This is a genomic window from Empedobacter stercoris (assembly GCF_020281205.1).
Lineage (GTDB): Bacteria > Bacteroidota > Bacteroidia > Flavobacteriales > Weeksellaceae > Empedobacter > Empedobacter stercoris.
In genome coordinates this window covers 1-55042 of the sequence record NZ_JACXZC010000021.1, presented here as the reverse complement: position 1 = coordinate 55042, position 55042 = coordinate 1, and the positions used below count along the sequence as shown (strand labels likewise).

At 31.9% G+C, this 55042-nt stretch carries 45 protein-coding genes, 5 tRNA genes and 1 pseudogene; 29 read left to right on the top strand and 22 right to left on the bottom strand.

The features are described 5' to 3' along the window. Positions 1 to 161: 161 nt before the first annotated feature. The 11 genes from IF125_RS10340 to IF125_RS10290 all read right to left on the bottom strand — a co-directional run bounded on the left by IF125_RS10340 (position 162) and on the right by IF125_RS10290 (position 11644). Positions 162 to 1391, bottom strand: a complete 1230-nt coding sequence (locus tag IF125_RS10340; protein ID WP_225542413.1) for a 3-phosphoshikimate 1-carboxyvinyltransferase — start codon at positions 1389 to 1391, stop codon at positions 162 to 164. Positions 1392 to 1393: 2 nt separating this feature from the next. Further along, positions 1394 to 1720 (bottom strand): nucleotide pyrophosphohydrolase, encoded by a 327-nt coding sequence (locus IF125_RS10335; protein WP_135834709.1) that lies wholly within the window; start codon positions 1718 to 1720, stop codon positions 1394 to 1396. 87 nt (positions 1721 to 1807) lie between these two features. Further along, complete coding sequence (locus IF125_RS10330; RefSeq protein ID WP_225542412.1) at positions 1808 to 3826, bottom strand: DUF3857 domain-containing protein; 2019 nt, start codon at positions 3824 to 3826, stop codon at positions 1808 to 1810. Positions 3827 to 3835: 9 nt separating this feature from the next. Next, complete coding sequence (locus IF125_RS10325) at positions 3836 to 5731, bottom strand: DUF3857 domain-containing protein (RefSeq protein WP_171622737.1); 1896 nt, start codon at positions 5729 to 5731, stop codon at positions 3836 to 3838. 21 nt (positions 5732 to 5752) lie between these two features. Next, positions 5753 to 6202: a D-aminoacyl-tRNA deacylase gene (gene dtd, locus IF125_RS10320; protein ID WP_171622736.1), complete on the bottom strand. Its 450-nt coding sequence runs from the start codon at positions 6200 to 6202 to the stop codon at positions 5753 to 5755. A gap of 147 nt (positions 6203 to 6349) precedes the next feature. After that, on the bottom strand, positions 6350 to 6622 hold the full coding sequence (locus IF125_RS10315) for a hypothetical protein (RefSeq protein WP_188319528.1): 273 nt from the start codon (positions 6620 to 6622) through the stop codon (positions 6350 to 6352). A gap of 110 nt (positions 6623 to 6732) precedes the next feature. Then, positions 6733 to 7653 carry a ribosome small subunit-dependent GTPase A gene (gene rsgA / locus IF125_RS10310; protein WP_225542411.1) on the bottom strand — a complete coding sequence of 307 codons (921 nt, stop codon included), beginning with the start codon at positions 7651 to 7653 and terminating at the stop codon, positions 6733 to 6735. Positions 7654 to 7659: 6 nt separating this feature from the next. Beyond that, the gene (locus IF125_RS10305; protein ID WP_225542410.1) at positions 7660 to 8739 is read right to left on the bottom strand and encodes a bifunctional 3-deoxy-7-phosphoheptulonate synthase/chorismate mutase type II; all 1080 of its coding nucleotides are present in this window, start codon (positions 8737 to 8739) and stop codon (positions 7660 to 7662) included. Between the two features lie 99 nt (positions 8740 to 8838). Then, positions 8839 to 9687 carry a prephenate dehydrogenase gene (locus IF125_RS10300; RefSeq protein ID WP_225542409.1) on the bottom strand — a complete coding sequence of 283 codons (849 nt, stop codon included), beginning with the start codon at positions 9685 to 9687 and terminating at the stop codon, positions 8839 to 8841. Further along, positions 9684 to 10826: a pyridoxal phosphate-dependent aminotransferase gene (locus IF125_RS10295; RefSeq protein WP_225542408.1), complete on the bottom strand. Its 1143-nt coding sequence runs from the start codon at positions 10824 to 10826 to the stop codon at positions 9684 to 9686. The genes IF125_RS10300 and IF125_RS10295 overlap by 4 nt, the downstream gene beginning before the upstream one ends. Beyond that, on the bottom strand, positions 10823 to 11644 hold the full coding sequence (locus IF125_RS10290) for a prephenate dehydratase (RefSeq protein WP_225542407.1): 822 nt from the start codon (positions 11642 to 11644) through the stop codon (positions 10823 to 10825). The genes IF125_RS10295 and IF125_RS10290 overlap by 4 nt, the downstream gene beginning before the upstream one ends. Before the next feature lie 247 nt (positions 11645 to 11891). Here IF125_RS10290 and IF125_RS10285 point away from each other — a divergent pair, with 247 nt between their 5' ends. Beyond that, a complete protein-coding gene (locus IF125_RS10285; protein ID WP_225542406.1) occupies positions 11892 to 12587 on the top strand; it encodes an ABC transporter ATP-binding protein in 696 nt (231 codons plus the stop codon). A gap of 128 nt (positions 12588 to 12715) precedes the next feature. Here IF125_RS10285 and IF125_RS10280 read toward each other — a convergent pair whose 3' ends face one another. Both IF125_RS10280 and IF125_RS10275 read right to left on the bottom strand, forming a co-directional pair. Continuing rightward, entirely contained in the window at positions 12716 to 13231 is a 516-nt protein-coding gene (locus IF125_RS10280) for a hypothetical protein (protein ID WP_225542405.1), read from the bottom strand. Next, positions 13232 to 13744 carry a thioredoxin family protein gene (locus IF125_RS10275; RefSeq protein WP_225542404.1) on the bottom strand — a complete coding sequence of 171 codons (513 nt, stop codon included), beginning with the start codon at positions 13742 to 13744 and terminating at the stop codon, positions 13232 to 13234. A 61-nt stretch (positions 13745 to 13805) separates the two neighbouring features. Between IF125_RS10275 and IF125_RS10270 the strand changes: the two genes are divergently transcribed. From IF125_RS10270 to IF125_RS10260, 3 genes are all read left to right on the top strand, one after another. Next, the gene (locus IF125_RS10270; protein WP_225542403.1) at positions 13806 to 14207 is read left to right on the top strand and encodes a hypothetical protein; all 402 of its coding nucleotides are present in this window, start codon (positions 13806 to 13808) and stop codon (positions 14205 to 14207) included. 82 nt (positions 14208 to 14289) lie between these two features. After that, the gene (gene ychF, locus IF125_RS10265) at positions 14290 to 15381 is read left to right on the top strand and encodes a redox-regulated ATPase YchF (protein WP_171622726.1); all 1092 of its coding nucleotides are present in this window, start codon (positions 14290 to 14292) and stop codon (positions 15379 to 15381) included. Positions 15382 to 15597: 216 nt separating this feature from the next. Continuing rightward, on the top strand, positions 15598 to 16395 hold the full coding sequence (locus tag IF125_RS10260; RefSeq protein WP_171622725.1) for a T9SS-dependent choice-of-anchor J family protein: 798 nt from the start codon (positions 15598 to 15600) through the stop codon (positions 16393 to 16395). A gap of 56 nt (positions 16396 to 16451) precedes the next feature. Here IF125_RS10260 and IF125_RS10255 read toward each other — a convergent pair. Next, positions 16452 to 17818 (bottom strand): IS3 family transposase gene (locus IF125_RS10255; protein WP_394369887.1). Its coding sequence is split into 2 segments (ribosomal slippage): positions 16452 to 17356 and positions 17356 to 17818, totalling 1368 coding nucleotides; the frame shifts between segments, so codons are not numbered across the junction. Positions 17819 to 18109: 291 nt separating this feature from the next. Here IF125_RS10255 and IF125_RS10250 point away from each other — a divergent pair. Genes IF125_RS10250 through IF125_RS10235 form a run of 4 tightly spaced genes read left to right on the top strand, consistent with a single transcriptional unit; the run spans position 18110 to position 23804 of the window. Continuing rightward, positions 18110 to 19960, top strand: coding sequence for a DNA topoisomerase IV subunit B (locus IF125_RS10250; protein WP_171622724.1), 1851 nt, complete (start codon positions 18110 to 18112; stop codon positions 19958 to 19960). 52 nt (positions 19961 to 20012) lie between these two features. Beyond that, positions 20013 to 20519: a hypothetical protein gene (locus IF125_RS10245; protein ID WP_225542402.1), complete on the top strand. Its 507-nt coding sequence runs from the start codon at positions 20013 to 20015 to the stop codon at positions 20517 to 20519. 4 nt (positions 20520 to 20523) lie between these two features. Continuing rightward, positions 20524 to 23097, top strand: coding sequence for a DNA gyrase/topoisomerase IV subunit A (locus tag IF125_RS10240; protein WP_225542401.1), 2574 nt, complete (start codon positions 20524 to 20526; stop codon positions 23095 to 23097). Next, positions 23097 to 23804, top strand: coding sequence for a rhomboid family intramembrane serine protease (locus IF125_RS10235; protein WP_171622721.1), 708 nt, complete (start codon positions 23097 to 23099; stop codon positions 23802 to 23804). Before IF125_RS10240 ends, IF125_RS10235 begins: the two co-directional genes overlap by 1 nt. A 78-nt stretch (positions 23805 to 23882) precedes the next feature. Here the strand turns inward: IF125_RS10235 and IF125_RS10230 are convergent, their stop codons facing one another. Then, positions 23883 to 24515 (bottom strand): C40 family peptidase, encoded by a 633-nt coding sequence (locus IF125_RS10230; protein WP_225532482.1) that lies wholly within the window; start codon positions 24513 to 24515, stop codon positions 23883 to 23885. A gap of 218 nt (positions 24516 to 24733) precedes the next feature. On the opposite strand from IF125_RS10230, the gene IF125_RS10225 reads away from it, so the two are divergent. From IF125_RS10225 to IF125_RS10205, 5 genes are all read left to right on the top strand, one after another. After that, a tRNA-Glu gene (locus IF125_RS10225) sits at positions 24734 to 24805 on the top strand. A 95-nt stretch (positions 24806 to 24900) separates the two neighbouring features. Next, positions 24901 to 25155 (top strand): 30S ribosomal protein S20, encoded by a 255-nt coding sequence (rpsT, locus tag IF125_RS10220; RefSeq protein ID WP_171622719.1) that lies wholly within the window; start codon positions 24901 to 24903, stop codon positions 25153 to 25155. Positions 25156 to 25167: 12 nt separating this feature from the next. Continuing rightward, positions 25168 to 25239 (top strand) — tRNA-Glu (locus IF125_RS10215). Between the two features lie 290 nt (positions 25240 to 25529). Then, a tRNA-Glu gene (locus IF125_RS10210) sits at positions 25530 to 25601 on the top strand. Between the two features lie 97 nt (positions 25602 to 25698). Continuing rightward, positions 25699 to 25770 (top strand) — tRNA-Glu (locus IF125_RS10205). A 129-nt stretch (positions 25771 to 25899) separates the two neighbouring features. Here the strand turns inward: IF125_RS10205 and IF125_RS10200 are convergent. Next, positions 25900 to 27603 carry an ABC transporter ATP-binding protein gene (locus IF125_RS10200; RefSeq protein WP_225542400.1) on the bottom strand — a complete coding sequence of 568 codons (1704 nt, stop codon included), beginning with the start codon at positions 27601 to 27603 and terminating at the stop codon, positions 25900 to 25902. A 209-nt stretch (positions 27604 to 27812) separates the two neighbouring features. Here IF125_RS10200 and IF125_RS10195 point away from each other — a divergent pair, with 209 nt between their 5' ends. After that, a complete protein-coding gene (locus tag IF125_RS10195; RefSeq protein WP_225542399.1) occupies positions 27813 to 29234 on the top strand; it encodes a hemolysin family protein in 1422 nt (473 codons plus the stop codon). A gap of 52 nt (positions 29235 to 29286) precedes the next feature. Here IF125_RS10195 and IF125_RS10190 read toward each other — a convergent pair whose 3' ends face one another. Continuing rightward, positions 29287 to 29994 (bottom strand): 3'-5' exonuclease, encoded by a 708-nt coding sequence (locus tag IF125_RS10190; RefSeq protein WP_225542398.1) that lies wholly within the window; start codon positions 29992 to 29994, stop codon positions 29287 to 29289. After that, a complete protein-coding gene (locus tag IF125_RS10185) occupies positions 29969 to 31174 on the bottom strand; it encodes a serine hydrolase domain-containing protein (protein ID WP_171622715.1) in 1206 nt (401 codons plus the stop codon). Before IF125_RS10185 ends, IF125_RS10190 begins: the two co-directional genes overlap by 26 nt. 134 nt (positions 31175 to 31308) lie before the next feature. Here IF125_RS10185 and IF125_RS10180 point away from each other — a divergent pair, with 134 nt between their 5' ends. The 5 genes from IF125_RS10180 (at position 31309) to IF125_RS10160 (ending at position 36565) form a co-directional block, all read left to right on the top strand. Continuing rightward, a complete protein-coding gene (locus tag IF125_RS10180; protein WP_210766892.1) occupies positions 31309 to 31911 on the top strand; it encodes a superoxide dismutase in 603 nt (200 codons plus the stop codon). Between the two features lie 69 nt (positions 31912 to 31980). Beyond that, positions 31981 to 32337 carry a dihydroneopterin aldolase gene (folB, locus tag IF125_RS10175; RefSeq protein ID WP_171622714.1) on the top strand — a complete coding sequence of 119 codons (357 nt, stop codon included), beginning with the start codon at positions 31981 to 31983 and terminating at the stop codon, positions 32335 to 32337. Positions 32338 to 32389: 52 nt separating this feature from the next. Further along, positions 32390 to 32460, top strand: a tRNA-Cys gene (locus IF125_RS10170). Between the two features lie 263 nt (positions 32461 to 32723). Then, positions 32724 to 36080, top strand: a complete 3357-nt coding sequence (locus IF125_RS10165; protein WP_225542397.1) for a LamG domain-containing protein — start codon at positions 32724 to 32726, stop codon at positions 36078 to 36080. A 29-nt stretch (positions 36081 to 36109) separates the two neighbouring features. Further along, on the top strand, positions 36110 to 36565 hold the full coding sequence (locus IF125_RS10160) for a hypothetical protein (RefSeq protein ID WP_225542396.1): 456 nt from the start codon (positions 36110 to 36112) through the stop codon (positions 36563 to 36565). Between the two features lie 102 nt (positions 36566 to 36667). Here IF125_RS10160 and zupT read toward each other — a convergent pair whose 3' ends face one another. After that, the gene (zupT, locus tag IF125_RS10155) at positions 36668 to 37450 is read right to left on the bottom strand and encodes a zinc transporter ZupT (protein ID WP_171622705.1); all 783 of its coding nucleotides are present in this window, start codon (positions 37448 to 37450) and stop codon (positions 36668 to 36670) included. A gap of 156 nt (positions 37451 to 37606) precedes the next feature. Here zupT and IF125_RS10150 point away from each other — a divergent pair, with 156 nt between their 5' ends. After that, positions 37607 to 38902, top strand: coding sequence for a mechanosensitive ion channel family protein (locus IF125_RS10150; RefSeq protein WP_225542395.1), 1296 nt, complete (start codon positions 37607 to 37609; stop codon positions 38900 to 38902). A gap of 15 nt (positions 38903 to 38917) precedes the next feature. Here IF125_RS10150 and IF125_RS10145 read toward each other — a convergent pair whose 3' ends face one another. Continuing rightward, complete coding sequence (locus IF125_RS10145; protein WP_225542394.1) at positions 38918 to 41185, bottom strand: DUF2339 domain-containing protein; 2268 nt, start codon at positions 41183 to 41185, stop codon at positions 38918 to 38920. Positions 41186 to 41305: 120 nt separating this feature from the next. Here IF125_RS10145 and porQ point away from each other — a divergent pair, with 120 nt between their 5' ends. The 5 genes from porQ to IF125_RS10120 all read left to right on the top strand — a co-directional run bounded on the left by porQ (position 41306) and on the right by IF125_RS10120 (position 49335). Beyond that, on the top strand, positions 41306 to 42331 hold the full coding sequence (gene porQ / locus IF125_RS10140) for a type IX secretion system protein PorQ (protein ID WP_171622702.1): 1026 nt from the start codon (positions 41306 to 41308) through the stop codon (positions 42329 to 42331). 52 nt (positions 42332 to 42383) lie between these two features. Further along, positions 42384 to 43070: a (d)CMP kinase gene (gene cmk / locus IF125_RS10135; RefSeq protein WP_188319546.1), complete on the top strand. Its 687-nt coding sequence runs from the start codon at positions 42384 to 42386 to the stop codon at positions 43068 to 43070. An 836-nt stretch (positions 43071 to 43906) separates the two neighbouring features. Further along, positions 43907 to 47050: a type ISP restriction/modification enzyme gene (locus IF125_RS10130; protein WP_225542393.1), complete on the top strand. Its 3144-nt coding sequence runs from the start codon at positions 43907 to 43909 to the stop codon at positions 47048 to 47050. Beyond that, on the top strand, positions 47050 to 48417 hold the full coding sequence (locus IF125_RS10125; protein ID WP_225542392.1) for an oleate hydratase: 1368 nt from the start codon (positions 47050 to 47052) through the stop codon (positions 48415 to 48417). Before IF125_RS10130 ends, IF125_RS10125 begins: the two co-directional genes overlap by 1 nt. Before the next feature lie 21 nt (positions 48418 to 48438). Further along, the gene (locus tag IF125_RS10120) at positions 48439 to 49335 is read left to right on the top strand and encodes a 3-hydroxyacyl-CoA dehydrogenase (RefSeq protein ID WP_171622756.1); all 897 of its coding nucleotides are present in this window, start codon (positions 48439 to 48441) and stop codon (positions 49333 to 49335) included. Between the two features lie 223 nt (positions 49336 to 49558). Here the strand turns inward: IF125_RS10120 and IF125_RS10115 are convergent, their stop codons facing one another. Continuing rightward, on the bottom strand, positions 49559 to 51106 hold the full coding sequence (locus IF125_RS10115) for an IS1182 family transposase (protein ID WP_225542391.1): 1548 nt from the start codon (positions 51104 to 51106) through the stop codon (positions 49559 to 49561). Positions 51107 to 51357: 251 nt separating this feature from the next. Between IF125_RS10115 and IF125_RS10110 the strand changes: the two genes are divergently transcribed. Both IF125_RS10110 and IF125_RS10105 read left to right on the top strand, forming a co-directional pair. Then, positions 51358 to 52272: a glutaminase gene (locus IF125_RS10110; RefSeq protein ID WP_171622696.1), complete on the top strand. Its 915-nt coding sequence runs from the start codon at positions 51358 to 51360 to the stop codon at positions 52270 to 52272. 209 nt (positions 52273 to 52481) lie between these two features. Continuing rightward, positions 52482 to 53129 carry a hypothetical protein gene (locus IF125_RS10105; protein WP_171622695.1) on the top strand — a complete coding sequence of 216 codons (648 nt, stop codon included), beginning with the start codon at positions 52482 to 52484 and terminating at the stop codon, positions 53127 to 53129. A 137-nt stretch (positions 53130 to 53266) separates the two neighbouring features. On the opposite strand, the pseudogene IF125_RS10100 reads toward IF125_RS10105, so the two are convergent. Continuing rightward, positions 53267 to 53587 (bottom strand): annotated as a pseudogene (locus IF125_RS10100) (transposase); the annotation flags it as partial. Between the two features lie 476 nt (positions 53588 to 54063). Between IF125_RS10100 and IF125_RS10095 the strand changes: the two are divergent. Together IF125_RS10095 and IF125_RS10090 are read left to right on the top strand one after the other, a co-directional pair. Continuing rightward, positions 54064 to 54312 carry a type II toxin-antitoxin system ParD family antitoxin gene (locus tag IF125_RS10095; RefSeq protein ID WP_171624019.1) on the top strand — a complete coding sequence of 83 codons (249 nt, stop codon included), beginning with the start codon at positions 54064 to 54066 and terminating at the stop codon, positions 54310 to 54312. Continuing rightward, positions 54312 to 54611, top strand: coding sequence for a type II toxin-antitoxin system RelE/ParE family toxin (locus tag IF125_RS10090; protein ID WP_171624020.1), 300 nt, complete (start codon positions 54312 to 54314; stop codon positions 54609 to 54611). The genes IF125_RS10095 and IF125_RS10090 overlap by 1 nt, the downstream gene beginning before the upstream one ends. Positions 54612 to 55042 lie beyond the last annotated feature (431 nt).

The following is a 55042-nucleotide window of genomic DNA, read 5'->3' as shown; positions in this document are numbered from 1 at the left end:
ATATATTTTTTTCACAAATCAAATTTAGCACTTGGCTAATCATTGGGGGCTAGCCCCCAATGATTTAATTTGAGTTGCACTTATTTGTTGAACTTAGAATAAAAACTTTAGTATATTCTAAAAAAAATCCGCTCACGAGCGGATTTTTTTATGATATTATTTTAAATAGATTTAATCTCAAATCCTAATTTTGTCCAATCTTCCCAAAATGTCGGATATGATTTTTCAACAACCATTTCATTGTTAATGCGAATCGCATATTTCTGAGCCAAAGGCGCCATACACATTGCCATTCTATGGTCATTATATGTTTCAAAAGTTGGCGTTTCAGAAAAATCTTGATAACCTTCTATCGCTAAAGAATCATCAGTAATACGAATAATCGCACCTAATTTTTCTAACTCATTTTTCAATGCAACCAAACGATCTGTTTCTTTGATTTTTAATGTTTCTAACCCTGTTAAAATACAATTTACTTTCAGTCCAACACAAGTTGCGGCAATGGTTTGTGCAATATCTGGTGTATTGATTAAATTTAATTCAATCTTTTGTTTAGGCTGAAAATTCGCATCGTTTTTTAAGCTTAAAATTCCACTATCAAAAGTAGAAATCACACCGAAGTTTTCTGCATATATATTTTGCAAAGCCGAATCTCCTTGTAAAGAGTCTTTGAAATATGTCGAAATTTTAACTTCAGAATTTTGTGATAAAGCAATCAAACTATAATAGTAAGAAGCCGAACTCCAATCGGATTCAACTTGTACTATTTGCGCTTCGATCCTTTTCGTAAAAGGAACTTGAATTGTATTTCCTTCGAAAGTGGCTTTAATTCCAACTTTATTCAACAACTGAATTGTCATTTGAATATATGGAACAGAAATAATTTTTCCGTTAAGATTTATCGTCAATCCATTTTCTAATTTCGTTCCAATTAAACATAACGCTGTGATGTATTGCGAACTAATATTAGATGGAATAGTGATTGTTTCTTTGGTTAATTTTTTTCCTACAATAGACAAAGGTGGATAGCCTTCATTCTCTTGATACGAAATTTCTGCACCCAATTCGTTTAACGCATCTACCAAAATTTTTATAGGTCGTTGTTTCATTCGATCAGAACCTGTTAACGTTACTTTTCGTCCGTCTTGAATAGAAAAATAAGCTGTCAAAAATCGCATAGCGGTTCCAGCGTGATGAATATCGATTAAATCTGTTTTGTTTGCTAAAGCCTTTTGCATTAACTGAGAATCTTCTGAATTTGAAATATTTTCTAAAGTCAAAACATTCTCAAATAATTGGTTTAATAACAATAAACGATTGCTTTCGCTTTTGGATCCTGTTATCGATAGTTGATTATTGATGGGAGATTGTAGCGCAGAAATTTCAATCATATTTATTTTAATTTATCATTATTTTGATGACGATCATGATCACGTTTTGTCTTGTAATCTAATTTTTTGTAAAAAGCAGACTCTAAATCAACACCAGTTTGATTTGCTAAACAAAGCGCTACAAAAATAACATCGGCCAATTCTTCGCCTAAGTCTTTGTTTTTATCTGATTCTTTTTCTGACTGCTCACCATAACGACGAGCAATAATACGAGCAACTTCACCAACTTCTTCTGTTAGTTGTGCCATATTTGTTAACTCGTTAAAATAACGAACACCATGTTCTTTAATCCAATTATCAACGTCTAATTGTGCTTGTTTAAGGCTCATTTTGTTTAAAATTTTTAAAAGATAAAGGTACAAAAATAAAAAGCCAACTCGCGTTTGGAGTTGGCTTTATTCGCAGTTTCTATATTTTTATTGTTTAACTAAAATCACTTGCTGACTTTCAGCTTGAATGATATTTGTTAAAAATTCTTTCAATGGTTTGTAATATTGTGCTGGTAAAGTACTGTAAGGCATTACTTTTTGAGCTTGAGCAATAATATAGCCATCTTTTTCTATTACTTTGCAAACATATCCTCCAACTTGATCTGGCATTGTAAATTGTTTTTCTACAGGTAAAGTTTCTACTTTGTATCCTTCAGGAATTTTAATTTTCACTGTATTTGTATTCGTAATTGGCGCACCAAATTCGATGTTATAATTACGTTGTTCTAAATTCAAGTTATGTTTTGTGTTTGTTACAAAAAGAAAGGGATTGAATAAGATTTTGTTTCCTGCAACATCCACTTTTACATCATCAAATTTGAATTGATGACGAATATTATTTTGATTGTTATCTTGTGTTTTAAAATCAGAAATTTCGAAATTATAATCTTCTACAAATTCTTTTTCGAACGCTTTTGGATCGTTTGCAATTTCATTTTTATCGAACATATAAAAGTAATTATCTCTTACATTAGAAAATTGACCTTTCAAATTTCCATCAGTAGTTAAATCGGCGGTAATTGATATTTTATTATTCGTCATAACAGAATTGCGCAAAGGAATTTCTTTGATTCCTTTTTCATTTACCATAAATCCACGATCGTTGATTGCTCTTAGTGGCAATAAATTGATTTGTGCATTCTTATCCGTCGCATCCATCAGATAAAAATCATTATCCACATCTGCCCCAACAATGACATAATTTAGTTTGCTGCGAGAAGGAAATGAATAATTAATTAATCCATTTTGCAAAGAACTTAGCACAATAGGATTAGCATCTAATCCAGCTTTTCGCAACATTGTAGTCAATAATAAATTAAGGTCAGCAACATTTCCAGATTTCTCATTAAATGTTTTTCTTATTCCTTTTTCAGTTGTTTCGCTGTGGTATTCGTTCCACGTAAAATTCTTTTTAACGTAATCATAAATAGCAGTCATTTTTTCGGTGTTTGTATTTTTTCCTGCTATTGTTGCGTTTACCGTTTCGTCTAAAAAGTTATTTCCGTTTAATTGGCGACCAAAATCTTCGTGATCCATCAAATCTTTTCCAATACGTTCCCAAGTAGTCGCATAGCTTTCAGATGTTCTTCCTGGCGCTACAAAAGAAGCTAATTCAAACCGAATACTTGCTAACATATTTCGTGGATTGAGCACATAAGCTTCGCGAGAATAAGAAGGTAAACTAGTTAAAGTGTAGGTTTGGGTATTTAATTTTAGTTTTTGAGTAGTTGAAGTAGCTCCTTGGTTTCCCATATTTCCTCCGAAACTTGAAACACCTCTGTTTCCAAAGGAAGTACTTGTAAATGTTTCTTCTTTCGAGTTAGTTGATATTTTAGGCGTAAAACCACCTCTCAAATCTTGTTGATAATTAAAATATTCCTGATTTTGAAATGTGAAATTACTTGCAACAACTGGTATTGATTGTTGGAAATACCAAGCGTCAGTTTGTCGAACAAAAGGAGAAACAATTTCGTATGTATATTCTAAGATTGAGCCATTTTTAACATTTGGAAATGTAAAGGTTTGCTTATCTAAAAAACGATGAACTTTTTCTAAGAAAATATCTTTTTTCTCTACTTTTTGCTCAACTATTTTTCCATTTTCTAAGTTATAAGTAACAGCTTTTAAAGAAAATAATTTATCTTGATCAGTTGTTGTACTTTTATAAATAGGAATTTCAATTTTTAAAACATCGTCAGGTGTTTTGTCTTTATCAAAGACAATCATGCGATAAAAAACTTTTTTTGTTTGTTCAACACCGCCCTGATTTGTATTGAAACTTACTTTATAATTTCCATCTGCATACAAAACTTCTGCTGGAGCATCTGCCTGTATTGTACTCTTTGTTTTCTCGAAATCTTGTTTTGATATTTTTCCAAATTTCACATCTTGCGCAAAACTTGAAACTGTAGCAACAGAGGCTACTATCGTAATTAATGTTTTCATATAAGTGTGTTATAGTTTTTCTAAAAGTAATTTTGTGTTGTCATATCCTGCTATTTGTCGGCGAAATTCTACATATTCATTAAACTTTTCTTTGGTAAATTTTCCAGGCAATTGTTTGTAAATACGTTTAACCTCGATTGTGGCATTTTCTTTTGGATTGATTTCTAAATGATATTCACCAAAAACCGATTTCACAGAAATTGAATCAAATTTTTGAGGCAATCTATAACCAGCAGGTAATGCAAGCGAATAGATTACTTCGTCAACATATCCAGATTCAATTTTAAAATCAAACTTTCTGTCTTTTGCCTTTTTCAAAGAGGTTTCTTCACGATTTACAGGAATCATATTAATGATGATATTGTTTCCCTGAATTTTAGCGTAATTAGGAACTGAAAAATCAAAATTGGATGTAAAAACTGCATTTTCCCAATCGTTTTCAAACTCTTTTTGCTTAAAATGAATTCCTTGTAAAGATGAAAATCTGTTTTTTAGACGAATATCAAGATCCTTTTCACTAAGTTGATTGTATCTTGCTAAATTTTCATAAATCAATCCTTTTGACGTTTCTTTAAATTGAAAATTCAGTGTTCCATCAACAGAGATTGTAGCATTACCAGTTACGATTAATTGATTGTCTTCTGGTTTGAAACTTTGAGAAGGAATTATTTTTCCACCTTTTTCATCTAAAATAAATACTTTTCTGTTCGCTGTAAAATCACCTAAATAATTAAATGCTGAAGTTTGACTAGTTGTTTCTAACCATATATCTTCGTCTTTTAATGGTACATACAAGATAACATGATCACCTTGTAAATACATCATATCCTCAGTCATATCTTGTGCAGGTGATCCTGAGTGTACTTCGGTATAATAAGATTTGATGCCAACAGCATCTAACATCGACATCGTGTAATTTGTCAACGCTTTACAATCGCCATAACTTTTACTTTCTACATAAGAAGCGGGAAATGGCGACAGTCCACCGATACCTAATTGTACACCAATATAACGGACTTTGTTTTGGAGATGTTTGTACAAAATCTGGACTTTCTCTTTTTCTGATTTTGCATCTTTTACAAGCTGTTGGAAAAATGATTTTTGAGCTGTTGTAAAATCTTGTTTACCTCCCACTAAATAATCGTAGGTCCATTTTCCGTAATCATTCCAATTATCAAATGTACCTTTAACTCCATCGATATTAATTTGATTCGAAGCTAAAACAGCATTTGGAAAAATATTTCTGATGCTCAACATTTTATCTTCTTCGTTAAAAGCTGGAATATGATTAAATCTATAGTTTAGATTATTCGTATCACCTTCTTTTTGAATGTTAAATCCGACAAAATTATTTTCCTTAATTCGGATAACAGAATTTGTTTTATTCGTGAAAGAATAAGATGATTTTTCGATGGATAAATTTGGAGCTTTTACAGGAAACCATTTTGGGATACCAATCGTATTTTTACTCGTAATAGAAATTTTATAATGTATCGTATAAGGATATTGAGTAGGCGTGAAATTAAGGTATTTGATACGATCATCCGTGTACATTTGACCACTACTCACAAAACTTTGATCACTAAAATCTTTGGATTTAAATTTTTTAATTTCCTTGCCATTCGCATCAAACAACACAGCTTCTAATGCGTCAATTTTGATATTCGGATTGTAATGTGCTTGTGCTCCTACATAGCTATCTCCAGCTTTATTCAAAACTGTAACTACAACTTCTTTTGTGTGTTTAAGTTCATCAATTTTTAAAAGTTCAATTTTTTCATCCTCCTTTCGGACAACAGCATAGGCATCTTTTAACAAATCAGCTGGAATTTGATCGACTGCATAATTTTGCGAAAAGCAAAAAGAACTGATAAATAAAGTTGTAAAAAGTAGAGTTTTATTCATTCAATAATAGTGTTATATTAATTATTCTTTATTTTTCGAATCGATAAAAATGGTTACTGGACCATCGTTGAGTAATTCAACTTTCATATCGGCACCGAAAATTCCTTTTTGTACAGGCTTGTAATTGGTCTCTAAAACCTCCAAAAAAGAGTGATATTGCTCTTGAGCTAAATCTGGTTTTGATGCTTTTATGTAAGAAGGACGGTTTCCTTTTTTTGTTGAAGCATGTAACGTGAACTGGGAAACGATCAAAATATCACCTTTTGTTTGTTGCACGTCTAAATTCATTACCCCGTTTTCATCGTTAAAAATTCTTAATTGAATCATTTTTTTTGAAATCCATTCAAAATCTTCTTTTGTATCCTCAGGCTCAAAACCTACCAAAGCCAAAATTCCGTTGTTTATTTTTCCAGTTATTTCTCCTTCAACCATTACAGAAGCATGTTGTACACGCTGTAAAATCATTCGCATAAATAAGGTATCTATATTTTATAAAATCTTCAGAAATTTAAGAAAAAGTTAACAAATAAAAAAAGCGTTAACAACACATTTATCAATATGCTTTAACGCCTTGTCGTAATTTTAGTTTGGAAAGCAATCGCTTTATGTTTATTATGGTTAATTTAATTGATTAAAATAAATTTCATTTTCAATAATTATTGCATAATCTAATTCATACAGATTAGAGATTTCTTTTGCTAAGATTAATTCTCGCTCAATACTATCTAATCGACTTTGATTGTTTTCACTATTTTCGAACTCAGCAATCCATAATTTATCAGAATTAACTGGCTGCCATTTTAAAACTTCCAAATGTTTCAAAAATATTTCTTTTTGTTCTTTTGTGCATTCAACAAAATCCAATGCTATCTGCACAGATAAATTGCTCATTCAAAATAATTTTAGCAAAAATAAACGGTGTGAATGATCTTTTTTTACGTGAAACCGTAATTTGAAAAAAAAATAATCCATTTCTGTAGAAATGGCTTATTTATGCTATTTTATTTACCAGTGTAAATATCTTCTTCTAAAAAAGTGAGGTAATTTTCGTAACGTGAAATAGCTATTTCATCATTTTCAACGGCATCTCGAACAGCACATTTTGGTTCGTTAACATGAATACAATTATCAAACTTACAATTGTATTTCAACGTTAAAATTTCAGGAAAGTAACCTTGCAATTCAGATTTATCAATGTGTACTAAACCAAATTCTTTGATTCCAGGAGTATCGATAATGAAACCACCAAAAGGCCATTCGTACATTTGGGCAAAAGTTGTGGTATGCTGTCCTTTGCTATTAAAATCAGATACTTCGTGCGTTTTTAAATTTAAATCGGGATTTAATGTATTTAATAATGTAGATTTTCCAACTCCAGAATGTCCTGAAACTAAACTTACTTTATCTTTCATTAACGCTTTTACTTTATCTAAATTTAAACCTGTTTCGGCAGAAATATCAATGCTTTCGTAACCAATTGTATTGTATATTGATTTGTAAATTTCTAGTTCAGCGATTTCATCTGCTGTGTACGAATCCATTTTATTGAATAGAATGACAACAGGAATATGATAAGCTTCGGCAGTAATCAAGAATCGGTCAATAAAACCAAACGAAGTTTTGGGATTAGTAAGCGTTACAACCAAAAAAGCGACATCAATATTAGAAGCAATAATGTGTGTTTTTTTGGAAAGGTTGACCGATTTTCGAATGATGTAATTCTTACGGTCATATATTTTTGTAATAACCGCAATATCATCTTTATCAATTTCAAAATCAACCTCATCACCAACCGCAATTGGGTTAGTGTGTTTGATATTTGCTATTCTAAATTTTCCTCTAATTCTTGCCTGATAAGTTGTACCATCTTCCGTAAGAAGATGATACCAGCTACCAGTAGATTTTATGACAATTCCTTTCAATATTGTTTATATTTTTTCTTCTTTTTTAACCATAATCTGGTTCTGTTGTGCAACAGACTCTTGATGTATTGCTTGTAATAATTTATCAACAAAATCCTCCGATAAACCTAAAGAAACTCCAGCTTTTACCGAATTATCTTTAATTTGTTTCCAACGATCTGGTTGAAAAACAGCCACATTATGTTCTTTTTTCAATTCTCCAATAGAATTTGCAACTCTCATACGTTGTGCAATAGTATCTAAAATAGAGTTATCTAATTCATCAATTTGATGACGTAAGTTTTCAATTCCAGTTTTGTAAATTGCATCTGGATCATCAGATTGGCGAATTTCTAAATCTTTCAAGATTTCTAATAAACGAGCTGGCGTAATTTGTTGTGCAGCATCCGACCAAGCTTCATCAGGATTATTATGTGTTTCAATCATTAATCCGTTGTACTCGAAATTGAAGGCTTGTTGCGCAACATCAAATAAACCTGTTCTATTTCCACAAATATGAGATGGATCACATATAATTGGAACATTAGGTAATTTATTTTTGAAATCTAACGCTATTTGCCATTGTGGATTGTTACGGTATTTTGTCTTTTTATACGTAGAGAAACCACGGTGAATGGCACCTAAATTTTTGATACCTTGGCCTTCTAAACGTTCTAAAGCTCCAATCCATAAATCTAAATCTGGATTAACAGGATTTTTCACCAAAACAGTTTTGTCTGTATCGCGTAAAGCTTCTGCTATTTCCTGAACTGTAAACGGGTTTACAGTAGAACGTGCACCAATCCACAATACATCAACATCATATTCTAATGCTAATTTTGCGTGATTTGCGTTGGCAATTTCAGTTGCGATTTTCATTCCGAATTCGTCTTTTACTTTTTTCAACCAGTTTAATCCGATTGCACCAACTCCTTCGAAACAATTTGGTTTAGTACGAGGCTTCCAAATTCCAGCACGAAAAACTTGTACATAATCTTTGTCCAAATCTTCGGCGATTGTCATCATTTGTTTTTCACTTTCTGCACTACAAGGTCCAGCGATGATCATTGGTTTATCGTATTCTTTTATCCAATTATTATTTTCCATAATGTTTACAAATTTAAGGTTTAATATTTACTTGTTTGAGTGTAAATTATTTATTCTTTTTTGTGATTCTTCGCCAAGCTCAGAAAGACAGCTATTATTTTATTTATTTAAGATTCGACGTATGTCGTTCGTATTTTTTAAATATTGATGAATATCAGTAGCTTCTTTTTCTTCGATCATTTTTCTGATTTTAGAAATTTGGGTTTGATAAGCATCAATCGCATTGAGTAAATTTTCTCGGTTCTGAATCAAAATAGGTGTCCACATATCAGGTGAACTTTTTGCTAAACGAACAGTAGATTCAAACCCAGAACCTGCCATGTCAAAAATTGCTTCTTCGTTTTTTTCTTCTTCTAAAACAGTTTGTCCCAAGGCAAACGATGTAATATGTGAAAGATGAGAAACATAAGCAATATGTGCATCATGCGCATCAGATGTCATCGTTTTGACATTCATCCAAAGCGATTGATAAATCTTTTTCACTTTTTTAACAGCTTCTTTTTCACTTTTTTCAACATCACATAAAATTGCGACTTTGTTTAAGAAAAGTTCTGGAAAAGCTGCTTTTGGTCCTGAATTTTCAGTTCCAGCAATTGGATGTGTAGCAACAAACTGTTTTCTTTTGGGATGATTCAAAACCTTTTTACAAATTCCAGCTTTTGTTGATCCCATATCCATCACAATTGTTTTATCATTAATTTGATCTAAAATCTCTGGTAATACTTTCTGAATCGAATTAATTGGAACTGCAATAACAACTAAATCTGATTGAGAAAGTGCTTCATTTAATTGTGCAATTTCATCGACAATACCTAATTCTAACGCTTCAATTTGATGCGTTACATTTTGATCTACTCCAATAATTTTTTCGGCAAAACCAACTTTTTTTAACGCTAAAGCAAACGAACCTCCGATTAATCCTAAACCGATTACTGAAATTGTTTTCATGCTTCGACTCTTTTCTTAACTTCAATCAACTTCTCTAATGATGCACATAGTGAGAATCGAATAAAACCTTCACCATTGCTTCCGAAAATACTTCCTGGTGTTATAAACACTTTCTTGTCGTGAAGAATTTCGTCAATAAATTCTTTATCATCTTTTCCATCTGGAAGCTTTGCCCAAATAAACATTCCTGCAGCATCTGGGTTATAGTTTACATTTAGAATATCTGCAATTTCCCAAATCACTTTTCTTCGTTCTGCGTATACTTTTGTCAACTCATCGTACCAAGAATCATCGACTAAAAGTGCTTTTGTAGCGGCTTTTTGTATAGCAAAATTCATTCCCGAATCCATGTTAGATTTCACTTTTAATATAGCGTTAATAAAAGCTTCTTTTCCGATTACCATTCCTACACGCCACCCCGCAATATTAAAGGTTTTACTTAAGGAATTCAGTTCAATACAAACCTCTTTTGCGCCATCAATTGCTAATATACTTGTTGGCTCATCGTTCAGAATAAAACTATACGGATTATCATTGACAATTAAAATATTGTGACGAGTAGCAAATTCCACTATTTTTCTTAGAACATCTTTCGAAGCTTTAGCTCCTGTAGGCATATGTGGGTAATTTAACCACATGATTTTGGGTTTTTGTTCAGCTAATTTTTCTAATTGTTCAAAATCTGGCAGCCAATTATTTTCATCTTTCAAATCGTAGAACAAGGGTTCTGCTTGTACTAATTCAGTTACCGAAGAATACGTTGGGTAACCAGGATTTGGTATCAAAACTTTATCGCCTTCATTCAGAAAAGCCATCGAAATATGCATAATTCCTTCTTTAGAGCCCATCAGCGGTAAAATTTCAGTTGTAGGATTAGCTGTTACATGAAACTTATTTTTGTAAAAATTAGCAATCGCCTCTCTCATTTCTGGAATACCTCGATAACTTTGATAACCATTAATTCCGCTTTGAGAATTTTTGATTAATGCTGCAATCACATCTGGATGAGGTTGTAAATCTGGACTTCCAATTCCTAATGAAATGATTGGTATGTCGGTTTTCATGTTCGCTATTTCTTGTAATTTTTTCGAGAAATAGTATTCTTGAACACTTTCTAATCGTTGGGCTTCTGCTATCATTTTTTTCCCAGTTTATATTCGCCTAATATTTCTAAATCCGTTAATTTTCGTGCAATCTTACCAAGTAACTCATAATATTTTTCTTTTTGATCAAACGTAATGTCGATGTGAAAAGAATATTCCCAAGGTTTTTCGATAATTGGAACAGATTGTATTTTATCCATATTAATTCCACATTCCGCAATTTGATTCAGTACATCTACCAAAGCACCAGCTTTGTGTGGAACTGAAAATCGCATCGAAACTTTATTGAAATCTTCGTAATCATTGTGCTCGCGTTGCAATACAAAAAAACGAGTGAAATTATCTTGAAACGTTTGAATGCTCGAAGCCAAAATGTCTAATCCATAAACTTCTGCTGCCTTTCTAGAGGCTATCGCCGCAACATCATTTAAATCTTGTTCTACAATATCTTTGGCTGTTAATGCGGTATCAATATCATTTACAACGCGCCAAGTTGGATGTTTTTCAAGAAACTTATCACATTGTAATAAGGCCATTTGATGCGAACGAACTTCTTTTACGTCTTCTAAAATTTGTCCTTTTTTGACCATTAGTTGATGTTGAATGGATAAATAAATCTCGCCAACAACTTTTAAATTGTATTTTGTAAGCAATGCATAGTTTGGTAAAATTGCTCCGGCGATTGTGTTTTCAATTGCCATTACTGCTTTGTCAACCTTTCCTTTTGCAAGCGATTTTGCCAAGGTTTTGAATGTATCACATTCTACAATTTCGATGTCATTTCCTAAATAATTATTGGCAGCTTCATGATGATACGAACCAATATAACCTTGTATTGCAACTCTTGTTTTCATTTTTTTTTCCACAAAAAAAGTCCCACAAAATGCGGGACTTTAAATTATCTTATGTTGATGTTACAATCAATTACGACAACGCAGTCCCTGCTCTCCTGGATAATATCCAAAAAAGTAAAAGAAAAATGCGTTAAAATAATTGAATGATGTCATTCTTGTCTTTTTTATTTTACAGTTACAAATCTAAAAGATAAAATTTTATATATCCAAATCTTTTTCACTAATTTTATCGAAATTTTTTCATCAAATGGGAATAATCATTAAAGATTTAGTAAAAAAATACGGCGAACAATTAGCTTTAGACAATGTTTCATTTTCTATAAACAATGGAGAAGTTGTTGGTTTATTAGGACCAAATGGAGCAGGAAAATCTACCTTGATGAAAAGTATTACCAATGCAATTAATACAGATGCTGGAGAAATTTCTGTGAATGACTTGAATGTTTCGACTCAACCAATAGAATCAAAGAAATTGATTGGATTTTTACAAGAAAATAATCCGCTGTATATGGATATGTACGTGAAAGAATATTTAGAATTTGTCACAAACATAAGAAAAGTACCAAAATCAAAAATAGATGAAGTAATTGAAAAAGTAGGGTTATCTCCCGAAAAACACAAGAAAATTCATCAGTTATCAAAAGGTTATAAACAACGTGTCGGATTGGCTCAAGCGATTATTTCGAGTCCAGAAATATTAATTTTAGATGAGCCTACAAATGGTTTAGATCCAAATCAAATTATAGAAATAAGAGAAGTTATTCGTGAAATTGGAAAAGAAAAAACAGTGATTTTATCGACGCATATTATGCAAGAAGTAGAAGCGCTTTGTTCACGTGTAATTCTATTGAATAAAGGTAAAATTATCGCAAATCAGCCGATTGAAGAATTTAAAGGACAATATAAAAACTTGGAAGAAGCTTTTCATGTTTTGACACAATAAAAAGAGGCTGTATCACAACTCGTGAAAACAGCCTTTTTTTATATTTTCATTTTGGACTCTTATCTGTGAATAGTTTCATATAAAAGATTCTTACCCTATATGATTAAGTATTGAGACGACTTACTTTTTTATTCAGACCAAGATTCAAATTCATGAAAATTTATTTCTTTTAGTTTTAAACTATTTTCAAAATCTAAAATATCTTTAAAAATATTATTTACAAGTTCATTATTATCATACCAGTAATTTTCTGAAGGATAATATAAAACGGAATTTGTTATTTGAGTGAAGATTGAACTTGTTAACAAAGCAAATCTTAGCTCAAAAGTATTTGAATAACTCCAAGAAAAAGTTAAAGCTTTATTGAATTTTTTAAGATTATTATCCTTAATAAGTTCCGAATAATCTTCTACATTAAAATCATTAATATAAAATTCAAATCCAGAAATCAATTCTTTATTATCAATTCTTTTATTTGTAGAGTTAGTGAATTTAAATTTAAACGGAAGGAATCCAGAATGTTCGTTTAACTTAATATTTGGATGAACTTCACAAGTCATATCAAATTCATTCATTTTTTTAATGATATCATATAGAATCTTATCATCAAAATCGCTTGTAAAAACAATAACTTCTAAGTTCATTTATTTCTTTTTCAAGATAAAAACTTCTTTGATTTTTTCTGAATTAACCTTTTCGTTTTTAGATGTTGTTTCAAGTTTAGTGATTAATTGATTTACTTCTTCCTCTGAAGCTGGACCACCGATATTTTCGCCATTTACACGAGAATCTTCTAATACTTTCCCTTCCGAATCTAAAATTACCCAAAAAGGTAAACCTTGATCTTTTCCTCCTAATTTCTCATTAACAGCATCTCCACCGGGTGTTTCTAAATTTTTCTTTTCTGCTCGTTCTTGTACTGTCATAAAAGTCTTGACATAATTCGCATCAAAATAAGATTTCACAAGAGGATCGTCCATGTTTTTTTCCATCTTTTTACACCAACCACACCAAGAAGCATGAAAAATTAAAAAGACATTTTTATTTTCAACTTTTGCTTGATTTTGAGCTTTAGTTAATATTTCTGTTGCTGTTTGTGCATTTACAATACTACTTAAGGCGATTACAAAACCAATAATTAAAACGTTTAATTTCATTGTAATAAGTATTTAAGTAAATGTAAAAAAATAATTGTATTTTCAATTAAAATTAACACTTATGAAACATTTTTTAGGTTTTATTTTCGTGATTTTACTGACAAGTTGTGCTACGAATAACATAAAAACAATAGAAGGAAAATGGCAACAAAACTTTTTGGATTATAAATCGAAAGTGGTAGAAGTTCCATTGTCAAAAAGTAATGCAATCATGGATGTTTCTAAAATTAAATCAAAACTGAAAATTGAATTTGATTTTCAGGACGGTTATGAAAAAGATGTGACAGATTCAATTGTTTTTAATTTTCCTCAACTCAAATTCAGAAAGATCAATCTTGATAAAACATCTAATTATTATGATTTGAATTATGATACTACGTGCGATTGCTTGTTAGGCGAAATGAAATCATATTCTGGTAATGTCTTAAATATAAAATTGAACAGAGTTTCTTCGGTTCAATAAATTTAATGGAAATCATTATCTTTGCACAAAATTATTAGAACATCGATCTAATAATCAATCATTAAAAAAAGAGACAACATATATGAAATGTGGAATTGTTGGATTGCCTAATGTTGGTAAATCTACTTTATTTAACTGTTTGTCGAATGCAAAAGCACAATCGGCGAATTATCCTTTCTGTACAATTGAACCTAATGTAGGAACGGTTTCTGTACCTGATACACGTCTAAATCAATTAGAAGAAATTGTAAACCCAGAACGCGTTGTACCTGCAGTTGTAGAAATAGTGGATATTGCTGGTTTGGTAAAAGGAGCAAGTAAAGGAGAAGGTTTAGGAAATCAATTTTTAGGAAATATTCGTGAGTGTAATGCTATTATTCACGTTTTACGTTGTTTCGAAAACGAAAACATTACGCACGTAGACGGATCTATTGATCCTATTCGTGATAAAGAAACAATTGATTTAGAATTGCAATTAAAGGATTTAGATACGGTTGTAAAACGAATCGATAAGTCTAAAAAAGCGGCTAAAGCTGGTAACAAAGAAGAACAAAAAATAGTAGAAGTTTTGACTGCTGTTATTGCTCATTTAGAAGAGTTAAAAAATGTTCGTGAAATGGAATTAGATGAAAAAGAACAAGAAATTATTGATTCTTTGCAATTAATTACAGCGAAACCAGTTTTGTACTTGTGTAATGTTGACGAATCTGCAGCAAAAGATGGAAACGAATTTGTTGCGAAAGTAAAAGAAGCGGTAAAAGACGAACATGCAGAAGTATTGGTTTTAGCAGCTCAAATTGAAGCGGATATCAACGAGTTAGAAACATACGACGAGCGTCAAATTTTCTTAGAAGAATTAGGATTAGAGGAGCCTGGTGTTAATCGTTTGATTCGCTCTGCTTATTCTTTACTAAACTTAGAAACTTATTTTACAGCTGGTGTAAAAGAAGTTCGTGCATGGACAATTAAGAAAGGATCTACAGGACCACAAGCTGCTGGAGTTATTCACACCGATTTCGAAAAAGGATTTATTCGTGCAGAAGTAATCAAATTTGAAGATTTCTTGACTTACGGTTCTGAAGCAAAATGTCGTGAAGCAGGAAAATTAAACGTAGAAGGTAAAGCATATATCGTACAAGACGGTGATATTATGCATTTCTTATTTAATGTTTAAGCATATATTTAAACGAAATATAGAGAGCTCAATCGAAAGATTGAGCTTTTTTTGTACGATTAATTTAGTTAAATCTTAAAAAGAAGTAAATAATATTCAATAAAGTACTTGTTTTATGGTGAAAATGTAGATTTATGTGAAATTTTTCAGGATGTTTAATCAAATGAAGAGTGAATTTAATTATATTACCATCTAATTTATTAACACGAATAAGATATGATTAAAAATTTACTTTTATTAGGAGGTGTATTGTTTGCTTCTCAAATTAATGCTCAGACTACAATTTTCGAAGAAAATTTTGATACACCAGAAAAACAAGCTTTATGGACAATAGGTGATTTGGATGGAGATAAAGATACTTGGCAATTTGTAGAAGCAGCAGAAGCAGAAGCGCCTTCGTTTACGGGGTCTTTCGCTTGGTCTTTTTCTTGGTTTTTTCAAGTTTTTACGCCAGACAATACTTTAACAAGTCCTATATTCACAATTCCTGAAGGTAATAAAACCGAATTGACATTTAAAGTTTCAGCTGCAGATAATGAAGAAGGTTATTTTGAAGAACATTATGCTGTTTATGTAATTCCTGCAAATACAACTTTTGTAGGTACTGAGACGCCTGTTTATGAAGAAACCTTAGACGGTGGTTATTTCGATGTTGCCAAAACAGTAAATGTGGATATTTCTGATTATGCTGGTCAAGATGTGCAATTGGTTTTTAGACATTACGATTGTTCTGATATTTTATATATAGGATTGGATGATGTTAAAGTTGTACAAGAAAAATTAGCTGTTTCAGATGTTAATCAATCTACAATTACAGTATTCCAAGATAATGGATTCGTAAAAATAGCAGGAATAAAAGAGGTGAAAAGAGTTAAAATATTTGATGTTACAGGAAAACAAATGTTAGAAGTTCAGAAGTCAGAAGCTAATATTTCAACCTTGCCAAAAGGAGTTTACATTGTTAATTTCTATACGGAAGATAGCGTTATTTCGAGAAAAATTATAAAAAAATAAAAGTAAACGAGTTGTGTAATTGTAGACTGCACCCAAAAGTTTGGACAGATTAAAAATTAATAATTATAAAAATGAGTTCGATATTGTATCGGGCTCATTTTATTTAAGTTCGATTTTATTCTATCGTTATTGTAATAGTAAATGTATTGTTTTATTTCTTTTTTCAACTCATCAATTGAGTTGAATTTTTGTAAATAAAATAATTCAGATTTAAGTATTCCAAAGAAATTTTCGATAATAGCATTATCCAAACAATTTCCTTTTCTACTCATACTTTGTACGATTCCTTTTTTATTTAATAAAGCTTGATATTGTTTCATCTGATATTGCCATCCTTGATCGGAATGTAATATCAAATCTTTAGTGTCTTTCGTTATTTTAAATGCCTTTTTAAGCATTTGAGTTACTTGATTAAAAACAGGTCGTTCGCTTAACTCATAGCTGATAATTTCTTGATTGTACAGATCCATTATTGGTGATAAATATAGTTTTTTATCTTTTACTTTAAACTCAGTAATATCCGTTACCCATTTTTGGTTGGGTCTATCAGCCTTAAATATTCTTTGTAATATATTTGGAGCAATCTTTCCTTGTTCTCCTTTGTAAGATTTGTATTTTTTTCTTCGAATCAAACTCTTTAATCCTAAGCTATTCATCAATTTAAGAACGGTTTTATGATTGATGACAGTTCCTGAATTTCTTAATTCATCGGTAATTCGTCGATAGCCATATCGTCCTTTATGCTGATGATAAATGGATTTTATCTTAAGTTTTAATTCATCGTATTTATCTGTTTTACTACGTGAAATATGGTAGTAAAAGCTGCTTCTAGCCATATGTGTACAATCTAAAAGTAGATTTAGATGGAATTCGGGCCTTAATTCATTTATGGCTTGCGTCCAAGTTTCTTTTGTTTTTCCTCTTGGGCTTGAATTAAGGCATTGAACTTTTTTAAGAGTGCATTCTCACAACGTAAACGTTCAATCTCCAACAATAGTTCTTCTTCTCTTGATAACGGTTGTTTTGATTTTACAGGTTTACCTTTAGATGTGCTCATAGTCTTGGGACGGCCTTTTGGTTTGGGTTGTAAACCATCTATTCCAAAGGTAGCAAAATCTTTTTGCCATTTTACAATAACCGATTCATTTGGAATATTAAATTTCAATCGAGCTTCACGCAAACTAAGAAACTGTTTGGTTATAGACTTAATAACTTTTAGCTTAAATTCAACGCTATACGTTTGGTTTTTCTTAGGTTCTAAACCTAAAGCTCCTTGATTATGATAATCAGTAATCCACTTACGCAATAAACTTTCTGAAATACCTTCTTGATGTGATATAGAATGAACTGAATGATGTTTTTCTAAAACTTCTTTGACACATCGCAACTTGTATGTTACATCATATTTTACTTTTCTTGCCATAAAAATGCCCCCAAAAGTGTCTAACTTTTTGGGGGCAGTGTATTGCAACTCGTTTTTTTTCTGTTTAAGAAAACAAAATCATTATCATGAAATCTTTGTCTTAAATTTATCGCTTGATGTTCATTTGTCAATTGATTCAACAAAAAATAAGAGAAGAAGCATGAGGCAACTTTGATTTAATCATTTTCCAAAATAGGTTGATTTCACTCAAAATCAAATCAATGAACCTTCAAAATATTAAGATTTTTTTTCTTATTTTTGTAAAACTCGTTTTAACACTCAACAACTCAAATGTCAGAAATAGATCAACAAGTAAATTATACGGAAGACAATATCAAAACTCTTGATTGGCGCGAACATATTCGTATGCGACCTGGTATGTATATTGGGAAGCTGGGAGATGGTTCGTCTCAAGATGATGGGATTTATATATTGTTGAAAGAGATTGTAGATAACTGTATCGACGAATTTGTGATGGGAGCAGGGAAAACTATCGAGATTAATCTGCGCGAAGATGAAGTAACAATTCGTGATTATGGTCGTGGAATTCCTCTTGGAAAAATGGTTGATGCTGTTTCTAAGATGAATACAGGAGGTAAATACGATTCACAGGCCTTCAAGAAATCAGTTGGTTTAAATGGTGTTGGTACAAAAGCGGTAAATGCTTTGTCGACATCATTTCGTGTTCAATCTATTCGTGATGGAAAAACGCGTGTAGCAGATTTTGAAAAAGGAATTCTGAAATCTCAAGAAGATGAGAAAGAAACCTCTTTAAGAAAAGGTACCAAAATTACGTTTGTTCCAGATAAATCAATTTTCCTGAATTTTAAATTCAGAAAGGAATATGTAGATAAAATGTTGAGAAACTATGTCTATTTAAATCCTGGATTGAAAATTATTTTTAATGGAGAAGAATTCTTTTCGAAAGATGGATTGAAAGATTTATTGAAAGATAATATTGAAGAAGAAACAATCTACGAGATTATTCACCTGAAAGGAGATGATATAGAATTAGCGATGACGCATAGCTCAAAATCTTATTCAGAAACCTATTATTCTTTCGTAAATGGACAAAACACAACGCAAGGAGGAACACATTTAACAGCTTTTAAAGAAGCAATTGTAAAAACAGTACGCGAATTTTACAATAAAAATTATGATCCTGCGGATATCAGAAAGTCAATAATTGGAGCAATTTCGATTAAAGTCATTGAACCTGTTTTTGAATCTCAAACTAAAACAAAACTTGGTTCGAATGAAATTGGACCAGGAATGACAACAGTTCGTACGTTTGTAAATGATTTTATCAAAACAAATCTTGATAACTTTTTACACAAAAATACAGAAGTTGCACAAGCACTTGAACGTAAGATAAAACAATCGGAAACCGAACGAAAAGAACTTTCCGGAATTCGAAAATTAGCACGTGATCGAGCTAAAAAAGTAAGTTTGCATAACAAAAAATTGCGCGATTGTCGTCAACATTATAACGATCCAAAAGCTGAATTGCGTTTAGATACAACGATTTTTATTACCGAAGGAGATTCTGCCAGCGGATCAATCACGAAAAGTAGAAGTGTAGAAACGCAAGCTGTATTTAGTTTGAGAGGAAAACCGCTAAATTCGTATGGTTTAACAAAGAAAATTGTGTACGAAAATGAAGAATTTAATTTGTTACAAGCTGCATTAAACATAGAAGAAGGATTAGAAGATCTACGCTACAATAATGTTGTAATTGCAACTGATGCCGATGTCGATGGAATGCATATTCGTTTGTTGATTATTACGTTTTTCTTACAGTTTTTTCCAGAATTGATCAAAGAAGGGCATTTATATATTTTACAAACACCTCTTTTTCGAGTAAGAAATAAAAAAGAAACACGTTATTGTTATTCTGAAGCCGAACGAATAAAAGCGTTGGAAGAAGTGAAAAATCCTGAAATCACACGATTCAAAGGATTAGGTGAAATATCGCCAGATGAGTTTAAACATTTTATTGGAAAAGATATTCGTTTAGAACCTGTAATGATTGGAAAAGATCAAACGATTGATAGTCTTTTAGAATTTTACATGGGAAAGAACACACCAACAAGACAAGAGTTTATTATTAACAATTTAGCAATAGAAGCTATAAAAAATTAAAATTATATAAATCAAATTCTTTCTATCTACCTAATAACCTATTATAATATTTATGAAAAAAAATAATATAAATGTGATACAGCTTTTCAGAATGCTTAACATCACAATCGTTATTTTAATCATTCTAAACATCATTATGTATACGGGCATTTTACCGCACAAGTATCACATAATACCACCTTATATTGTATCTATTTTTATCGCATTAGTGATTTATGTAAGTTGTAAAAGTGGAAATCAATTTTTTGCAATTGACACAAAAGGGGAAACGATAACATTTGAAACAAAGAATGTAGGATTTTTATCCTTCTTAAATTCAAAACCAAACAAAATCGATTTACCAAAATATAAATTAATCAAGTACGATTTTCAGAAAGGACTATTTTCTAAAACACTTGTTTTTTATATCAATAGTAAAAAGAATCCTACCAATTTAACAAAAGTGAAATTTCGTTTAGCATTCATATCTAATCGAAATCTTAATATTATTTTGACAGAATTAGATAAAATTGTTTCGTTTAATTCTATAGTTAAAAAAAAAGTAGAAGTAGCTATTTAACATGATGCAAGACAATCAAGAGAGCATCAAGAAAGTTTCTGGTATGTACCAAGAATGGTTTCTTGACTATGCTTCTTATGTAATTTTAGAACGAGCAATTCCCTCTATTTATGATGGATTGAAACCAGTTCAACGTAGAATTTTACATTCAATGCGTGAGTTGGAAGACGGACGATACAACAAAGTTGCGAACATTGTAGGAAATACAATGAAATATCATCCACACGGTGATATGGCGATTAGTGATGCAATGGTGCAAATTGGTCAAAAAGAATTGTTGATTGACATGCAAGGAAACTGGGGAAATACCTACACTGGCGACCGTGCAGCTGCATCTCGTTATATAGAAGCACGATTAACTAAATTTGCATTAGAAGTTGTCTATAATCCAAAAACAACAAAATGGCAACCATCGTATGATGGTCGAAATAAAGAACCAATCGATTTACCAATCAAGTTTCCTTTACTTTTAGCACAGGGAGTAGAAGGAATTGCAGTAGGTCTATCAACAAAGATTTTACCTCATAATTTTAATGAATTAATTGATGCGTCAATTTTACATCTAAAAGGAAAGAAATTTCAAATTTTTCCAGATTTCTTAACTTCAGGATTGATTGATGTTTCTGATTATAATGACGGATTAAGAGGAGGTAAAGTTCGGATTCGTGCAAAAATTTTACAAGAAGATAAAACAACGCTCAAAATCACAGAAATTCCTTTTGGAACAACAACAGGATCTTTGATCGACTCGGTGTTGAAAGCCAATGACAAAGGGAAAATCAAGATAAAAAAAATCGAAGATAATACCGCAGCAGAAGTTGAAATTTTAATTCATCTCGTTCCAGGAAGTAGCCTCGATAAAACAATTGATGCACTTTATGCATTCACTGATTGCGAAATTTCTATTTCGCCAAATGCCTGTGTCATCAATGAACAAACTCCCGAATTTTTGACCGTTTCTGAAATTCTGATTCATAACACCAACAATACTGTTGACTTATTGAAAAAAGAATTGGAAATTGAGTTAGATGAGTTACAAGAACAATGGCATTTCTCTTCTTTGGAACGAATTTTTATCGAGAATAGAATCTACCACGATATTGAAGAAGAAGAAACATGGGAAGGAGTAATTGCTGCGATTGATAAAGGGTTAAAACCACATATTGCGCACTTAGTTCGCCCTGTTACAGAAGAAGATATTGTCCAATTAACTGAAATCCGAATCAAACGTATTTCGAAATTTGATTTAGATAAAGCCCAACAATTTATTGAATCGTTAGAAGATAAAATCGAAAATGTAAAGCATCATTTAGCTAATTTGATTGATTATGCGATTGATTATTTCAAAAATCTAAAAACAAAATACGGAAAAGGTAAAGAACGTAAAACAGAAATTAGAACATTTGATACGATTGATGCAACAAAAGTTGCAGTAGCAAATACAAGATTTTACGTGGATAGAACAGAAGGTTTTATCGGAACTTCATTGAAAAAAGATGAATTTTTATTCGAATGTTCTGATATTGATGACATTGTTGTTTTCAAAAATGATGGCTCCATGATTGTAACTAAGGTTGATACAAAGACATTTGTTGGAAAAGGAATTATTCATATCGGAATTTGGCATAAAAATGATAAACGTACCATTTATAATTTGATTTATCGCGATGGTAAAAATGGCCCTGCTTATCAAAAACGTTTTGCTGTAACCGGAATTACACGCGACAAAGAATATGATTTAACAGCAGGAAATAAAGGTTCGGAAGTGTTATATTTTTCAGCAAATCCAAATGGAGAAGCAGAAGTCGTTTCAATTATTCTGAAAACGCATCAACGCATCAAAAAATTGAAATTTGATATAGATTTTGCTGATTTAGCCATTAAAGGTCGTGCTTCAAAAGGTAATTTGGTTACTAAATACCCTATCAAAAAAATAGAATTAAAAGAGGAGGGAGTTTCAACTTTAGCCCCTCGTGAAATTTGGTTTGACACGGGTACAAAACGTTTAAACGCCGATGGAATTGGCATTTTATTGGGTTCTTTTAAAGGAGATGATAAAATTTTAACGATTAATAAAAAAGGTGAAGCGAAATTGGTTTCATTTGATTTGAGTAATCGTTTTGACGAGGATTTAGAAATTATCGAAAAATGGAAACCTGCAAAACCAATTTCTTGTGTGTATTTCGATGCAGAGAAAGAACGTTATTTCGTGAAACGCTTTGTATTAGAGGATACGTTTTCTCCTCAAATTTTCTATACATTAGAAGATGGAAAATCGTCAATTAAAGTTATTTCGACAGATTATTTACCTGTAATTGAACTGATTTTTCCTAAAGTGAAAGGTGTAGAAAAAGAACCAGAAGTGATTAATTTAGAAGAATTTATAACGGTTAAAGGTATAAAAGCACAAGGAAATCAGTTAACAACGTTTAAGTTGAAACAAATAAATATTTTGGAGCCACTTCCATTCGACGAACCAGAAGAAGAGGAAGAATCAGAGTCAGAAGAAGAGCAGCAGCCGACATTGTTTGATGCAATAGAGGAGAATACAAATGAAGAAGAAAATATAAAAGAATAATGGGGGATATCTCACTCGTTGCATTAGCCGTAATTGGCGTAAATGTATTGGTAAGTTGGAAAGGATTTAATGATCATGCTTTCTTTGATAAATATAAATTTCAGGTAGGATCTATCCTGCATCACAAAGAATATTATAGAATTTTAAGTTCTGGGTTTTTACATGTTGATTTTACACATTTGTTGTTTAATATGTTAACCTTGTATTTTTTTGCAAACCCTGTGATTGCATTTTTTGCAAGTCCAGAAGGATTTTTGTTTGGAGATTTCTCGAATGCAAAATTAAATATAGGCTACGGCATGTTTCTTTTGGTCTTTTTAGCAGCTGTTATAGGGGGAAACCTTTTGTCGGTATTGATTCATAAAAAAGAAAACTTTTATTCAGCTGTAGGAGCTTCGGGAGGAGTAACAGGAATTTTATTTGCTGCGATTGCAGCTTTTCCTGAAATGGAATTACGATTATTTTTTGCACTTCCTATTCCTGCTTGGATTTTTGCCATTCTATATTTAGGATATTCTGTTTACGGGATGAAAACTAATTTAGGTAACATTGGACATTCCGCACATTTAGGAGGCGCAATTGTAGGGATGCTTACTGCTATTCTATTTTATCCAACTATATTACAAATTAATACCTATTATATTTTAGGAATGATGCTTCCGCTAATCGTTTTATTTATAATGATATTGAAAGAACATCGGAAATAAAAAAATGATTATAAAAATAAAAAGCTTCAAAATTTAATTTGAAGCTTTTTTTATGATAATGAAATAGATTATATCTAATTATAATACTCTTTTTACATATAAGAATTTTGGACCCCAGTATCTGTCATTTAAAGAAGAAACAATAACTCCTTTTGATGTTGAAGAATGAATAAATTCTAAAACTCCATCTTTATTACGTCCATGTACAATACCAACGTGCGATACTCTACCACGACCTCTTGTAGCAAAGAAAACCAAGTCTCCTTCTTTAGCTTCTGATGTACTAACTGTAAAGCCTTCTCTTGCTTGATCAGCTGACACACGAGGTAAATTTTTATTAAAAGTTTCGAATACATTTCTAACAAAAGCAGAACAATCAATACCATTTCTTGTTGTGCCTCCGTATCGGTATGGAGTACCAATATAGGTTTCAGCTTCTTTTAATAAAAATCCAGAAAACAATTCGTTAGTTTCTTCTAAAACACTGTTTAACACAACCATAGATTTTGCGTCATCGTTAATTTCTATTGGTGTTACATTCAGATTGGCATGTTTGTTGATTATTTTAGCTTGAGTTTCAATCGCTCTTGGTTTCGGAATGAAACTTCTCGAAGAATATTCTGTAGCTTCGTTAACTGGGGTTAAAGATGAACAAGATGTTATAAACATCGAGCAAACCACCGCAGCTACACCTAATATCGATGCTTTCATATGTTGAGTATTCGTTTGTATAAATTTTAATAGCATCGCTAAAGTAATTGTTAAAATTATAACTCATTATATACAAGCAACATTTTGACAAAATATTAACTTCCTTAACGTTTTTTAACATAAATTTTAATAAAAAAACTTTTAATTAAATTTGGAACTTTAAAAATTAGTTCTAAATTTGCACTCGCTTTTCACAAGAAGTTGTAAAGCCGTCATGCGGCCCATTCGTCTAGTGGTTAGGACATCAGGTTTTCATCCTGGAAACAGGAGTTCGATTCTCCTATGGGCTACATTAAAAGTGTTTTAGAAAATTATTAAATTAATTTGGCGAGATAGAATATTTGTTTATATCTTTGCCGAACTAAAATAGAAAGAGATTTAAGTTATGGCAAATCATAAGTCAGCATTAAAAAGAATTAGACAATCAGCGGTAAGACGCGATCGTAATAAATATTATCATAAATCAGCTCGTACAGCTATTAAAGCGTTAAGAACTGAATCTGATAAAAATGAAGCAGAAACTGTTTTTCCAAAAGTTTCTTCAATGATTGATAAGTTAGCAAAAAGAAACATTATTCATAAGAATAAAGCTTCAAACTTAAAATCAAAGTTAGCGAAACATATTGCGGGATTAGCTTAATAAAATAAAAGTGGTCCCTTCGTCTATCGGTTAGGACACTAGATTTTCATTCTAGAAAGAGGGGTTCGATTCCCCTAGGGACTACAAATTAATAGATGGATTGCATTATTGCAATCTTTTTTTTCCTTGTTCATAGTTGTTGATTTTTATTAAACAACCAGTAGAATACTGTGTAAAGGAAATTGTTTTTTGTGTTTTGTTTGTAAAGGTTAATCATATTGTTTAGATGATTAATCGGGAATGAAAATGTCGCTGTATAATTCAACTTGGTTCAAATTATTAGAATTATACATCGACTTTTCTACAACTCCCAACACAAAATGACGTTCATTCAAAAAAAAAAGAATATTCGAATTATTTAATTCATATTAAGTGGTCCCTTCGTCTATCGGTTAGGACACTAGATTTTCATTCTAGAAAGAGGGGTTCGATTCCCCTAGGGACTACAAATTTGACTTAAATAAAAAAAATAAAAAATATTTCGAAAATTGTTTGGTATTAAAAAATAAACGTTTATTTTTGCACCACAATAATACGAAAGGAGGTCCCTTCGTCTATCGGTTAGGACACTAGATTTTCATTCTAGAAAGAGGGGTTCGATTCCCCTAGGGACTACAAAAAAGCATTCAAAACTGAATGCTTTTTTATTTTGAAATAGTTTAGTTTATATTGGTTCGTTGTGATCAATAAAAAAGCGTTTGAAGAAATAGACTTCAAACGCTTTTTGCTTTTATATCTATATCATTACAACTTTGGAATAGCAGCTATTAACTCTTTTGTGTAGTTCGTTGTAGGATGTGCGTATACTTTATCCGCATCATCTAATTCTTTCATTTCACCATGTTGCATTACCAACAATTGATCACTCATATATTTTACAACAGCCAAATCGTGTGAAATAAAGATATAAGTAAATCCAAATTCGGTTTTTAAATCATTTAGAAGATTTAAAACTTGTGCTTGCACAGAGACATCTAAAGCAGAAACAGATTCATCACAAATGATAAATTTTGGGTTTAAAGCCAATGCACGAGCAATTCCGATACGTTGACGCTGACCTCCCGAGAATTCATGTGGGTATTTATTCAAATCTTGTGCTGTTAAGCCCACTTTTTGCAAAAGTGTTGAAGCTGTTTGCAATCGTACCGTTTTATTTTGTCCAATATTATGGACTTGCATCGGTTCAGTAATAATTTGTGCAACCGTTTGTCGTGGATTCAAACTTGAATATGGATCTTGAAAAATAATCTGGATTTCTCTTCTTAATTTTCGAATCTCTTCTTTTTTAAGTTTAGTAATATCAACTGCATTATAATATATTTCACCTGCAGTTGGTTTTTCCAATAATAAAACAGTTCTACTCAACGTTGTTTTTCCAGAACCAGACTCACCAACTAATCCCATTGTTTCACCTGGATAAACCTTAAATGAAATATCATCTACAGCTTTTACACTCGGTATTGTTGAATCTCCAAATAAGGAAGATGGATAAAAATATTTTTTTAAATTCTTGACTTCTAAGATAGGTGGATTTGCATATATCTTTTCGTGAAAACTTGTTCGTTCTTCTTTTGTATAGGTTGCTGTTTTAAAATCTGGGTTATCAAGAAAATCTTTTACAGTTGGTAAACGTTTTGCACGTTCTTCTAATCGAGGTCGACAAGCAATTAGTCCTTTTGTATAATTTTCTTTTGGATGATGAAAAATAGTTTCTACATTTCCTTGTTCTACAACATGACCTCGAAACATGACCAAAACCTCTTCACAAACATTTGCAATTACGCCCAAATCATGTGATATAAACAACATGCTCATATTGTTCTTTAATTGTAATTCCTTCAATAAATCGAGTGTTGCTCTTTGTACTGTTACATCCAAAGCAGTTGTAGGTTCATCGGCAATCAATAATTTAGGCTCGCAAGAAATTGCCATAGCAATCATCACACGTTGCTTTTGTCCACCAGATAATTCGTGTGGATACGCTTTATAAATACGTTCTGGATTTGGTAATTTTACTTGTTCGAAAAGGTGTAAAACTTTCTTTTTTGCTTCGTCTTTGTTTAATTTTTGATGCAAACGAATGGCTTCTTCTACTTGTTCACCACAACGTAAACTTGGATTAAGTGAAGTCATTGGTTCTTGGAAAATCATTCCGATTTCATTACCTCTAATTTCTTCTAATTCTTTGGGAGAAAGTTTTAGTAAATCAATCATTTTACCATCTTGACGAAAAAGAATTTCACTTTCTGGATGAATCGTCGCATTTGGAGATAATAATCCCATGATTGCTAAAGATGTCAAAGACTTTCCCGAACCAGATTCTCCCACAATACCTAAAGTATCGCCTTGTTCAACTTTGAAATTAATGTTGTTCAGCACTTGTTTATCTCCAAAAGAAATTGATAAATTTTTAACCTCAATGATATAATGTAAACTTTGATTTTGCATTGCAAATAGTTGCTTGGTAAATGAAGTGGAAATGTAGTGATTTTTAATGATTTTCTTCACTCTATAAATTCTAAGATTTTGTATTTATATATTTTGTAATTTTGCTACGAATCAAACCGTTGTGATTTATAATATTTTTTATAAATTTAGACCTATTGATTTACTGGCTCACAAAAACTTATAACAAGTCAGTTTTTTAAATTCGAAGAATGGATACATACTCCCAGATTTCGACATTGTTTTTAGTCGCTAATCACAATGTCGCCGATGAAATTTCTGTAGCAAAACTTTTGCTTACAATTTTCCTTGTTTTATTAAATGGTTTTTTCGTTGCAGCAGAATTTGCAATTGTAAAAGTACGTTCGTCACAAATTGAAGTTAATCAAGATATAAATGAAAGAACTTCGAATGCTGCAAAACGAATTGTAACACATTTAGATTCTTACCTTGCAGCAACACAATTAGGAATTACTTTAGCTTCGCTAGGATTGGGTTGGGTTGGAGAAAGTTCTATCACACCAATTATTTTAAAACTGTTTGAAGTTTTAGGTTTAACCTCTCCATCTTGGACTACAATTGCACAAAACGCTGCTATTCCAGCTTCGTTCTTTATTGTGACAATTTTGCACATTGTTTTTGGAGAATTAGCTCCAAAGTCATTAGCAATTCAATATCCAACAAAAACAACATTTGCAGTTGCTTGGCCTCTTAGAGCATTTTATTTTGTATTCAAACCACTTATTGTAATGATGAATGGTTTGGCGAATATTATTCTTCGAGCATTTGGAATTCACCCTATTCATGGAGGAGAGATACATACAGAAGAGGAATTAAAAATGATTATTACCGAAAGTACCGAAGGAGGTGCAATCGAAGAATCAGAGCGAAATCTGATTCAAAATGTTTTTGATTTTGATGATCGTCGTGTCATGAATATTCAAACATTACGTAAAAATGTATCCGCAATTAATATCAATACTTCTGTAAAAGAAGCGTTAGATTATGCGATTAATGAAGGATATTCTCGTTACCCTGTTTATGAAGAAGAATTTGATAATATAAAAGGGATCATTTACGCGAAAGATTTGATTAAACAATTATTAGAAAATCCTAACCAAACGGAGATCGAAGGTTTGTTACGTGAACCCATTTTTATTTCAGAAAATGCATTGATTAAAAATGTGATGAAACAATTTCAGAAAAAACACATGCAAATTGCTGTAGTCACAAATGAAGTTGGAGAAGTTGCAGGGATTGTATCGATGGAAGATATTTTAGAAGAATTAGTTGGTGAAATTCAGGATGAATATGACAACGAAGATCCAATTGTTTCACGTGTTTCGGAAGGTATTTATAATGTGAATGCCCACAATGCGATCAGTGATATTAATCGCTTAGTCCCTTTTAAATTCGAGGAAAGTGAACATTATGATACGTTGGCTGGATTGATTTCTGAATGTTATCCTGACAAAGAATTGTCCGAAGGTGATTTGGTTGATTTGGAAGAATACGCAGGAACAATTATTAAAATGTACCGAAATTCGGTAGAACAAATTCAATTAAAAGTGAAAGAAGAATTCATCGAGAATTACCGAGATGAACCTGACACAGCTGAAGATGATGAAAATTAGTCTTTAAAATATGAATGAAAAATCCGCTCAACGACGAGCGGATTTTTTTATTTTATATATCTTCTTTTCTCGAGAGCGGAATATCATATCTCATTTTTCGAAAAACATTAATCAAGGTCACCACATCTTTTTCACAGTAATCTTTAATGCGTTCGACATTATTTTCGTTATAATAAACCTTTGCGACCTGCGAACCATCGATATCATCTTTTGGCGTAGGAATTTCGAATACATTGGCTAATAAATCCAACGATGTATAATTTTTATAATCGCCAAATTTCCATAATTCCATGGTGTCTAAATGCTGAACTTCCCAAGGTTTTTTACCAAATAATTGTAGAATTGCAGGAATTTCAATTTGATTAATCATCATTCGGCGAGCGATGTAAGGAAAATCAAATTCTTTTCCATTATGTGCACATAATAGATGATCTGGTTTGAAAAAATTTTCAATTAACATCGAATTAAAATCTTCTAACAATTTCTTTTCGTCGTGTCCATAGAAGCTTTTGATGTGAATAAATGAATCTTTGACAACAATCCCTACAGAAATACAAACAATTTTACCAAATTCAGCCAAAATGCCTGCACGTTCATGGTAAAATTCTTCTGGAGAAATTTCATTATTATTACGTTGATAAGCTGTTTTCTTTTCCCAAAGCGCTTTTGTTCTGTCTGATAAAAGGTTCCAATCATCTGTTTGTGGAACCGTTTCGATGTCTAAAAATAATATTTTACTGTAAGGAATTCGTTGGATCATTTTCTTTTATTTTTTGATTAATACGCATCGCTTCGTCAACTAATCGATAAACATCACCATCGGCTATTGGATGGTTATTTGGAAGATCATTATGTGTTTTCCCTGTTCGGGCAATTACTATTTTTTCTGAAGGAATTACAATGACACGTTGTCCCAAATGTCCTAACATTGCATAAAAAGGTGTCTTGTAATCGTAATCCATCCAAACAGAATAACCATAAATTTTTGGTTCATTTGGTTCGAATGCTTTTTTGTTTGGTAAAACCATTTTCTGTACAAATGTAGAATCTAAAATTTGTTTTCCATACCAATTTCCATCATTCAGCAACAATTGTCCAAGCTTTGCAAAATCGCGAGTTGTCGCATTGAAACAACAGTAGGTTTTTTCCATTCCTTTTGGATTGTCTTTGGACCATTGTGCATCCATTTCCATTCCCATAGGTTGCCAAAACTCTTCTTGGAAATATTGCGATAACGATTTATTTTCAATAGCACGTTCAATAACGATTCCTAATAATTGTGTATCACTCGACTGGTATTTAAAATGTTTTCCTGGTTGAGAAACAAATTTTCGATCTAACATTTGTTTCACAATATCATCTCCATAATACGCTTTTGCAGTAGGGTTAAGAGGAAAATAATAATCTTCATCCCAATCATATCCTGATGTCATAGCAGATAAATCGCCAATTGTACATTGCGAACCAAATCGATCATCTTTAAATTCTGGAATAAAATCAGTGATTTTTTGATCTAAGCTTTTGATGTAACCTTGCTCTATTGCTTTTCCTAACATCATTGTCGTAAATGTTTTTGCCATCGAAAACGAATTGGTAATATCATTTTGTGCATAACCGTTAAAATAATATTCGCTCAGAATCTGATGATCTTTGATGATAACAAATCCAGCTGTACCAAAATCTTTCATCTCTTTTTCAAAGTTAACTGACAAAGGAAATTGATTATAATCCAAATGTTGATGCCAAACTCGCGGAGAACCTGCCAAAATTACATTATTGTCAAAATCTTTGTAGTCATTTATATTAGCTGTTTTTTCACCTTTCATATAAGTTAATTTTACACCACGAAAAATGTAATCATTCCCTGTTGCATAAAGAGTTAGAATTAATACGCAAATGATTATAATGAACCATTTTATTATTTTCCAAAGTATTTTCATCTCAAAAAATTATAATCTTTTACTAAAATAAGCTTTTACTATTAAATAATGTTAAAATTCTATCACTTCGGAATCGTTTTTGTAGAGTTAATATGTATCTTTATACGAGAAAATAAATCTAAAAAATAAATATTATGGCTTTTGAATTAGCAAAATTACCTTATGCATTTGATGCATTAGAACCTCATATTGACGCAAAAACAATGGAAATTCACCATGATAAACACCATGCTGCGTACACAAATAACTTAAATGCCGCTATTGAAGGAACTGATTTAGCAAATGCTACAATCGAAGAAATCTTAGCTAAAGGTACAGATAAACCAGCTGTTCGTAACAATGGTGGTGGGTTTTACAACCACAATTTATTTTGGGAAATTTTAACTCCAGGTGGAGCGAAACAACCAACTGCTGAAGTTGCTGAAGCAATTAATGCTGCTTTTGGATCTTTCGAAGCTTTCAAAGATGAATTTGCTAAAGCTGCTGCAACACGCTTTGGTTCTGGATGGGCTTGGTTAATCGTAAAAGATGGTAAATTAGTTGTAACATCAACTCCAAATCAAGATTCTACTTTGATGCCAGTTGCTGATGTACAAGGATTCCCTGTTTTAGGATTAGATGTTTGGGAACATGCTTATTACTTAAACTACCAAAATCGTCGTCCTGATTATATCGAGGCTTTTTTCAATGTAATTAACTGGGATAAAGTTGCAGAAAGATTTGCATCTGCTAAATAATAAGGTTTAAAATTTTAAACAATATAAGACTTGTGTAGAAATACGCAAGTCTTTTTTTATCTTTGGAAAATGGGAATAATTATTTTAGAGAATATAAAAATTTATTCGAATCACGGATGTTTAGAAGAAGAAGCAAGAATTGGTTCGGATTATTTGGTTGATTTGGAAGCACATGCCGATTTTACAAAAGCATGTGATTCGGACGAGTTAGTTGATGCCTTGGATTATGTATCCTTAAATAAAATTGTAAAGGAAGAAGTGGGTGTTCGATCTAAATTGTTAGAACATGTTTGTAAAAGAGTATTAGATCGTATAGGTCAAGAACTTACGAATGTGACTTATGCTAAAGTAAAATTGTCTAAGCTGAATCCTCCTATTGGTGGGCATGTAGAAAAAGTAAGTATTATTTTAGAAAAAACATATTAAAGTTTTTTTTTCTGAAAATATTACTATATTTGCAGTCCAAAAGAACGGGAATGGTTCCTTGACCGAGAGGCTAGGTAGCGGTCTGCAAAACCGTCCACAGCGGTTCGAATCCGCTAGGAACCTCAATTAAAAAGTCAATTATCTTATTTATAGATAGTTGGTTTTTTTTGTTTCTAAAAAGTATGATATTCTTCCGATTTTACACTATTTCTTGCTTTTATGTATAGCTTTTTTAGGGGAATACTACAATTTAAAAGTGCAAGAAATAAGTATTTTAAATGATTTTAAACATTTATAAACACTTACGTATTTTAGTTATTGCGTTATGGAATAATTAATTTTGTATAAAATTTAACTTACATTATATGCTGAAATATTTAAAAAATTTGATTGTAATAATATTATTATTACTTTTTCCTTTTTTAAGAGGGCAAAAAATCAATCACGAATTTCAATTTAAAGGAAATTTAGAGTCAAAGGATAAAACTAAATCTTTAACCAAAATTTTATCGAATTCAACAAGTAATTATATACAAGATATAGTAAAAATCAATGATAAATCAAAATTGGTTTATAATATCAATCAAGTTTCAGATGGACTTGTATATCTTGTAGATGATTTATCAACATTTTCTAATTATTCGTACAATATAATTTACTACATGCCCCCATCTGGTTCCTATAATCGTATACAAATGTTTGGTAATTTAGAATATGGTATATACAGACAAGGTGCTAATTTGAATATTTATGGTGCAGGTATTGGAGATTATCCATCATTAAATCCCAAGTCTGGATACAATTATACACATTTAGGAATTACGAAAGAGGGAAGTAAAGTAAAAGTTTATATTAATGGGGATTTATATAAAGAATATACGTCTACTTATCCTGGTTTTACTATTCAGCAAGATAAAAAAATTACGTTTTTTAAAGATAATGGTGGTGAAGATAATGTAGCTAAAGTAGCCTATCTAAACGTTGCTAATTATGTACAAAGTGCAGAGGAGATAGCTTATCTTTATAAAAGTAATACTGAAGCAAAAGTAGATCATCATTATCACTTTCTCAATAGTAATTTAGATAAAGAAAATGAACATGAAATTCAGATTTTAAATCATAATTTCAAAAAAGTAATCGATGAAGTGTATGATGTAAAACGTCAATCTTTAGTGATTGATCAGACGGAGGATTTAAAATATACAAATGATTTAATGAATGGCACGGACTTCACTATGACATTTTATTTAAAAACTTCAGAAAAAACTGAATTTAGCCTAATAGAGTTAGAAAAAAATAACCTTAATAAATCGATTTATGTGCGAAATAATAAAATATATTTTGGCGACGAATCTGAAAGCTATGCGTTAAATTTTGATGAAAATCAGTTTAAATTTTTAACTATAACTAAAAATCAGATAACGAATGAAGTGAAGTTGTATAACAATGGAATACATGTGTACACTTATGTAGATTCTTCGAACAAGTTTACAATAGCGAATAGTAATTTTTCTTTACTGCAAGTAAACAATTTAAACACAATAAATCTATCTTATTTAAATGTAAATAATACCGTTTTAGATGAAACTGAAATAAAAAAAATATTAAATAATATTGTACCCAAAGAAATAACAGACTATTTTAATTTTAATAACAAACTAACGGAAGATTCTGGTTCAGTAACACTTAAAGTTTCTTCTTTAGATAACAGTCATGTAAATAATACATATACGAACGAGAATTTATCTTTGTGTGATAAAAACGCTCTGGTATATCAATTTAACCCTAAAACTAAATTAAATTATAACAATGGTTTAGGTTTTAATTATTTGAATTATTCTTTTAATTTATACGTAAATATTAATACTAATAATCGAATAAAATTGCTCGAATTCGACTCGAATATTAATTCTTTACACTTAACTCAAAAAGATTTAGAATTAACAATTAGTAACCAAACTTATTCCTATCCTTTATCTGAAAATACAAATTATCACTTTATAAGTATTACAAAAAGTAATGTAAATAAAGAGCTAAGGTTTTACGACAATGGAATTTTAATTGGTTATTACATTGATGAAAATAATGATTTTGAAGTAGCTGATGATGGTAATATTTCTTTTTTCAATAATGAATCATCAGTAAATTATGATAAGGTTAATTTAAAACATCTTAGTGTATTGAATCAAACACTTTCTAAAATTGAGATTTTACAAATATTAAATTCATTTTGTAAAGAAAAAATTACAGAAGAGTTCTCTTTTCAAGGAAACTTAAATAGTGATTCTAATAAATCTACCTTATTTCAATTAACAAATAATAGTGGAGTATATAAAACTGATAAAAATTTGAATTGTGGAAATTTGAGAACTTTTTATACCCTTGCAGATTTAGATGGTTTAAAATATTCTTTTAAAGATTACTTCTTTTACGATGATTTTTCAATTGATGTTTATTATCAAAAGACAACCGATAAGAATGAAAGACACCAAATTTTAGAACTAAATTCTACGAAAATAGAAATTGATTTAGCACATATTTATTTTAATAATGTCAGTTATCCTATAAATACAAATCATTTACCTTATAATAACTTTACGATCACTAAAAGTAAATCATCAGGTCTTATATCATTGTATTTTAATGGTGCACTAGTAGCTAATTTCACAGATGCAGAGGATAAATTTAAATTTACTCCTGATAATGAATTACTATTTTTCAATGATAAAGAAGTAACAGTTGGAAAAATTATTGTTACAAACTTTACAAAATCTTTAGCAGATGTTACAAATGATTTTAAAACACTTTGTGATAGAACTATAGATCGAACATTTCCAATGTTTATAAATTTATCTGATACAACTGGAGAAAATTCATTTAAACTTACTTCTTATAGTGGGCAACATGTAGACAATAAGTTTATTTCTGACAAAGTTATTAATTGTGGTGTTACAAGAAATGTATATTATGTTGCTAATAAAGCAGGATTAATTTTTAATGATGGAAAAGGTGATTTATATAAAGATTATACAATTAGTTTATACTTTCGACTAAATCCCTATTTGGGTAGTTGGGCGAGATTAATCGATTTTAGTGATGGAAAGTCTGATGCTGGTATTTATAGGCTATCAAATGGATTAAATTTTTATCCTAATGGTAATGTTGGGAATGGCTTATTAGGTAATTCACACGCAGAATATACTTTACTTACATTATCTCGGAATAATACAAACGGTATTATTACAGTTTATATTAATGGTGTAAAAGCATCAACCTACAATGATATTAAAGGTTTATATAAAGTTCCAGAAAATGGGAATATTATATTTATAAAAGATGATACGGTAGTTAGATTTGAACAATCACCAACTAATATAGCCTATATACGAGTTACAAATAAAATTTTATCAGATTATGAAATAAAATCTGCTTATGATAATTTATGTACTTCTCTGGCATGTGTACAAGAACCAAATAAAACAGGAAATACAATTCAATCTAATATAGGAATTACTTCACAACAAAGAACTATAGCTAATTGGCCTCAAAATGTTAATGGTGGAAATTTAGTTTTAGAATCAAAAGAAAAAGGATTTGTTATTCCGCGTATATCTTCTGTCAATACAACATTTAAGAAAACTGACCTTGTAGAGGGGATGCTAATTTATGATAAAGATGAGAAATGTTTAAAATTATATAACGGAAAAATATGGAATTGTATAGAACCAAAATGTGTAAAATAATATTTGTAGTTATTATTCATATTTTTTGTTTGACAACTAAAGCACAAGTAGGAATTGGAATTGAAAGTGTAAGAGGAGCAAACCTCTTAGATTTTGGTAAAAATAAAGTCAATGGGATAGTATTACCTTATAACTTTACAACAGAAAATGCAGTAGAAGGAACTTTGAGAGTAGATGCAACTACTTCTAAAATACAATATTTTAATAACCAAACTTGGGTTGATTTAACAGATGTAGGACTTATTAACACAACACTGAATCATGGATCCGAAAGTGATTCCGTACAAGGAGTAATTATTGCAGATAAAGAAACCAATACTCCTGGTGTTTTGGTTTTAGAATCAGATAATAAAGGAATGGTTTTACCTCAAATAGATAATCCACATTTAACAATCGTAGACCCACCAACGGGTATGATTTGTTATGATCCTATAAATAAAACGATAGCTATGTTTAATGGAATCCATTGGTTTTTTTATAACTAAAAAAATATACATCAAAATCATGATGTTCGTCGATTCATTGAAATGCTAACAAAAAAGCTTTAATCAATTTGATTAAAGCTTTTTTTATTTTCCAAAAACTTATTACATAAACAACACCAAACTCACAGCCATCACAAACATACCGATAACGATACCGTAAGTAGATAATTTTTTTCCGGCATATTCTTTAGCAGTTGGAATTAGTTCATTAATCGAAATATACACCATCATTCCAGCAACACTTGCGAAGATTGCTCCGAAAATTGATTCATCAAAGAATTGCAAAAGGACAAAATATCCGATTAAAGCGCCAATTGGTTCTGTTAATCCTGAAAGAAAAGAATACCAAAAAGCTTTCTTTCTATTTTTTGTTGCATAATATATAGGTATCGCTACTGCGATTCCTTCTGGAATGTTATGTATGGCAATTGCGGCAGCGATTGAAATGCCGTAGGTAGGATTTTCTAATGCAGAAAGAAAAGTGGCTAAACCTTCAGGGAAGTTGTGAATAGATAATGCCAAAGCAGAAAACATTCCTAATCGTAAAAGTTTTTGATCGGTTGTTTCTGTTTTATTTTCTTCGTGGTGATGATGTGGTAAAATTTTATCAATTAGAATAATAATTAATATTCCTATAAAAAATCCCAATAAAGTATAACTGTAACCTAACTTTTCTCCAAAAACAGCGGATAAAGATAATCGTGCTTTTGTTAAAATTTCTACAAAAGATACATATAGCATTACTCCAGCAGAAATCCCTAACATCACACCTAAAAATTTTGGATTGAATTTTTTGTACAATAAACACAAAATACTTCCAATTCCAGTACTGATTCCAGCAAGAAAGGTTAAACTAAAAGCAAATATTAAAGGGGTTGAAAACATTAATTCAATAAATAAGTTAGATTAATCTAACAAATATAATGTTTTCTTTACTTTGAATCAAAATAAATTACCTTTAAGAAAAAATCAATGTAATTTATCAGTTGTTGTCAAATATGAATAAGATACACTTATTTTTGTTGCATTAGTTTTTAATAGATGGAGCTTTTAAATGAAAATATCCAAAGCGATTTGTATCGCTCAACACTCGAATTAATTGCACAATTAGGTCTTTCGAGTTATTCAACCACAATAATCACGACGATATTATTATCGATAGCACTTGTTATTATTTTATATGCGATTGATTTTCTATTGCGTAAAGTGTTGTTATTGCTATTGACAAATATGATTCAGAAGAGCAAAACAAAGATCGATGATTTATTAATTAAAAACAGAGTTTTACAATTCCTTACCCATATCGTTCCTGTTATTGTCGCTAAAGAAGCAATTCCGCTAATCTTTAAAGGTTTTCCGAATTGGATAAAAATTGCAGTGCAAATAACCGATGTTGTGTTAGTAGTAACAATAGGATTATTTTTCAATGTAATTTTCAGAACATTCAGAGATTTTCTTCGAAGCAAAAAATCATTTGCGGACAAACCAATTGATAGTTATTTGCAAGTAATGAATATTACGTTGTTTTTTATTTGTGGAATTCTTATTTTCTCGATTGTGACAGGTAAATCACCTATTACATTTTTGGTTTCGTTGGGTGCCGCATCTGCAGTTTTGATGTTGGTTTTCAAAGATTCGATTTTAGGATTTGTAGCGAGTATACAAGTTTCCATGAATGATATGGTGCGTGTAGGTGATTGGATTGAGATGACGAAATATGGCGCAGATGGAACGGTCATAGAAATTAATTTAGGTACAGTGAAAGTGCAGAATTTTGATAAAACCATTACTACCATTCCAACGTATGCATTGGTTTCGGATTCGTTTCGCAATTATCGAGGAATGCAAAATGCAGGAGGAAGACGAATAAAACGCTCGATAAACATAAAAATGAATTCGATTCGATTTTTAACTGAAGATGAAATTGAAGAATTAAAAAAAATTAGAATGTTGTATGATTTTATTGTTGATCGCTCTAATGAAATTGCACAATATAATGTATCGAACAAAGTTGATCCAACAATCTTAGCAAATGGAAGACGGATGACAAATATTGGATTATTTCGTCAATACATCAAAACATACACGTATAATAGTCCTAAGATTAGAAAAGATTTAATGTTCGAGGTTCGCCAATTACAACCAACAGAACATGGTTTGCCAATCGAATTGTTTATGTTCACCAATACAACAGTTTGGAATGAATATGAAGTGATAATGGCAGATATTTTTGATCATATTATCGCGGTTGTACCGTATTTTCATTTAGAAATTTACGAATCACCTTCTTCGGACGATATGCGTGTCATAGCAGAAGCACTGAATAGAAATAATTAACACAGAAGCTGAACATTATTGTTCAGCTTCTGTGTTATCATTTGGTTTTTCCATCAAATTCTTCATCAAATTTTTTAATTTTTGATACATAAAAGATGTGAATAGAATGAGTATTCCTAAAACAATGAACGATATAATTCTATAAACATTACTCATTTCCCAAACATCAATAAGATAGAGTTTCAGGATAATTAACCCAAAAAGAATAATTCCAACAATTGGAAAACCTTTGAGTTGTTTCTTTAATCCGAAATACATTAACCCAAATCCTAAAACAGCCCAAATAATAGGTAACAATATCATTCGAAAAATATCTGCTTGATGTGAAAAGTTAGTTGTTCCCTCATTTAGTGTTAATAACATAAACGAATTGTATTTCTCAAAACTAATCACGTAAACAACCAAAAGCATACTGATGATTTGTTTGGCAGTTGAGGTTTTGAAATCGTGATTTTTTACAATTAAATAGACGAGATAAGCGGTAGGAAGTAGATAAGTTAAGTAAATAAAATAACTATTGATGCCGTAATTCGTTTTACTTGATAACAACGGAATATTAGCAAACAGTGGTAAAAGTAGAACGCACAATCCAGCTGAAATCTGCAATACTAGCTGCAATGTACTTCCTAAATTTAGTCTTTTCCGTAGTGCTAAAATTAAAGCAATAAAGAATAAAGTATAAATCAAAATGTAACTTATAATCATCATAAAGTTGAAATAAGGTTCGATTTGGTAAATTAATTCGAACAATATTCCTGTATACATCAATAAAAGTGATGTTGAGATGAAGATGAATTTTGAATGATTGAGCTTGAACCCTAAGAATTGTTCTTCTGTTTCGAAATCTTTCATCAAATATATATTCGCGATAGAACAAATTAGTGCAATGATACTTGTGATAAAAACATGATTGAATAAAAGTGGTAAACGCGAATTGCTATCGATATAATCAAACCAATTAACACATAAAGCAATCAAAAGAAATGGAAACATTGCGATGAAAAAGATTTTGAAAATATTTTCGCGACTTTTTTTCCACAGAAATAATAATAACGTAGATTCTATTGCAAAACAAACCGAAACAACATTTGCTTTGAATTGTAATGCAATCGCAGCAGTAATTAGGGCAATACTCAAACCTATTAAGGTATTTTGTAATAAATTATTTTTAGACGTTTTGTAGATATAAATCGCGCCAAAAGCATTAATTAATCCTACTATAAACACAATCAAGCCATTGTTATTTCCAACAATATAATAATAGACGGAAGATATTAAAATGGTTGATAGAATTGTATTGAAGCTTAGTAAAAGTGAGTTCCAAACTGAAAATTCTTCTTTTTTGATGTAGTTGATTAAACTTGTAACAGTAAAAATAACGTAAAGTAGTGCGTAGAAAAGATATTGAGACGAGGTTTTAGATTGATCAATCCATGAGATACTATATATAGACGTAAAACATAAAGCGATAAACGAAATAACTTGCCAGTTTTTTCGCCATGCCATAAAGAGCATGCTAAAATTGAGAATAACCAAGTAAGCAAACAGGAAAATATAATTACTTTCGCCTGTGCTAATCATCAATGGAGCTGTAAAACCTCCAAGTATAGAAAAAATAGCCAAGACTTGTCTATTGTACAACATCGCCATAACAATTGAGAAAATTGTAACGAGTGTTAATAACGTAAAAGTTACGTGTTGAGAAAGTAACTGATATTCTCGAAAAGCAATGGTTAGCGTGAAGTACAAGACGGTTAATCCTCCTCCAATTAAGATAGAAGAAAAGATAGCGTAGTTTTTCCTAATGTTGTGTGCTATACCAATAATACTCAAGCCCACTACAAGTCCAATTAACACACGAAATGTTTCGTTGATCCAATTTTGGTCAATCGCATATTTCACGAAATAAGCAATTCCTAAAACTAAGGTTACAATTCCAAAAATAGTTAAGAAATTATCTCTGATAAATGTAATCCCATTGTTGAGGTGCTTGTCAATATTATTTTCTGTTTTTTGTCTTGGAGGAACTTCGTCAAAAATACGTTTTGGTGGTTCTGGCTTATTAAATGAAACAATTTCGGATTGAGGTGCAACAGCTTCTTCAACTTTTTTGGGTTGCTCCACAATTGTTGTTGATTTAATGATTGTTTCTTTTTCGTCTAATTGCTGTTGCAAATGTCTAAGTTTCGTTTCTTGTTCATCAAGCTGTTTTTTGAGTTGAGAAACTTTGTTAAACAAAATCACAATTAAGACAATTATAATAATGGCAATAAAAAATTCCATAACATGTTTTTTTAGGTAAATTGAAGTTAGGCTTTTTTTTCAAAACCTTTAAAATTTTGTTTCTTAATATACCAAAATCATTCTGTTTTCGTTATTCTACAAAATCCTTATTTTTGCTAAATGTTTAAAAAGCTAAGTACATTATTGTTTATCGCGCTATCGTCTTCGATTTTTGCGCAAGATGGAACGCGTGTTTACGAGTTTTTAAACATTACAACATCTCCACGCCAAGCAGCTTTGGGAGGAAATGCAGCTACTTCTTGGGATGCTGATCCTAATTCGTCTTTATGGAACCCTGCATTGATGAATCGTGATATGCACGGACAATTCGGAATCAATTATGTGAATTATATTGCAGATGTCGATTTTGGTACATTTTCAACAGTCTATGAAATCGATCAAGAGAATTATCTTTCTGTACATGGTCAATATGTAGATTACGGAAAACTAATCGGAACGGATGAAAGTGGAAATATCACAGGGAATTTCAAAGCGAATGATGCAGCAATAACAGTGGGGTATGCACGTGTTTTAGGTGATTATTGGACAATTGGAGCAAATGTTAAATACATCAATTCTACTATTGAATCGTATAAATCTTCGGCAATAGCTGGAGATGTAGGATTATCCTATCATGATTTCGATAAAAATATCAATGTATCGCTGGTTGTGCGTAATATCGGAGGACAAATCCAAACGTACAATGGGAAAAAAGAAGACATGCCAACGCAAGTTAACTTAGGAATCTCACATCGATTGGAACATGTTCCGTTAGAATTTACATTTTCTTTGCACGATTTACAGAAATTTGATATTTCTCAATCCTATAATAAGAGTGGACAAGAAGTATCTAATGGACGAAAAATGATGGATCACGTTTCAGTAGGAGCAGAGTTGTTTCCAAATTCAGATTTTAACATGCGAATAGGGTATAATTTCAAACGAGGAAATGAGTTAGCAGCCGAGGGAGTTCGCTCATTATCTGGATTAACGTATGGTTTTGGAATTCGAGTGAATGCTTTCCGATTCGAGTTTGGACACGCGAATTACCACAAATCTGGTGGCTCTAATCATTTTGGACTAATCATTAATTTAGACCGCATTATTCAAGGTCGTGATTATTGGAGAAGTAATCCTTGGTTATAAAAACTTTTCAAACCACTATAAAATCTTATCTTTGTCTTCAATTTCTATTTAGATGAAAGAAAATTTAATTATTGCAATCGACGGATATTCTTCTACCGGAAAAAGTTCGATGTCAAAAATTATTGCAAAAAACCTTGGTTATACTCACATTGATAGTGGTGCAATGTATCGCGCCGTAACCTTATATGCGTTTCAGCATCAGTATATTGCTGAGAATAAAATTGATGAAACATCATTAATAGCCAATTTATCTAACATTAAGATAGAATTTATACAAGATTCTTTAACACAAAAGAATTTAACATACCTGAATGGAATAAATGTTGAAGATGAGATTCGCACCATGCAAGTTTCTAAAATGGTTAGTCCAATTTCCGAAATTCCTGCAGTTCGCGATTATTGCGTGGCTTTACAGCAACAGATGGGCGAAAAAGGTGGTATTGTGATGGATGGTCGCGATATCGGAACAACAGTTTTTCCAAAAGCTGATGTCAAGATTTTTGTAACAGCTTCGCCAGAAGTACGAGCAAAGCGTCGCTTTTTAGAATATCAGCAGCAAGGAAAAGACATTCCGTTAGATGAGGTACTAAAAAATGTGAACGAAAGAGATTATATCGATTCTCACCGTGATTATTCACCCCTTCGCAAAGCAGATGATGCCATAGAAGTTGACAATTCGCAGATGAATCTCGAAGAAACAGTCGATAAAGTGATGCAAATTATCGAGTCAAAATTTTAATAGAACCAATAGTAGAATAATAGAGAAGGAAAATAGTGATGTTTTCCTTTTTTTTTGACTAATTTATTTCGCTTCGCGAAACCTTTCCCGAGTCCATAACCCAAAAGTAGCCGCTGCCCATTTGCTTGATTCAGCAAATCGTCACCGCCTAATCATTCCATGCAGTGAAAATACAAACCTCGCGCTCAATGAGCCACCATTTTTTTGTTCAACTCCAACCGTCCCAAAAAAGTATTGTATACACTCTACTGCCTCTCTACTGCCACTATGTTGCCTTCATCTTGCCTTTATCCTGCCTTTAAGTAGGGAGTAAGCTGCAAGTACGAATTGAGGATATAGCTGATTTTCACGAAACTTAAATCAAAATTATGACTAAAAATATTAGTTCTATTTTTAAGTATCGTAGGATATTTTACTTTCATTTCAATATTGACTGGAAATCAAGGTTGGAAAAATATGTTTGATAGTCTAAAAAATATAAAAGAAAATTCACTCGATTTTTATATGTTTTTATGGCCAATTATAATTTCAGAATACTCTTATTTGTTAACGTAAAACTTTATTTGAATTTAAAATCACACAAAAAAAAATCCACAAACAATTCTAAATACGCAATTAATTACCATATTTAATTAGCTTATTTACAACAAGTAATGTTTATTTTAACTTTTTATTTGGTTTTTGTAGAAAGTTGCGTATATTTAATAGTTGGGCAACATACAAAGAAAGCCCACCGCACAAACAGCACATTTGGTTTTTGCCGACACGAAAGCCAACGCTGAAAAAACCAAAAGAGCTGTTTTTTGCCAACGCTCTGACAGAAATTGAATTAATAAATGACATTAGAACAATATATTGACAACATAGACAAAAGGTACAGACTCGGAAACGCAACTGAACATACTTTTCGTGGAGACTTACAAAATCTTTTAGAAGCATTAGTGCCGACAATCAGAGCGACCAACGAACCGAAAAGACAAAGTTGTGGAGCACCTGACTACATTTTAACTAAAAAGGATATTCCAGTTGGATTTATTGAAGCTAAAGACATTGGAGACAAAGACCTTGACGGAACTAAAAAAACAGGAAACAAAGAGCAGTTTGACCGATACAAAGCTTCTCTAAACAATTTAATTTTCACGGACTACATAAACTTTCATCTCTACCGAGAAGGTGAATTTGTTACCAAAATTGCCATTGCTGAAATAACGGACAAGGGAATAAAACCTTTACCTGAGAACTTTGGCAACTTTGAAAATCTGATAAAAGACTTTTGCGTTCACGTTGGACAAACGATAAAAAGCTCAAAAAAATTAGCAGAAATGATGGCGGGCAAAGCCCGCCTTCTTTCTAATATTATTGAGAAGTCGCTGACCAGTGATGAAGAGAACCAAGAAAACAGTACGCTGAAAGAGCAAATGTTGGCTTTCAAGCAAATTCTGATTCACGACATTACGCCACAAGGTTTTGCAGACGTTTACGCTCAAACCATTGCTTACGGAATGTTTGCGGCTCGTTTGCACGACCCTACTTTGGATAATTTTAGTAGACAAGAAGCAGCTGAACTGATTCCAAAATCCAATCCGTTTTTACGAAAACTCTTTGGTTACATTGCAGGACCAGACATTGACGACCGAATCAAATGGGTAGTTGAGAACCTTTCAGAAATCTTTTTGGCGTGTAACGTAGAAGAAATTTTGAAGAATTACGGGAAATCCACCAAAATGGAAGACCCGATTATCCATTTTTATGAAACGTTCCTAAGCGAATACGACCCAAAATTGCGTAAATCTCGTGGCGTTTGGTATACACCGCAACCCGTTGTAAATTTTATTGTTCGAGCAGTTGACGACATTCTAAAAACGGAATTTGATTTACCGCAAGGTCTTGCCGACACCAGCAAAACAACCATAAAAGTAAACACCCAAACCGCCGACAAACGTTCGGCAACAGGTTATAAACAAATGGAACAAGAAGTACACAAAGTACAAATTCTTGACCCAGCCACAGGAACAGGAACTTTTTTAGCGGAAGTGGTAAAACACATTCACAAAAAATTTCAAGGGCAACAAGGCATTTGGAGCAATTATGTAGAAACGCATTTATTGCCACGCTTGAACGGTTTTGAGTTGCTAATGGCGAGTTATGCAATGGCTCACTTGAAATTGGATTTGCTTTTAACCGAAACAGGATTTAAACCAACATCCAACCAACGCTTTAAAGTTTATTTGACCAATAGTTTAGAAGAACACCACCAAGACACAGGAACTCTATTTGCAAATTGGTTGAGCACAGAAGCTAATGAAGCCAACCACATCAAAAGAGATACACCGGTAATGTGTGTCATTGGAAATCCGCCTTATGCTGTAAGTAGCACCAATAAAAATGATTGGATTCAAGATTTAATTTCTGACTACAAGAAAAATCTCAATGAACGTAAAATCAATTTGGATGATGATTACATAAAGTTTATACGCTACGGACAACATTATATTGAGAAAAATGGAAGTGGTGTTTTGGCTTATATTTCAAATAATAGCTTTATTGACGGAATTACACACCGTCAAATGCGTAAACATCTTTTAGAGACTTTTGATAAAATTTACATCTTGGATTTACACGGAAATGCCAAGAAAAAAGAAGTTTGCCCTGATGGAAGCCCTGACCAAAATGTTTTTGATATTATGCAAGGTGTTTCGATTAACATCTTTGTAAAAACAGATAAAAAGAAGAAAACCCAATTAGGGGAAGTTTATCATTTTGATTTGCAAGGTAAAAGGAATCACAAATATGAGACGCTTAACAATTCAACTATTTCTAATATGAAATGGGCAAAACTTGAATTCAAAAAGCCTTATTACTTTTTCGTACCAAAAGATTTTGAGTCTGAAGAAATATACAAACAAGGATTTAAGATTGACAATCTCTTTCAAGTAAATAACTCAGGTGTTTCAACGGATAGAGATTCTTTATTTCTTGATAACAACCCAAATAAACTAACAGAAAGAATTAAAATTCTTCTAAATGGAGAATATGAATCAAAATTCAAAGACGAGTATAATGTAAATGATAGTAGTGGATATCCATTACTAAAGCGTATTTTAAAAAAAGAGTTTTCATCCGAATTTATCATAGACTATCACTATCGTCCTTTCGATATCAAAAAAATATATTTTGATAAAACCATAATTAGCAGACCTGCCAAGGACATTTCTCATCATTTTAATAGAGAAAACATTTATCTAATTGTCCCACGTCAAGTAAATAAAGAGTTTCATCATATTTTTTCGAGTAGATTAATATGTGATAGTAATATTACTTCAAGTGCTCGGTTATTTGGTGCAGGAAAACTATTTCCTCTTTATCTCTATCCCGAATCGAATGGACAACAAACAATTGAACAAACGGAAGAAAGAACACCAAATCTAAAAGCTGAAATTGTAAACCAAATTGCAGAAAATTTAGGTTTAACTTTTACTAACGAAAAAGAAACAACAGTAAATACTTTTGCCCCAATTGACATTTTAGATTACATCTATGCAGTTTTGCATTCGCCAAAATACCGAGAGAAATACAAAGAGTTTCTGAAAATAGATTTCCCACGAGTGCCTTACCCAAAAGACCTAGACACTTTTTGGCAATTGGTAAAAGTGGGCGGAGAAATACGCCAAATTCATTTATTGGAAAGCCCAAAAGTGGAGCAATATATTACGCAATATCCAATAGACGGAGACAATGTTGTTGGTAAAACGAAATTTCAAGACGGTAAAGTTTACATCAACGAAACCCAATATTTTGATAATGTTCCGCAAATAGCTTGGGAGTTTTACATTGGTGGCTATCAACCAGCCCAAAAATGGCTAAAAGACCGAAAAGACCGCAAATTGGAGTTTGACGACATTCTGCACTATCAAAAAATCATTGTAGCACTTTCAGAAACGGACAGACTGATGAAAGAGATTGATAAAATTGAGATTTAATGAGCGAGTTCCATTGTTTAGATATTGAATTTCCTGATGTTGATTTCAGTCCTTGCTTTGAGTCAGGTAATACAGAAGTAGCTAAAAGTTTTCACGCTCATTTGTATGTGAGCAAAGACGGCAACCGCCTGCCTGTAACCGATATGGGCTTTAATACGCAGGATAGGATGAAATTCCTGAAACTTTTCTTTGCAGACGAAAATGATTTGGACAATGTTACGATCCGCGACTGGTTCGATGACCATTTCTTCACCACCAATTTTTGGTATATGTGGCAAACTACGTTTGCTTGGCAGGAATGGAGCAGTATTTTCGAGTTTCAACGTTACATGAAACGGATGCTGTTGGAATTTTCCCGCATCGAAACATTGGAAGGTGTTACCCGTACGCCCTACAACCAATACGAATCCGTGATTTTGCCTTTGAAAAAATTCCTCGACAAATACAACGTGGATTTTTCTTTAAGAAAAACCGTTACCGACCTCAATTTCAAAGAGGGCGACGGCATTACCGTTTCTGAAATTGTATGTGAAAACGCTGAAGGAAATACTGAAAAAATTACGGTAAACGAAGGCGATTTGGTATTTTTTACCAACGGCTGCATTACGGACAATTCCGACAATGGCGATTACAAAACACCCGCAAAATACCTTCCGGGCAATCCGCCAAGTTTTGCATTGTGGCGTAAAATAGCCGACAAAAAACCGGGCAAACTCGGTAATCCCGATCCGTTTTTTACCAAACCGGATGAAACCAAATGGTATTCGTTTACCCCTACTTTCAAGGGCAACAAAATGCTTCAATTGATTGAGCAATATAGCGGTAACAAACCCGGAAGCGGCGCATTGATGACCTTTAAAGATTCTTCGTGGAGAATGTCGATTGTGGTAGCGGCCCAACCGCATTTTAAAGCGCAGGGCGATGATACGACCATACTTTGGGGGTACGGTTTGTATCCGGATGCGATTGGAGATTTTATAAAAAAACCGATGATTGACTGTACCGGCGAAGAAATTCTGACCGAGCTTATCCACCACCTGCATTTTGAAAAATACGAGCAGGAGATAAAAGACAGCGTTATCAACGTCATTCCTTGTATGATGCCATATATCGACGCATTATTCCAGCCAAGAGCCAAAGCAGACCGTCCGGCTGTGGTGCCGGAAGGAAGTAACAATCTGGCACTTATCAGTCAGTTTGTGGAAATTCCGGAAGATATGGTTTTTACCGAAGAATATTCGGTACGGGCTGCAAGGACAGCCGTTTACACGCTTTTAAATTTAGATAAGAAAGTTACTCCCGTAACAGAATATTGGAAACGCCCCGATGTGTTGGCAAAAGCCATTCATACATCTTATAGAAGTTAACAAATAAATAAAAATACAATGATAACATTTAAAAATGTAACCGTGGCAGGAAGTGGTGTTTTGGGTTACCAAATTGCTTTCCAGACTGCTTTTTACGGTTTTAATGTAACCGTTTACGACATCAATGATGAGGTTTTGGAAAAAGCCAAAGCGAAATTTGATATTTTGGCGGAATCGTATAAAAAAGATTTGAAGGTAACGGAAGAACAGCTTGCAGCCACTAAAGCAAATTTGCAATACAATTCCAATTTGGCAGAAGCGGTGCAAGATGCCGATTTGCTTATCGAAGCCGTTCCGGAAAATCCGCAGATTAAAATCGGGTTCTACGAACAGTTGGCGAAAGTAGCACCCGCTAAAACTGTTTTTGCGACCAACTCTTCCACTATGCTACCAAGCCAGTTTGCCGAATATACAGGTCGTCCTGCACAATTCGTAGCCTTACACTTTGCCAATGAAATCTGGAAACACAATACCGGAGAAGTGATGAAACATCCCGGCACTTCAGACGAAACATTTAATTCCGTTTTAGAATTTGCCAAACAAATCGGAATGGTGGCATTGCCAATATACAAAGAGCAGCCGGGATATATCGTAAATTCCTTATTGGTACCGCTTTTGAGTGCTGCGTTGGATTTGTATGTGAACGAAGTGGCAGATGTGGAAACCATCGACAAAACATGGATGGTCGCAACCGGTGCACCAGTTGGACCATTTGGTATTTTGGATGTGGTAGGCGTTACTACTGCATACAACATCAATAAAATGGCCGCTGATAAAACACAGAATCCTACAAAAATAAAAGTGGCGGCGATGTTGAAAGAAAACTACATCGATAAAAACAAACTTGGTGTAGCCACTGGAGAAGGTTTCTATAAATACCCGAATCCAGCTTATTGGGAAAAAAACTTTCTGAAGTAATTTTTCTGAAAGATCAATATATTGAAACGCTCTTTTTTTCTGTTAAGAAAGAGCGTTTTTTGTATGCTGATAAGCACTACAGCTAACATCGGTAACTGTTGCACAACTCCAATTATTATAAAAATTTAAAATATTTGACCTCGTTTAAGCCATTTTAAGCGAGGTTTGTTTTTAAAGAAATATGCTAAATTGTAATATTAGGGTAGCTTAAAAACGCACTTTTTTAAGTCGTGAAGGAGTAATTTTGTAAAAAGCTGTATTTCCCTTGTTTTAGGGAAACAACTTGGGCTAAAACACTCGGGGTTTTGAAAATAAAACGTAGATATTTCTTCAAGTTATAAGATAAACTTGACATCAAAACGTGTTTATTGGCTTGTGCCATTCCTCTGCTGTTGATTCGTTTTAGGTTAAAAAAGTTAATCAACGTTCCTAAAACGGGTTCTACCGTAGCACTTCGTCGTTTTACTAACCTGCGGTGATATGCTTTGTTTTGGGTGAGTTTTTCGTGCATTTTATCGTACAAAGGTTTGTGAATACTTTCTTCCAATTTTTTAAACTTGGTTACTTTACCACAACATTGCGCTCTCAAAGGACAGTTACCACAATCTTTTTCCGAATTTCTATAACTTTTCTTTTCATAACCTTTGCTGTCTGTTAAAGTTCTTTTAAACGGTAAAAAAGCTTTATTTCCGCCTTCTTGAATACATTGGTAACGGTTTTCCTTTTTATTGAAAATAAAGCCTTCCCGTTCGGGTTTATATTGTCCAAAGTTGGGGATCCAAGCATCTAAGTTATGATCTTCACAATATTGCAAACTTGTACCGCTACTGTATCCCGCATCAGCCAAAACTTCACCTATTTGAATCTCATTTTGTTTAAAATTTTCAATCGTTTGATCCATAATTTCTGCAAAAATAGCACTGTCTTTACTACCTGCTGTGCTGGCACAAGCGCCTGTAATCACATGGTGTTTATCATCAACAGCTAACTGTCCCGCATAATTTAATTGACGTGGTTTTCCTGGTTTGGTCGAGATTTTCGCATCAGGATCTGTTGGACTATAATGGGTATGATTACTCAAAAATTTTGGACGAATATCTTCACCATCTTCATTTATTTGAATCGTTTTGCGAGCAGCAGGCATTCCTTTAAACTCTTCTTTTTTCCAATTATGATGTTGTTCTACCAACTTCTTTCGAGTTGATGTTACAGTTCGATTAGGCTCAATGCATGCTTTGAATTCTGAATTTTCTTCCAACTCATTCACAAAAGCAGAAGCATCGTTTAGAACCTCTTTTTCAACAAGAGAATCCATGCTAGCGTTCGCTTTGATAAACGCTGAATCTACCGCCTGACGTTTCCCAGAAACCATGCCTTTATTCACACATAAACTCAATATCAACTGAAACAATTGCAAGAAAACTTCTTCGCCAAATAATGCGCGAGTTCGGCTAATTGTCGAATGCCAAGGCAATTCTTCGTTCAGATCATAGCCTAAAAATAAACGAATACTCAAACTATCCGAACAAAAACGAATCAATGCTCTGTCGCTGTTGATATTATTCAAATAACCCACTAACAATATTTTAAAAAACACCACCGGGTCAATACTTTCTTGACCTTGAGTGCCATAGTATTTTTGAGTGGATTTATACAAAAAATGTAAATCTAATGCTTGATTTACACGGCGATAAAAGTTATCGGGTGGAACTAACCTTTCTAAACTTAGTTCGTAAAATAATTGTGGGGTAAATTCTTTTCGTCCTTGCATACTACAAGATCCGATTTTTTTTTTATTTTTGAGTTGTGCAACAATCACAAGAGTTTGGCAAAAAAAAACGGGCTGAAAGTAAACTTTCATCCCATCTTTTTCCACCCGCAAAATTGCTTTTCTAAAAACTTTCAATTAATTTAGTTTCAGCCAAGCAATTTGCTTGAACGCACGAACTTGAACTGCGTTCAATTTCTCACCCGTTCTTCGCAAATACTCGGCTCGTTGTGTACAATTAAATTAAAAAAGAGGTGAATTTAGAAGAAATAGTTAGGGCAACCTATGAAGAGGTTAAAAATACAGATGACAAAGGACGATTGGCATCTTATATTCCTGAGTTGGTTAACGTTGATTCGGAAAGTTTTGGAGTATTTATATCAACAATTGACCACACTAATTTTGGTATTGGCAATTTTAACGATAAATTTTCGATTCAGAGTATTGCAAAAGTACTTTCACTAAGCTTAGCATATAGTATTCTTGGCGAGAAAATTTGGACAAGACTTGGAGTAGAACCTTCAGGAACAGCATTTAATTCTCTAGTTCAACTTGAAGCAGATAAAGGCATACCTCGAAATCCCTTTATAAATGCTGGAGCAATTGTTATTTCAGATATTCTACTTAGCAATCTGAAAAACCCAAAAGAAGAATTTTTATCTTTTATTAGAAGCATTTCCAATAATTCAGAATTAAACTATTCACGCAAAATAGCTGCTTCAGAAAAAAGCGTAGGATTTCGAAATGTGGCATTATGTAATTTCATTAAATCCTTTGGAAATATTGAAAATGAACCCTCAGATGTTCTTGACTTCTATTTTGATCTTTGCTCTCTTGAAATGAATTGCAAAGAGCTTTCAGAATTATTTTTGTTTTTAGCAAACAATGGCTGTAACATATTTGCTAACAATTCGATACTTACCAAAAGCCAATGCAAAAGAATAAATGCACTAATGCAAACTTGTGGCTTATATGACGAATCTGGAGAATTTGCCTTTAAAGTTGGACTTCCTGGAAAGAGTGGTGTTGGAGGAGGGATTGTTGCAATCCATCCAAATCATTATGCGATTGCAGTTTGGAGTCCGAAATTGAATGAAAAAGGAAATTCATATAAAGGGATGAAATTTCTTGAAGAGTTTACAACAAAATCTCAGTTATCGATATTTTGAGATGAAATAGCCATGATTGGAACAAATCACCAACCGAAGATGATATTATAACCAATCTGGCGTATTCCATGTGACCCATAAAAATAAATAATAACACATGAAAACTGTACACAACTACGGTTTTGCAAAATTGCGACAAAATATAATGTTGTAAATGTCGCAACTTCGCAAAGCCGCTAACCGTCACCTGCAATTTTAAACAAAACTTAATGAAAATTGGAATAAATAATATTTTTACATCATTTTGGCTCATACTGATGATTTGTTGCGGAATAACATTTTATTATTGGGCTTTTTGTATGAATTTTTTCGCAAGTGATGTTCCCATATTAGGTAAGTTTTTTGTGGGATTATTAATGCTAATAACTTTTGCAGTTTTTGTTTTTTTCATTATCTATTTTCGAATTTTAATTATAAAAAATAATGAAATAATTAGCATTTATCCATTTCGTTTAAAATTTAAAAAGATTTCAATCGATAATATTAAAAATATACTTTGGGATTCTATAATTATTAAGGCAAGTCTTTATAAAAAAATCACTATATCCACCAGTGATGGTAATTCAACATATTTAAGTGACTTAGAATTTGAAAATTTTGATTCATTAATTTCAAAAATACCTAACATAAATACTAATAAACTTAAAAACTTTGAAAAATATCAAGCTGAAAATCACGATCCAAAATTCACTCTGATTTGTATAATAATTTTGAACCTTCTAATTCTTTATTTGAATTTATTCGCAGATATATTTCATTGGGTTCATATTGTTTTCTACATTGTTTCTCTATTTTTAATAATAGGAACTGTAAGAAGAATTAAAAAGTATAATAATATAAATAAAAACTGCAGGTAACAAGGGTGACTGTTGCACAACTCCAATTTTTATAAAAATTTAAAATATTTGACCTCGTTTAAGCCATTTTAAGCGAGGTTTATTTTTAGAGAAATATATTAAATTGTAAAATTATAGGGGTTTAAAAACGCACTTTTTTAAGTTGTGAAGGAGTACTTTTGTAAAAAGCTGTATTTCCCTTGTTTTAGGGAAACAACTTGGGCTAAAACACTCGGGGTTTTGAAAATAAAACGTAGATATTTCTTCAAGTTGTAAGATAAACTTGACATCAAAACGTGTTTATTGGCTTGTGCCATTCCTCTGCTGTTGATTCGTTTTAGGTTAAAAAAGTTAATCAACGTTCCTAAAACGGGTTCTACCGTAGCACTTCGTCGTTTAACTAATCTGCGGTGATATGCTTTGTTTTGGGTGAGTTTTTCGTGCATTTTATCGTACAAAGGTTTGTGAATGCTTTCTTGACCTTGAGTGCCATAATGTTTTTGAATGGATTTGTACAAAAAATGTAAATCTAATGCTTGATTTACACGGCGATAAAAGTTATCGGGTGGAACTAACCGCTCTAAACTTAGTTCGTAAAATAATTGTGGGGTAAATTCTTCTCGTCCTTGCATACTACAAGATCCGAATTTTTTTTATTTTTGAGTTGTGCAACAAGCACATGGTGTTGGCGCAATGGCGGGGTTTAGTCTTGATTGAAATTTCGTCAAAATATTTCGCAACTGCTTTTCATATTGTTTTTTTTACTTAAATTAGACAATCTGAAAAAGCATTTACTTCGTTTCTGAATTCTTGAACTTTTGGTTCTTCGAATTCCCGTACTTCGCAAAGCCTTTTTCCGTTATCTGCAACCAGATTTGACAAGTTTTCCGCAAATAAATTTTGAATAAATACCAAAACTTGGTATATTTGATTTTGAAATTTAAATCAAATGGTTATGGCAAAAAATACTTCGATTTTATTGGGCGATTATTTCGACAATTTTATCAATTCACAAATAAAAACTGGAAAATATTCTTCGGCAAGTGAAGTTGTAAGAGCTGCTTTAAGAATGTTTGAGCATGAAGAAACAAAGAAAACTGAATTAATTAAAGAATTAAAAAAAGGAGAAAAATCTGGTTTTTCTTCAGATTTTAATCGAGAATCATTCAAACAAAATTTACATCAAAAATATTCTGCTAAATAATGAATTACAAAATCAGTAAGCAAGCTGAAATTGATTTAGAAAATATTTGGCTCTATACTTTTGAAGAATGGTCTTTGGAACAAGCTGATTATTATCTTGATTTAATAATAGATGAAATTGAATATATTTCTGAAAACCCAAAAACAGGGAAAAATTACAATGATGTTAGAAAAGGATATTTTAGATCTAGAGTAAAATCACATTTCATTTTTTACAGAATTAATATAAAGGAAGAAATTGTGGAAATTATTAGAATTTTACATCAACAAATGGATATTGAATCTCATATTAATGAATAATTAACCGTAATTCTGGCTGCAGCTAACAAGGGTAACTATTGCACAACTCCAATTTTTATTTCAGTTAGACAAAAAAAACAAAGAATTGAGCTACATTGGAAGCGATGAATAAAAAACTACCACTAACAACTAATCTTCCTTCTTGCCAGAAGGGCAGAAAGTAAAAACTTGTTGAGGAACCTGTAATTAGAACTACCATATACTATATAGCTAAAGTTTAGCTCGACTTTATTAATTAATATCGGAACTTTTCCCGAGTCGTTAACCACAAAGTAGACATTTTACTTTTATTTATAAGCAATAAAAGCAAAACATCTAATCATTTCTTGCTGTAAAAACGATGTTTTCGGGTCGGAAATCTACTATCTAGTTTCTCAAATCTAAAAATCTCAAAAAATATTTCCCGTCATAACAGTCAGTTAGGGATAGAA

Excerpts from the sequence above, each read along its gene's own strand:
- IF125_RS10340 (WP_225542413.1), bottom strand. The coding sequence starts at position 1,391 with ATGATTGAAATTTCTGCGCTACAATCTCCCATCAATAATCAACTATCG.
- IF125_RS10335 (WP_135834709.1), bottom strand. The coding sequence starts at position 1,720 with ATGAGCCTTAAACAAGCACAATTAGACGTTGATAATTGGATTAAAGAA.
- IF125_RS10330 (WP_225542412.1), bottom strand. The coding sequence starts at position 3,826 with ATGAAAACATTAATTACGATAGTAGCCTCTGTTGCTACAGTTTCAAGT.
- IF125_RS10325 (WP_171622737.1), bottom strand. The coding sequence starts at position 5,731 with ATGAATAAAACTCTACTTTTTACAACTTTATTTATCAGTTCTTTTTGC.
- dtd (WP_171622736.1), bottom strand. The coding sequence starts at position 6,202 with ATGCGAATGATTTTACAGCGTGTACAACATGCTTCTGTAATGGTTGAA.
- IF125_RS10315 (WP_188319528.1), bottom strand. The coding sequence starts at position 6,622 with ATGAGCAATTTATCTGTGCAGATAGCATTGGATTTTGTTGAATGCACA.
- IF125_RS10305 (WP_225542410.1), bottom strand. The coding sequence starts at position 8,739 with ATGGAAAATAATAATTGGATAAAAGAATACGATAAACCAATGATCATC.
- IF125_RS10300 (WP_225542409.1), bottom strand. The coding sequence starts at position 9,687 with ATGAAAACAATTTCAGTAATCGGTTTAGGATTAATCGGAGGTTCGTTT.
- IF125_RS10295 (WP_225542408.1), bottom strand. The coding sequence starts at position 10,826 with ATGATAGCAGAAGCCCAACGATTAGAAAGTGTTCAAGAATACTATTTC.
- IF125_RS10290 (WP_225542407.1), bottom strand. The coding sequence starts at position 11,644 with ATGAAAACAAGAGTTGCAATACAAGGTTATATTGGTTCGTATCATCAT.
- IF125_RS10285 (WP_225542406.1), top strand. The coding sequence starts at position 11,892 with ATGGGAATAATCATTAAAGATTTAGTAAAAAAATACGGCGAACAATTA.
- IF125_RS10280 (WP_225542405.1), bottom strand. The coding sequence starts at position 13,231 with ATGAACTTAGAAGTTATTGTTTTTACAAGCGATTTTGATGATAAGATT.
- IF125_RS10275 (WP_225542404.1), bottom strand. The coding sequence starts at position 13,744 with ATGAAATTAAACGTTTTAATTATTGGTTTTGTAATCGCCTTAAGTAGT.
- IF125_RS10270 (WP_225542403.1), top strand. The coding sequence starts at position 13,806 with ATGAAACATTTTTTAGGTTTTATTTTCGTGATTTTACTGACAAGTTGT.
- ychF (WP_171622726.1), top strand. The coding sequence starts at position 14,290 with ATGAAATGTGGAATTGTTGGATTGCCTAATGTTGGTAAATCTACTTTA.
- IF125_RS10260 (WP_171622725.1), top strand. The coding sequence starts at position 15,598 with ATGATTAAAAATTTACTTTTATTAGGAGGTGTATTGTTTGCTTCTCAA.
- IF125_RS10250 (WP_171622724.1), top strand. The coding sequence starts at position 18,110 with ATGTCAGAAATAGATCAACAAGTAAATTATACGGAAGACAATATCAAA.
- IF125_RS10245 (WP_225542402.1), top strand. The coding sequence starts at position 20,013 with ATGAAAAAAAATAATATAAATGTGATACAGCTTTTCAGAATGCTTAAC.
- IF125_RS10240 (WP_225542401.1), top strand. The coding sequence starts at position 20,524 with ATGCAAGACAATCAAGAGAGCATCAAGAAAGTTTCTGGTATGTACCAA.
- IF125_RS10235 (WP_171622721.1), top strand. The coding sequence starts at position 23,097 with ATGGGGGATATCTCACTCGTTGCATTAGCCGTAATTGGCGTAAATGTA.
- IF125_RS10230 (WP_225532482.1), bottom strand. The coding sequence starts at position 24,515 with ATGAAAGCATCGATATTAGGTGTAGCTGCGGTGGTTTGCTCGATGTTT.
- rpsT (WP_171622719.1), top strand. The coding sequence starts at position 24,901 with ATGGCAAATCATAAGTCAGCATTAAAAAGAATTAGACAATCAGCGGTA.
- IF125_RS10200 (WP_225542400.1), bottom strand. The coding sequence starts at position 27,603 with ATGCAAAATCAAAGTTTACATTATATCATTGAGGTTAAAAATTTATCA.
- IF125_RS10195 (WP_225542399.1), top strand. The coding sequence starts at position 27,813 with ATGGATACATACTCCCAGATTTCGACATTGTTTTTAGTCGCTAATCAC.
- IF125_RS10190 (WP_225542398.1), bottom strand. The coding sequence starts at position 29,994 with ATGATCCAACGAATTCCTTACAGTAAAATATTATTTTTAGACATCGAA.
- IF125_RS10185 (WP_171622715.1), bottom strand. The coding sequence starts at position 31,174 with ATGAAAATACTTTGGAAAATAATAAAATGGTTCATTATAATCATTTGC.
- IF125_RS10180 (WP_210766892.1), top strand. The coding sequence starts at position 31,309 with ATGGCTTTTGAATTAGCAAAATTACCTTATGCATTTGATGCATTAGAA.
- folB (WP_171622714.1), top strand. The coding sequence starts at position 31,981 with ATGGGAATAATTATTTTAGAGAATATAAAAATTTATTCGAATCACGGA.
- zupT (WP_171622705.1), bottom strand. The coding sequence starts at position 37,450 with ATGTTTTCAACCCCTTTAATATTTGCTTTTAGTTTAACCTTTCTTGCT.
- IF125_RS10150 (WP_225542395.1), top strand. The coding sequence starts at position 37,607 with ATGGAGCTTTTAAATGAAAATATCCAAAGCGATTTGTATCGCTCAACA.
- IF125_RS10145 (WP_225542394.1), bottom strand. The coding sequence starts at position 41,185 with ATGGAATTTTTTATTGCCATTATTATAATTGTCTTAATTGTGATTTTG.
- porQ (WP_171622702.1), top strand. The coding sequence starts at position 41,306 with ATGTTTAAAAAGCTAAGTACATTATTGTTTATCGCGCTATCGTCTTCG.
- cmk (WP_188319546.1), top strand. The coding sequence starts at position 42,384 with ATGAAAGAAAATTTAATTATTGCAATCGACGGATATTCTTCTACCGGA.
- IF125_RS10130 (WP_225542393.1), top strand. The coding sequence starts at position 43,907 with ATGACATTAGAACAATATATTGACAACATAGACAAAAGGTACAGACTC.
- IF125_RS10125 (WP_225542392.1), top strand. The coding sequence starts at position 47,050 with ATGAGCGAGTTCCATTGTTTAGATATTGAATTTCCTGATGTTGATTTC.
- IF125_RS10115 (WP_225542391.1), bottom strand. The coding sequence starts at position 51,106 with ATGCAAGGACGAAAAGAATTTACCCCACAATTATTTTACGAACTAAGT.
- IF125_RS10105 (WP_171622695.1), top strand. The coding sequence starts at position 52,482 with ATGAAAATTGGAATAAATAATATTTTTACATCATTTTGGCTCATACTG.
- IF125_RS10095 (WP_171624019.1), top strand. The coding sequence starts at position 54,064 with ATGGCAAAAAATACTTCGATTTTATTGGGCGATTATTTCGACAATTTT.
- IF125_RS10090 (WP_171624020.1), top strand. The coding sequence starts at position 54,312 with ATGAATTACAAAATCAGTAAGCAAGCTGAAATTGATTTAGAAAATATT.